The 50804-nt window shown below is 57.1% G+C and carries 42 protein-coding genes, 1 rRNA gene and 1 riboswitch (1 of these 44 cut by a window edge); of the genes, 21 read left to right on the top strand and 22 right to left on the bottom strand.

Annotated features, from left to right (window positions below):
- From L6R44_RS14590 to btuB, 3 genes are all read right to left on the bottom strand, one after another.
- Nucleotides 1–1134, bottom strand: a 16S ribosomal RNA gene (locus tag L6R44_RS14590); the annotation flags it as partial.
- Between the two features lie 382 nt (nucleotides 1135–1516).
- Complete coding sequence (murI, locus tag L6R44_RS14585) at nucleotides 1517–2368, bottom strand: glutamate racemase (protein ID WP_032644179.1); 852 nt, start codon at nucleotides 2366–2368, stop codon at nucleotides 1517–1519.
- A complete protein-coding gene (btuB, locus tag L6R44_RS14580; protein ID WP_237424598.1) occupies nucleotides 2313–4166 on the bottom strand; it encodes a TonB-dependent vitamin B12 receptor BtuB in 1854 nt (617 codons plus the stop codon). Before btuB ends, murI begins: the two co-directional genes overlap by 56 nt.
- A 66-nt stretch (nucleotides 4167–4232) precedes the next feature.
- Nucleotides 4233–4408, bottom strand: a riboswitch (cobalamin riboswitch).
- Nucleotides 4409–4512: 104 nt separating this feature from the next.
- Here btuB and trmA point away from each other — a divergent pair.
- A complete protein-coding gene (trmA, locus tag L6R44_RS14575; RefSeq protein WP_237424597.1) occupies nucleotides 4513–5613 on the top strand; it encodes a tRNA (uridine(54)-C5)-methyltransferase TrmA in 1101 nt (366 codons plus the stop codon).
- Nucleotides 5614–5703: 90 nt separating this feature from the next.
- On the opposite strand, the gene L6R44_RS14570 is transcribed toward trmA, so the two are convergent.
- Entirely contained in the window at nucleotides 5704–6063 is a 360-nt protein-coding gene (locus tag L6R44_RS14570) for a YijD family membrane protein (RefSeq protein WP_008501783.1), read from the bottom strand.
- Nucleotides 6064–6072: 9 nt separating this feature from the next.
- Nucleotides 6073–6711: an HTH-type transcriptional repressor FabR gene (gene fabR / locus L6R44_RS14565; protein ID WP_008501784.1), complete on the bottom strand. Its 639-nt coding sequence runs from the start codon at nucleotides 6709–6711 to the stop codon at nucleotides 6073–6075.
- A 196-nt stretch (nucleotides 6712–6907) separates the two neighbouring features.
- On the opposite strand from fabR, the gene sthA reads away from it, so the two are divergent.
- A complete protein-coding gene (gene sthA / locus L6R44_RS14560) occupies nucleotides 6908–8308 on the top strand; it encodes a Si-specific NAD(P)(+) transhydrogenase (protein WP_008501785.1) in 1401 nt (466 codons plus the stop codon).
- Here sthA and oxyR read toward each other — a convergent pair.
- From oxyR to argC, 4 genes are all read right to left on the bottom strand, one after another.
- Entirely contained in the window at nucleotides 8291–9208 is a 918-nt protein-coding gene (oxyR, locus tag L6R44_RS14555; RefSeq protein WP_014885686.1) for a DNA-binding transcriptional regulator OxyR, read from the bottom strand. The two genes, sthA and oxyR, sit on opposite strands and share 18 nt — an antisense overlap.
- A 330-nt stretch (nucleotides 9209–9538) precedes the next feature.
- A complete protein-coding gene (gene argH, locus L6R44_RS14550) occupies nucleotides 9539–10912 on the bottom strand; it encodes an argininosuccinate lyase (RefSeq protein ID WP_237424596.1) in 1374 nt (457 codons plus the stop codon).
- A 101-nt stretch (nucleotides 10913–11013) separates the two neighbouring features.
- The gene (gene argB, locus L6R44_RS14545; RefSeq protein ID WP_086379950.1) at nucleotides 11014–11790 is read right to left on the bottom strand and encodes an acetylglutamate kinase; all 777 of its coding nucleotides are present in this window, start codon (nucleotides 11788–11790) and stop codon (nucleotides 11014–11016) included.
- A gap of 6 nt (nucleotides 11791–11796) precedes the next feature.
- Nucleotides 11797–12801 (bottom strand): N-acetyl-gamma-glutamyl-phosphate reductase, encoded by a 1005-nt coding sequence (gene argC / locus L6R44_RS14540; RefSeq protein ID WP_237424595.1) that lies wholly within the window; start codon nucleotides 12799–12801, stop codon nucleotides 11797–11799.
- 88 nt (nucleotides 12802–12889) lie between these two features.
- Here argC and argE point away from each other — a divergent pair, with 88 nt between their 5' ends.
- The 3 genes from argE (at nucleotide 12890) to L6R44_RS14525 (ending at nucleotide 17942) form a co-directional block, all read left to right on the top strand.
- Nucleotides 12890–14041, top strand: a complete 1152-nt coding sequence (argE, locus tag L6R44_RS14535) for an acetylornithine deacetylase (RefSeq protein ID WP_014885690.1) — start codon at nucleotides 12890–12892, stop codon at nucleotides 14039–14041.
- 307 nt (nucleotides 14042–14348) lie between these two features.
- Nucleotides 14349–17000, top strand: coding sequence for a phosphoenolpyruvate carboxylase (gene ppc, locus L6R44_RS14530; RefSeq protein ID WP_237424594.1), 2652 nt, complete (start codon nucleotides 14349–14351; stop codon nucleotides 16998–17000).
- A 93-nt stretch (nucleotides 17001–17093) separates the two neighbouring features.
- Nucleotides 17094–17942: a helix-turn-helix transcriptional regulator gene (locus tag L6R44_RS14525; RefSeq protein WP_237424593.1), complete on the top strand. Its 849-nt coding sequence runs from the start codon at nucleotides 17094–17096 to the stop codon at nucleotides 17940–17942.
- Here the strand turns inward: L6R44_RS14525 and L6R44_RS14520 are convergent.
- Genes L6R44_RS14520 through L6R44_RS14500 form a run of 5 tightly spaced genes read right to left on the bottom strand, consistent with a single transcriptional unit; the run spans nucleotide 17929 to nucleotide 22892 of the window.
- Nucleotides 17929–18285, bottom strand: coding sequence for a PTS fructose-like transporter subunit IIB (locus L6R44_RS14520; protein WP_237424592.1), 357 nt, complete (start codon nucleotides 18283–18285; stop codon nucleotides 17929–17931). The two genes, L6R44_RS14525 and L6R44_RS14520, sit on opposite strands and share 14 nt — an antisense overlap.
- A gap of 2 nt (nucleotides 18286–18287) precedes the next feature.
- A complete protein-coding gene (locus L6R44_RS14515; RefSeq protein ID WP_237424591.1) occupies nucleotides 18288–19163 on the bottom strand; it encodes a [formate-C-acetyltransferase]-activating enzyme in 876 nt (291 codons plus the stop codon).
- Nucleotides 19129–21426, bottom strand: coding sequence for a formate C-acetyltransferase (locus L6R44_RS14510; protein WP_237424590.1), 2298 nt, complete (start codon nucleotides 21424–21426; stop codon nucleotides 19129–19131). Before L6R44_RS14510 ends, L6R44_RS14515 begins: the two co-directional genes overlap by 35 nt.
- 51 nt (nucleotides 21427–21477) lie before the next feature.
- Nucleotides 21478–21798, bottom strand: coding sequence for a PTS fructose-like transporter subunit IIB (locus L6R44_RS14505; RefSeq protein ID WP_032644193.1), 321 nt, complete (start codon nucleotides 21796–21798; stop codon nucleotides 21478–21480).
- A 14-nt stretch (nucleotides 21799–21812) separates the two neighbouring features.
- Nucleotides 21813–22892, bottom strand: coding sequence for a PTS fructose transporter subunit EIIC (locus L6R44_RS14500; RefSeq protein ID WP_237424589.1), 1080 nt, complete (start codon nucleotides 22890–22892; stop codon nucleotides 21813–21815).
- 305 nt (nucleotides 22893–23197) lie between these two features.
- On the opposite strand from L6R44_RS14500, the gene ptsP reads away from it, so the two are divergent.
- From ptsP to gldA, 3 genes are read left to right on the top strand one after another with little or no spacing between them, the layout of a single operon-like run.
- Complete coding sequence (ptsP, locus tag L6R44_RS14495) at nucleotides 23198–25699, top strand: phosphoenolpyruvate--protein phosphotransferase (protein WP_237424588.1); 2502 nt, start codon at nucleotides 23198–23200, stop codon at nucleotides 25697–25699.
- Between the two features lie 14 nt (nucleotides 25700–25713).
- Nucleotides 25714–26376, top strand: coding sequence for a fructose-6-phosphate aldolase (gene fsa / locus L6R44_RS14490; protein ID WP_237424587.1), 663 nt, complete (start codon nucleotides 25714–25716; stop codon nucleotides 26374–26376).
- A 12-nt stretch (nucleotides 26377–26388) separates the two neighbouring features.
- Nucleotides 26389–27492, top strand: a complete 1104-nt coding sequence (gene gldA, locus L6R44_RS14485) for a bifunctional L-1,2-propanediol dehydrogenase/glycerol dehydrogenase (protein WP_237424586.1) — start codon at nucleotides 26389–26391, stop codon at nucleotides 27490–27492.
- An 80-nt stretch (nucleotides 27493–27572) separates the two neighbouring features.
- Here the strand turns inward: gldA and katG are convergent, their stop codons facing one another.
- The 4 genes from katG to metB all read right to left on the bottom strand — a co-directional run bounded on the left by katG (nucleotide 27573) and on the right by metB (nucleotide 34653).
- Nucleotides 27573–29753: a catalase/peroxidase HPI gene (katG, locus tag L6R44_RS14480; RefSeq protein WP_237424585.1), complete on the bottom strand. Its 2181-nt coding sequence runs from the start codon at nucleotides 29751–29753 to the stop codon at nucleotides 27573–27575.
- 148 nt (nucleotides 29754–29901) lie between these two features.
- Complete coding sequence (metF, locus tag L6R44_RS14475; RefSeq protein WP_032644199.1) at nucleotides 29902–30789, bottom strand: methylenetetrahydrofolate reductase; 888 nt, start codon at nucleotides 30787–30789, stop codon at nucleotides 29902–29904.
- A 268-nt stretch (nucleotides 30790–31057) separates the two neighbouring features.
- A complete protein-coding gene (locus L6R44_RS14470) occupies nucleotides 31058–33490 on the bottom strand; it encodes a bifunctional aspartate kinase/homoserine dehydrogenase II (protein WP_237424584.1) in 2433 nt (810 codons plus the stop codon).
- A gap of 2 nt (nucleotides 33491–33492) precedes the next feature.
- Entirely contained in the window at nucleotides 33493–34653 is a 1161-nt protein-coding gene (metB, locus tag L6R44_RS14465) for a cystathionine gamma-synthase (protein WP_032644202.1), read from the bottom strand.
- Between the two features lie 276 nt (nucleotides 34654–34929).
- On the opposite strand from metB, the gene metJ reads away from it, so the two are divergent.
- A complete protein-coding gene (gene metJ / locus L6R44_RS14460) occupies nucleotides 34930–35247 on the top strand; it encodes a met regulon transcriptional regulator MetJ (protein WP_006179183.1) in 318 nt (105 codons plus the stop codon).
- 41 nt (nucleotides 35248–35288) lie between these two features.
- Here the strand turns inward: metJ and L6R44_RS14455 are convergent, their stop codons facing one another.
- Nucleotides 35289–35969 (bottom strand): oligogalacturonate-specific porin KdgM family protein, encoded by a 681-nt coding sequence (locus L6R44_RS14455; protein WP_237424583.1) that lies wholly within the window; start codon nucleotides 35967–35969, stop codon nucleotides 35289–35291.
- Between the two features lie 313 nt (nucleotides 35970–36282).
- A complete protein-coding gene (rpmE, locus tag L6R44_RS14450) occupies nucleotides 36283–36495 on the bottom strand; it encodes a 50S ribosomal protein L31 (protein ID WP_003862040.1) in 213 nt (70 codons plus the stop codon).
- Nucleotides 36496–36695: 200 nt separating this feature from the next.
- On the opposite strand from rpmE, the gene priA reads away from it, so the two are divergent.
- The 7 genes from priA (at nucleotide 36696) to rraA (ending at nucleotide 44663) form a co-directional block, all read left to right on the top strand.
- Nucleotides 36696–38891: a primosomal protein N' gene (gene priA, locus L6R44_RS14445; protein WP_032644206.1), complete on the top strand. Its 2196-nt coding sequence runs from the start codon at nucleotides 36696–36698 to the stop codon at nucleotides 38889–38891.
- A gap of 119 nt (nucleotides 38892–39010) precedes the next feature.
- Nucleotides 39011–40036: a DNA-binding transcriptional regulator CytR gene (gene cytR, locus L6R44_RS14440; RefSeq protein ID WP_032644207.1), complete on the top strand. Its 1026-nt coding sequence runs from the start codon at nucleotides 39011–39013 to the stop codon at nucleotides 40034–40036.
- Nucleotides 40037–40128: 92 nt separating this feature from the next.
- Nucleotides 40129–41127, top strand: coding sequence for a cell division protein FtsN (ftsN, locus tag L6R44_RS14435; RefSeq protein ID WP_237424582.1), 999 nt, complete (start codon nucleotides 40129–40131; stop codon nucleotides 41125–41127).
- A gap of 94 nt (nucleotides 41128–41221) precedes the next feature.
- Nucleotides 41222–41752 (top strand): ATP-dependent protease subunit HslV, encoded by a 531-nt coding sequence (hslV, locus tag L6R44_RS14430; RefSeq protein WP_045329529.1) that lies wholly within the window; start codon nucleotides 41222–41224, stop codon nucleotides 41750–41752.
- Between the two features lie 9 nt (nucleotides 41753–41761).
- Nucleotides 41762–43096 (top strand): HslU--HslV peptidase ATPase subunit, encoded by a 1335-nt coding sequence (hslU, locus tag L6R44_RS14425; RefSeq protein ID WP_023309685.1) that lies wholly within the window; start codon nucleotides 41762–41764, stop codon nucleotides 43094–43096.
- Nucleotides 43097–43164: 68 nt separating this feature from the next.
- Complete coding sequence (menA, locus tag L6R44_RS14420) at nucleotides 43165–44085, top strand: 1,4-dihydroxy-2-naphthoate polyprenyltransferase (RefSeq protein WP_237424581.1); 921 nt, start codon at nucleotides 43165–43167, stop codon at nucleotides 44083–44085.
- Between the two features lie 92 nt (nucleotides 44086–44177).
- On the top strand, nucleotides 44178–44663 hold the full coding sequence (gene rraA, locus L6R44_RS14415; protein WP_023309687.1) for a ribonuclease E activity regulator RraA: 486 nt from the start codon (nucleotides 44178–44180) through the stop codon (nucleotides 44661–44663).
- 246 nt (nucleotides 44664–44909) lie between these two features.
- Here rraA and zapB read toward each other — a convergent pair whose 3' ends face one another.
- Nucleotides 44910–45149, bottom strand: coding sequence for a septal ring assembly protein ZapB (gene zapB, locus L6R44_RS14410; RefSeq protein WP_010436935.1), 240 nt, complete (start codon nucleotides 45147–45149; stop codon nucleotides 44910–44912).
- 399 nt (nucleotides 45150–45548) lie between these two features.
- Here zapB and L6R44_RS14405 point away from each other — a divergent pair, with 399 nt between their 5' ends.
- The 4 genes from L6R44_RS14405 to fpr all read left to right on the top strand — a co-directional run bounded on the left by L6R44_RS14405 (nucleotide 45549) and on the right by fpr (nucleotide 49916).
- Nucleotides 45549–46394, top strand: coding sequence for an MIP/aquaporin family protein (locus L6R44_RS14405; RefSeq protein WP_014885705.1), 846 nt, complete (start codon nucleotides 45549–45551; stop codon nucleotides 46392–46394).
- 21 nt (nucleotides 46395–46415) lie between these two features.
- A complete protein-coding gene (gene glpK, locus L6R44_RS14400; protein WP_023309688.1) occupies nucleotides 46416–47924 on the top strand; it encodes a glycerol kinase GlpK in 1509 nt (502 codons plus the stop codon).
- A gap of 138 nt (nucleotides 47925–48062) precedes the next feature.
- Nucleotides 48063–49073, top strand: coding sequence for a class II fructose-bisphosphatase (gene glpX / locus L6R44_RS14395; RefSeq protein WP_045329523.1), 1011 nt, complete (start codon nucleotides 48063–48065; stop codon nucleotides 49071–49073).
- A 96-nt stretch (nucleotides 49074–49169) separates the two neighbouring features.
- Nucleotides 49170–49916 (top strand): ferredoxin--NADP(+) reductase, encoded by a 747-nt coding sequence (gene fpr / locus L6R44_RS14390; RefSeq protein WP_237424580.1) that lies wholly within the window; start codon nucleotides 49170–49172, stop codon nucleotides 49914–49916.
- Here the strand turns inward: fpr and L6R44_RS14385 are convergent, their stop codons facing one another.
- Nucleotides 49917–50336 carry a DUF805 domain-containing protein gene (locus L6R44_RS14385; RefSeq protein WP_237424579.1) on the bottom strand — a complete coding sequence of 140 codons (420 nt, stop codon included), beginning with the start codon at nucleotides 50334–50336 and terminating at the stop codon, nucleotides 49917–49919. It abuts the gene before it with no gap.
- Nucleotides 50337–50448: 112 nt separating this feature from the next.
- Between L6R44_RS14385 and L6R44_RS14380 the strand changes: the two genes are divergently transcribed.
- Nucleotides 50449–50804: the 5' portion of a DUF1454 family protein gene (locus L6R44_RS14380; protein ID WP_237424578.1), read on the top strand. Its footprint extends 241 nt past the window's final position; the window shows 356 of its 597 coding nt (coding positions 1–356); its start codon is at nucleotides 50449–50451; its stop codon lies beyond the right edge, outside the window.

Below are 50804 nucleotides of genomic sequence, written 5' to 3'. Positions count from 1 at the left end.
TCGCTGGCAACAAAGGATAAGGGTTGCGCTCGTTGCGGGACTTAACCCAACATTTCACAACACGAGCTGACGACAGCCATGCAGCACCTGTCTCAGAGTTCCCGAAGGCACCAATCCATCTCTGGAAAGTTCTCTGGATGTCAAGAGTAGGTAAGGTTCTTCGCGTTGCATCGAATTAAACCACATGCTCCACCGCTTGTGCGGGCCCCCGTCAATTCATTTGAGTTTTAACCTTGCGGCCGTACTCCCCAGGCGGTCGACTTAACGCGTTAGCTCCGGAAGCCACGCCTCAAGGGCACAACCTCCAAGTCGACATCGTTTACGGCGTGGACTACCAGGGTATCTAATCCTGTTTGCTCCCCACGCTTTCGCACCTGAGCGTCAGTCTTTGTCCAGGGGGCCGCCTTCGCCACCGGTATTCCTCCAGATCTCTACGCATTTCACCGCTACACCTGGAATTCTACCCCCCTCTACAAGACTCTAGCCTGCCAGTTTCGAATGCAGTTCCCAGGTTGAGCCCGGGGATTTCACATCCGACTTGACAGACCGCCTGCGTGCGCTTTACGCCCAGTAATTCCGATTAACGCTTGCACCCTCCGTATTACCGCGGCTGCTGGCACGGAGTTAGCCGGTGCTTCTTCTGCGGGTAACGTCAATTGCTGAGGTTATTAACCTCAACACCTTCCTCCCCGCTGAAAGTACTTTACAACCCGAAGGCCTTCTTCATACACGCGGCATGGCTGCATCAGGCTTGCGCCCATTGTGCAATATTCCCCACTGCTGCCTCCCGTAGGAGTCTGGACCGTGTCTCAGTTCCAGTGTGGCTGGTCATCCTCTCAGACCAGCTAGGGATCGTCGCCTAGGTGAGCCGTTACCCCACCTACTAGCTAATCCCATCTGGGCACATCTGATGGCAAGAGGCCCGAAGGTCCCCCTCTTTGGTCTTGCGACGTTATGCGGTATTAGCTACCGTTTCCAGTAGTTATCCCCCTCCATCAGGCAGTTTCCCAGACATTACTCACCCGTCCGCCGCTCGTCACCCGAGGAGCAAGCTCCTCTGTGCTACCGCTCGACTTGCATGTGTTAGGCCTGCCGCCAGCGTTCAATCTGAGCCATGATCAAACTCTTCAATTTAAGTTTGATGCTCGTGAATTAAACTTCGTAATGAATTACGTATGTTCACTCAGAGACTTGGTATTCATTTATTGTCCGAAGACATTAAGAATCCATGTCACTTTGAGTGCCCACACAGATTGTCTGATAAATTGTTAAAGAGCAGTGCAACGCGGCTTTCAGCTCACCGTTGCGAGGTCCCGTATATTACGTTTTCCTCATTCAGAGTCAAGCGATTATTTTTGCTTTTCTCTGCTGGCGTTCATCTCTGAACCCCGCTAACCCGGCGGCCTGTAAGCCGTTGTTCCGTGTCAGTGGAGGCGCATTATAGGGAGTTCTCAGACGTTGACAACCCCTCTTTTAAAAAAAACTTTCAACCGTCTCTTTTTTGCTCAAAACCGTGCTACAGCGCCAGTTTTTCGAGCGTTTCAAAGCCATAACGGCGTAAAACGGGTAAAAGTTGCTCAGTCTCTTTCGTGATGGCCATACAAAACGCGATATTCGCATCGGCAGATTTCGCATCCGGCGCTTCATGTTCCAGCAGCCAGGCCGTCCGACGTGCGATAGCCGCGCCGGAATCCACCAGCCGTGTTCCCTCCGGCAGTACCTCTAATAGCTCTTCCTGCAATAGCGGGAAGTGGGTACAGCCCAGCACAACGGTATCCGGCGGTTCGGGCATCCGCAGCCACGGACGAAGAATACGGCGCAGCTCGTCGAGTGATACCGCCTTTCCGTGCAGCTTCGCTTCTGCCATCTCCACCAGCTCAGCCGAGCCGAGCATCGCAATCTGGCATTCGTTAGCAAAACGGTCGATCAGCTCGCGGGTATAAGGACGCTTTACCGTGCCACGCGTGGCCAGCAACCCTACAATGCCGTTCGCCGTCAGACGCGCGGCAGGCTTTATCGCAGGAACAACGCCCACTACCGGGAATGGGAATTTTTCACGCAGAGCGGGAAGGGAAACGGTGCTCGCCGTATTACAGGCGATGACGGCCAGCGCAAGGGGATAGCGCTTTTGTACCGCAGTGACGATTTCAACCACGCGCGCCACAATAAAATCTTCGCTCTTTTCCCCATATGGGAAAGCGACGTTATCGAAGGCGTAGATGTAATGGAGATCCGGCAGGAGATGCCGAATCTCATCATAGACCGAAAGCCCACCGACGCCGGAATCAAACACCAGCACGGTGGGACGCGGATTAGAAGGTGTAGCTGCCAGACAAGGTGTATTCCCGTCCTGCAGTTTGGTAGCCATAAACTGTCTCGTAATCTTTATCGAACAGGTTGGCTATTTTACCACGAACTGTGAGGTGTGAGGTGACAGGATATGAAACGGCGACATCCCACAGGCTGACACCGCCCATTTTCACGCGCTCTGACGAATAGGTGTCTGGATCAATCGCGACATCATAGCGGGTGCCAAGGTAACGGTAGGCAAGATTCCAGTCGAGATCCCATACCTGCCAGTCAAGCTGATACTTAACCTGCTGCTTAGAACGGCGGGCCAGCACTTCGTTAGTTTTGGCATTACGCGGGTCAACGTAATCATAGGAAATCTGATGCCCAACCGGACCAGTATCGAACTGTGCCGTGGCTTCCACCCCTTTGATACGCGCTTCATCAACGTTGCAATAACGATACGTATGCGGATCGCTGCTAATAAGATTATCGATGTCATTGCGATAACCGGTGATACGCCAGTTAACCGGTCCCGTCAGGCCTTCAAAGCCCCCTTCCCACTGCTTGCTCTCCTCCGGTTTAAGATCCGGATTACCGTAAGAGGCGCTGTGGATCTGGCTCATGGTCGGCGCTTTAAATGCCGTACCGTAGGAGGCAATCACGCGATAGCCATCCACAAACTCCCACGCTGCGCTGGTTTGCCAGGTTCCATGGTTACCAAAGTTGGAGTTATCGTCATTACGCGCCGCCGCTTCCAGCGTCACGCTGCTGAACTGCTGCATCGCCGAAACAAACACGCCGGTATTGCGTTGTTCGTAACCTTTATCCAGGTAGCCCGTTCCGGCCTGCGTCTTCTGCTTCTGCCAGTCCAGGCCTGCGCCGATGTTGCCGTGACCGACTTCCACGGTATTGAGCCATTGGGTCGTATACTGCTTCACGTCATCCATAGTGGCGGAATCGGCATAACGTCCTTTTTTCGGATCATAGTTCTGATCTTTACTGCGACCGTAACCCGCCACCAGCTGCGACTGGAAAATCCCCTGGTTGTAACGCAGACCGGTATCCCAGTTCTGGCTGTAGAGCTGACGCGTATCAGGGCGGCCATCCACCATAAAGTTAGCGTCGTAGTGATCGTAACCGTCATACGCGGTGCGGTTGTCATAACCAAAGCCACGGAAGAAGCCGCTCACGCTGTCGGTAATCTGCTGTTCCACGGAGCCGTACAGCGATTTACTCATAAAGCCATCGCGGTCAGGCTGGCGCGGCGCATCTTTTGCGGCGATGTCAAAACCCCGGGTATAGGTGTAGTTACCCGCCATGGTGATTTTGGTTTTATCCAGCACCTGCTGGAAAGCGCCATCATAGGTCTGATATCCCTTAGAGCCAACGCCCGCTGAGATTTCTGCACCCGGCTTATCACGTCCGGTAATGATGTTAATCACGCCACCAATCGCGTCGGAGCCATACAGGGCTGAACGCGGACCACGGATGTACTCAATACGCTGAATCAGCGAGGTCGGGATTTGGCTCAGATCGGGAACGTTGCTGATCCCAGCGTTATTCAAAGGAATACCGTCAACCAGCACCAGCACATGGCGAGATTCCGTTCCGCGAATAAAAGTCGAAGAGTTCGAGCCCATTCCACCGCTTTGCGCGATATCCACGCCAGGCAGACGTGACATGATTTCCACCACGCTCTTAGCCTGCCAGCGCTCAATATCTTCACGCGTCACGACGGACGTCGGTGCCAGAACGGTTTTTGCCGGTTGTTCAAAACGATTTGCCGTCACCACCAACGAGTCTGCGCTATCCTGCGCCCAGCCCGAAAATGCCGTGACGGACAACGCCGTCAACAGCGATACTTTTTTAATCATTGTTAAAGCATCCACAATATAAGAAGGATGCCGCAGGCCTCATCGATAGCACGCGATGATGAAACCAAATGCGACGTGATCCCGGCAGGTCTTCGGGCTAGGTGGCTATATAAGGATGAAGACTTCCCATTTTCACAGTGTCTACTACGCTCATCCCGCCAGTCATTACCGCTGCGCGTCAGCTCCAGATTTACACTGGATTCCCTTTTCACTCTCAGGAGACCGGAAACAGAATGCTACAATTAGACACGTATGGATGTCCAGACAGCTATTGGGCATTAAATCTGGACATCCCCTGAACAATGCCTACAATCCCCGCGTAATTCATTATCACTCAGGACGCATCATGACCCCAGAACACCTCCCAACAGAACAGTACGACGCGCAGCTGGCCGAAAAAGTTGTCCGTCTGCAAAGTATGATGACGCCGTTCAACGCGCCCGTACCCGAGGTGTTCCGCTCCCCCGTCAGCCACTACCGCATGCGCGCCGAGTTCCGCATCTGGCACGACGGTGACGACCTGTACCACATCATTTTCGATCAGCAGACGAAGTCCCGCATTCGCGTGGACAGCTTTCCGGCGGCGAGCGAGCTCATTAACCAATTGATGACGCTGATAATGGACGGCGTGCGCAACAATCCGGTACTGCGTAACAAGCTGTTCCAGATTGATTACCTGACCACGCAAAGCAATCAGGCGATTGTCTCTCTGCTGTATCACAAAGCGCTTAACGACGAATGGCGCGAGCAGGCAGAAGCCCTGCGCGATGCGCTTCGCGCGCAGAACATCAACGTTCACCTGATTGGCCGGGCGACCAAAACCAAAATCATGCTGGATCAGGACTACATTGACGAGCGCCTGCCGGTGGCGGGTAAAGAGATGGTGTATCGTCAGGTCGAGAACAGCTTCACCCAGCCGAACGCCGCCATGAACGTGCAGATGCTGGAATGGGCGCTGAAGGCGACGGAAGGCTCAAAAGGCGACCTGCTTGAGCTGTACTGCGGTAACGGCAACTTCTCGCTGGCGCTGGCGCGTAACTTCGATCGCGTGCTGGCAACGGAAATCGCCAAGCCGTCGGTGGCCGCCGCGCAGTACAACATTGCCGCCAACCATATCGACAACGTGCAGATCGTTCGTATGGCCGCAGAAGAGTTCACGCAGGCCATGAACGGCGTTCGCCAGTTTAACCGCCTGGAAGGGATCGATCTCAAGAGCTACCGGTGTGAGACGATTTTTGTCGACCCGCCGCGCAGTGGCCTGGACAGCGAAACCGAGAAGATGGTGCAGGCGTACCCGCGTATTTTGTACATCTCCTGTAACCCGGAGACGCTGTGCAAGAACCTTGAAACATTAGGCCAGACGCACAAGGTTGAACGGCTGGCGCTGTTCGATCAGTTCCCGTATACGCACCATATGGAGTGCGGCGTACTGCTCACGGCGAAATAATGTGGACCCTGTAGGGCAGGTAAGCGCAGCGCCACCTGCCAAAAAAGCCGGATGGCGCTTCGCTTATCCGGCCTACAACGACAAAACCCTTTACTCTGGTAACTGGCTCTTACGGCTTCGCATGCGCGAGCCAATCCAGAACACCAGCGCAACAGACAGCACCGCAGGGAAGAAGTTAGAGCCGATATCCGGATACTCCGCGCGCACCACCGTGCTGTACAGCAATACGCCCAGAATAAAGCAGGCGGCGGCCAGCCCCGGTAACCCCACCGGCATGGTGCGGTTCAGGTAACGTTGATGCAGGCAGTACACCGTCAGCACCAGCGCAATAAGCGGGAAAATCGAAAATGGAACAATTGAGCTAAAAATAGCGGCAAACGTTCCATTAATGGATAAGCCAGCGATCAATGCCAGCAACAGCGTCCCTTTATCCTGACCTGACTGTTTCATTACTCACCTTCACTCTTCGGTTTGATGTGCCAGTTTCTCTTGTTCACGGCGATACCAGTAGTACGCGCCTTTGGATATCATCCTGAGCTGCAATACCAGTCGCTCTTCAAGCTGCTTGCGTTGTTCAATGCTGACGTCCAGCGCTTCGGCACCCGCGCTGAAAACAATCGTCACCATCGCCTCGGCCTGTGCTTCAGTAAACGCACGCGGCATATGGTTTTCGAGTTCAAGATAGTCGGCAAGTTCCGCGATAAAGTGCTGAATTTCACGCGCGACGGCGGCACGAAACGCCGCCGATGTGCCCGAACGCTCGCGCAGAAGCAGACGAAACGCGTTGGGGTTATTGCCGATAAATTCCATGAAGGTCGACACGGAAGTGCGGATCACGCTGCCGCCTTTCGCGATACGCTGACGCGCCTGGCGCATCAGCTGGCGCAGCATCAGCCCGCTTTCGTCGACCATGGTCAGGCCCAGCTCATCCACGTCACGGAAGTGACGATAGAAGGACGTTGGCGCAATCCCGGCCTCGCGTGCGACTTCGCGCAGGCTCAAACTGGCAAAACTCCGCTCAGCACTCAGTTGACTGAATGCGGCTTCCACCAGCGAACGCCGGGTTTTCTCTTTTTGTTGTGCTCTTACGCCCATCACGATAGTTGAATCCTTCCAAAGGCCTGCCGGCACTATACCAGAGAATAAAATTAATCTGTTTGCCTGGCTTTGTGAATGATTGTTTACGTGCGGTTTGTGCTCCACTGCCGGAAAAAAGCACAACGATAATTGGGTTACCCTGGCAATGATGTTATGATTCTGTTGCTTTTATGTATAAGAACAGGTAAGCCTTGCCATGCCACATTCCTACGATTACGACGCAATAGTTATTGGTTCCGGCCCCGGCGGCGAAGGTGCTGCTATGGGTCTGGTGAAACAGGGAGCCAGAGTAGCGGTCATTGAGCGCTACCATAATGTCGGCGGCGGTTGCACCCACTGGGGCACCATCCCTTCGAAAGCCCTCCGCCACGCCGTTAGCCGCATTATCGAATTTAACCAGAACCCTCTTTACAGCGACCACTCCCGACTTCTTCGTTCCTCCTTTGCCGACATCCTGAACCACGCGGATACCGTCATTAACCAGCAGACGCGCATGCGTCAGGGGTTTTATGAGCGTAACCACTGTGAGATTTTGCAGGGCAACGCGCATTTTGTGGATGAACATACCCTGGCACTCGAATGCCACGATGGGTCGGTTGAGACCATCACCGCAGAGAAATTTGTGATTGCCTGCGGCTCGCGTCCGTACCATCCGGCCGACGTGGACTTCTCGCACCCGCGCGTCTACGACAGCGACTCGATTCTGAGCCTGCACCATGAACCCCGCCACGTTATTATCTACGGCGCAGGGGTCATTGGCTGCGAATATGCGTCGATCTTCCGCGGAATGGACGTCAAAGTTGACCTGATCAACACCCGCGACCGCCTGCTGGCATTCCTCGATCAGGAGATGTCAGACTCCCTCTCCTACCACTTCTGGAACAGCGGCGTGGTGATTCGCCACAACGAAGAGTACGAGAAGATTGAAGGCTGTGACGACGGGGTGATTATGCACCTGAAGTCCGGAAAGAAGCTGAAAGCAGACTGCCTGCTGTACGCCAACGGTCGCACCGGCAACACCGATTCCCTGCAGCTGGAAAATATCGGTCTTGAGACCGACAGCCGCGGTCAGCTCAAGGTCAACAGCATGTACCAGACCGCCCTGCCGCACGTTTACGCGGTCGGCGACGTGATTGGCTATCCAAGCCTGGCATCAGCCGCTTATGACCAGGGCCGCATTGCCGCTCAGGCGCTGGTAAAAGGCGAAGCAACGGCACACCTGATCGAAGATATTCCAACGGGTATCTACACCATCCCGGAAATCAGTTCTGTCGGGAAAACCGAGCAGCAGCTGACGTCAATGAAGGTGCCTTACGAGGTGGGTCGCGCGCAGTTTAAACATCTGGCGCGGGCGCAAATCGTGGGGATGAGCGTGGGGACGCTGAAGATCCTGTTCCACCGCGAAACGAAGGAGATCCTCGGCATTCACTGCTTTGGCGAACGCGCGGCGGAAATCATTCATATCGGCCAGGCGATAATGGAGCAGAAAGGCGGCGGTAACACCATTGAGTACTTCGTTAACACCACCTTTAACTACCCGACCATGGCGGAAGCCTATCGGGTCGCCGCGCTGAACGGCTTAAACCGCCTGTTTTAACGCGTTATCGAAATGGCCATCCATCGCACCGCGGATGGCCTCTGCCAGCTGCTCATAGCGGCTGCGCAGCGGTGACCCCGGACGATAGACCAGTCCGATGGTACGACGCGGCTCCGGCTTAATGCACGGCAGATAGACCACGCCATCACGTTTACGCTCGCGCGGCACGGCCAGCGCAGGCAGCAGCGTAATACCGCTTCCCGCCGCAACCATATTACGCAGCGTTTCCAGGCTGGTTGCGCGGAAGTGGGTATCCTCATCCGCACCCGCTTCAAAGCAGAAGCCCATCGCCTGATCGCGCAGGCAGTGGCCGTCTTCCAGCATCAGCAGCTTTTCGCCGGCCAGATCGGCCATCGGCACGCGATCGCGGTTCGCCCACGGGTGATCTTCATAGATCGCCAGCATCATCGGCTCATCGAACAGCGGCACTTCAATAAACGCTTCGCTCTCTTTCACCAGCGCCAGAATGGCGCAGTCGAGCTTGCCGCTGTCCAGCTGCGCCAGCAGCTGATGGGTTTGCGCTTCGTGCAGGTACATTTCGAGTTTCGGGAACGTCTGGTGCAGCATCGGAATGATGTGCGGCAGCAGGTACGGGCCAACGGTTGGGATCAGGCCAATATGCAGCGGGCCGGACATCGCCTCCCCCTGCTGGCTTGCCATTTCCTTGAGCACTTTGACCTCGCGCAGCACGGTACGCGCCTGATCCACCAGCAGCAGACCTGCCTGTGTGAACAGAACCTTACGACTGGTGCGCTCCAGCAGCATCACGCCCAGCTCGTCTTCCAGCTTGCGGATCTGGCCGCTCAGCGTGGGCTGGCTAACGTGGCAGGAATCTGCCGCGCGGCGAAAGTGACGATGCTCGGCTAACGCTACCAGGTATTCAAGATCGCGAATATTCATTATTCATCCTCCGTCGCCACGATAGTTCATGGCGATAGATAGCATAGCAACGAACGATTATCCCTATCAAGCATTCTGTTGAATAATACGCCACATAGACGAGGCGGCACGTGTTTGACCCAAAACGACCCCGCACCGTCAGCGAGTTTCTCTCAAAACTCGAACAACTAAAGCCAACGTGAACTTTTGCGGACCCCGTGGTCCGCTTTTTTTTTTGCGTAAAAAAGCCTGGGGGATAAAAGCAAAATGGCAACCGAAGTTGCCATTTTTAGTGTTGCTCCCTCTCCCCGTGGGAGAGGGTTGGGGTGAGGGCACCCACCCGCACTGTCCTCAAACCAACCGGTTTTTCGCATCCGCAATCGCCTGCGCCACCTGCTTCGGCGACACGCCGCCCTTCGCGGCACGCTTATCCAGGCAGGACTGCAGCGCCAGAATCGGATACACATCATCCCCAATCACCGCGCTGAACTTCTGCAGGTCGGCCAGCGCCAGATCTTCCAGCGGTTTGCCCTGACGAATGGCTTCTACTACCGCTTCACCCACAATATGGTGCGCCTCGCGGAACGGTACGCCTTTCGCCACCAGATAATCCGCCAGCTCGGTAGAGTTCGCATAGCCCTGCTGCGCCGCTTCCTGGCAGCGCGGACGTTTCACCTGAATGCCGTCCAGCACCAGCGCGCCCATGTGCAGACAGTCCAGCCAGGTGTCGAGCGCGTCGAACAGCCCTTCTTTGTCTTCCTGCATGTCTTTATTGTACGCCAGCGGCAGCCCTTTCAGGGTCATCATCATGCCGGTCAGCGCGCCCTGCACGCGGCCACACTTCCCGCGGATCAGCTCCAGCGCGTCCGGGTTTTTCTTCTGCGGCATCAGGGACGAGCCTGAGGTAACGCGGTCGGACAGCTCGACGAAGCCCGCTTCACCGGAGTTAAAGAAGATCAGGTCTTCGGCAAAGCGCGACAGGTGCACCATCCCGATAGACGCATTGGAGAGCAGCTCCAGCACGTGGTCGCGGTCAGAAACGCTGTCCAGGCTGTTGCGGGTGGCGGACGCAAAGCCCAGCCAGCCTGCGAGCTGTTCACGGTCGATTTCATACGCCGTACCGGCCAGCGCGCCGCTGCCCAGCGGGCTGACGTCCAGACGCTTCAGGGTATCCTGCAGACGGCTTTCGTCACGCGCCAGCATCTCAACGTAGGCCAGACACCAGTGGGCAAAGGTCACCGGCTGCGCGCGCTGCAGGTGGGTATAGCCCGGCATCACGGCGTCCTGATTGTTCTGCGCGGTCTCCACCAGCGCGGTCTGCAGCTGACGGTTAGCTGCCAGCAGCTCGCCAACGGTCTCTTTACACCACAGCTTCAGGTCGGTAGCGACCTGGTCGTTACGGCTACGGCCGGTGTGCAGCTTTTTACCCAGCTGACCGACTTTGTCGATAAGTTTGCCTTCCACCCAGCTGTGAATATCTTCGGCGTCGCTCTGCAGGATTTGCTGCGGATCCAGACGCACCTCTTCCAGCAGGTTATTCAGCGCCTCTTCCAGCTGGAGCTGTTCCTCAGCGCTCAGCACGCCAACGGTCACCAGCGCTTTGGACCAGGCCACAGAGCCGACGATATCCTGTTCGGCCAGGCGGTAGTCGAAGCGCAAAGAGTCATTGAACTGTTTGAACCGCTGATCCGCTGCCTGTGTAAAACGCCCACCCCAAAGTGCCATAACATGCTTCCTTTATTCGTTAGTTCCGCCGGGTGGCGCTTCGCTTACCCGGCCTACGGTCTTGTAGGCCCGGCAAGCAGAGCGCCGCCGGGCAGTAAATCTTAAGCCAGAATACGCGTGCCAATCGGCGTGCCGTTAAACAGCGCCGGGAGCTGCTCGGCGTGACGCCAGGAGGCGATATCCACCGGGCGGCCCAGCGTGCGCGCCGCATCCAGCGCGGCGTTCACTTTGACGATCATGCCGTCGGTAATAATGCCCTGCGCGATCAGCTGTTCGGCTTTGGCTGCGGTCATTTCCGCGATGCGCTGGCCTTTACCGTCCAGAATGCCGCTCACGTCGGAGAGCAGGATCAGATCCGCACCCAGCGTAGCCGCCAGCGCCGTTGCCGCCTGATCCGCGTTAACGTTCATCAGCTCACCCGCGTCGGTCACGCCGATAGAGCTCACCACCGGCAGGAAACCGCCTTCCAGCAGCGTGTTAATCAGCTTAGGCGAACCCGGCTGCGCCAGTCCAACGTGGCCGAGCGCTTCATCGAGCTGGGTCACTTTTACGCTGTCGCCATCGCCCAGATAGAGGCCAACGGAGGCAATGTGGTGCTTCTTCGCCCACGCCAGCAGCGTTTTGTTCGCCGTGCCCGCCAGCGCGCCGGTAATGATGTCGATCTGGTCAGCGGGCGTGACGCGCAGGCCGTTTTTCTTGATCACCGGCAGGTTGAGCCCTTTCATCAGCTCATCCACCACGCAGCCGCCGCCGTGCACAATCACCAGCGGACGCTGGTGTGATTCGCGATAGTTCACCAGCGCGGTAAACAGACGCTCCAGCGCTTCTTCGCTGTCCAGCAGTACACCACCGAGTTTGATAATTAATGGGTTCATCATCACACCTTAAATAAGAGCCTGCGTTTCCGGGAAACCGAAACGAATATTTGCACACTGCATTGCCTGTGCGGCAGCGCCTTTCAGTAAGTTATCTTCTGCAGCCACCACGATGAGATGCTCGCCCTGCACGGCAAAGCCGATGTCGCAGAACGGCAGGCCAACCACGTTTTTCAGCGCCGGCACGCCTTTGTCGTACAGGCGCACCAGCGGTTTATCCGCATACGCCTGCGTTAAGGCCTCGCTGACCTGCTCTTTGCTCACGCCCGGCTTCAGGCGGCAGGTGATGGTTTCGAGGATCCCCCGCGGAAAGCTGCCCAGATGCGGCGTGAAAATGACGTCCGCGCCCAGGTGCGTCGTGATTTCAGGGTGATGACGGTGATTAAACACGCCGTACGGCTGAAGGCTCACTTCACAGAAGCTATTAGCGATCGCCGCCTTACGCCCTGCGCCGCTCACGCCGCTGGTGGCGTTGATCACTGGCCACTGGTTGAGATCCAGCAGACCTGCGTCGATCAGCGGCTTCAGGGAAAGCTGCGCCGCCGTCGGGTAGCAGCCCGGCACGGCAATCAGATCCGCCTCTTTCAGTTTGTCTGCGCTCCACTCCGCCAGGCCGTAAACCGCTTTTTCCAGCAGATCCGGGTGCTGATGGGTGAAACCATAATATTTTTGGTAGAACGCGCCGTCGTTAACGCGGAACGCGCCGGAGAGGTCGAACACCACGCAGCCGGCCGCCAGGAACTGCGGCGCCAGGTCGTGGCTGACCTCGTGCGCGGTGGCTAAAAACACCACGTCGACGCCGTCGGTAAACTCGCTGATGTCAGACATCGGCTGCAGCGGCAGGTCAACAATGCCCCTAAGCTGCGGATGCAAATCGGAAATTAACTTTCCTGCATCATTGCTTTGCGCTGACACGGTCAAAGCGGTTATGGTCATATGAGGGTGGCGATTTACGTAGCTTACAAGCTCTGCGCCCGCATAACCGCTAGCGCCTACAATCAGCGTATTCAACATCGGGTTCCTTTATGCTCAACGTTAATGTATTTTTATTCACATTTATTGCATGAATATTGATACTATCACGACCTAAGGTGTGTCAACAATGAAAATGAACTTACCGCCATTTATCGAGATCTACCGCGCCCTGATTGCCACACCGTCCATCAGCGCAACGGAAGAAGCGCTGGATCAGAGCAATGAGTCTTTAATCAATCTGCTGGCGGGTTGGTTTAGCGATCTTGGGTTTAACGTTGAGGTTCAGCCCGTCCCCGGCACTCGCCACAAATTTAACCTGCTGGCCAGCACCGGAACCGGTGCGGGCGGCCTGCTGCTGGCCGGTCATACCGATACCGTGCCGTTTGACGATGGCCGCTGGACGCGCGATCCCTTCACCCTGACCGAGCACGACAACAAGCTCTACGGTCTGGGCACCGCCGACATGAAAGGCTTCTTCGCCTTTATCCTCGACGCGCTGCGTGACGTGGACGTGACGAAGCTGAAAAAACCGCTCTACATTCTGGCGACCGCCGATGAAGAGACCAGCATGGCGGGCGCGCGCTACTTCTCTGAAAACACGTCAATTCGTCCGGATTGCGCCATCATCGGCGAGCCGACGTCTCTGCAGCCTATTCGCGCGCACAAAGGCCATATCTCTACCGCCGTGCGCGTGCTGGGCCAGTCCGGCCACTCCAGCGATCCGGCTCGCGGCGTCAATGCGATTGAGCTGATGCATGACGCCATTGGCCGCATCATGACCCTGCGCGACTCGCTGAAAGAGCGTTATCACTACGACGCGTTCACCGTGCCGTATCCGACGCTAAACCTCGGCAGCCTGCACGGCGGCGATGCCTCTAACCGTATCTGCGCCTGCTGCGAACTGCATATGGACATCCGCCCGCTGCCGGGCATGACCCTGAGCGATCTCGACGGCCTGCTGAATGAGGCCCTGGCTCCGGTAAGCGAGCGCTGGCCGGGCCGCCTGACGGTTTCCGAACTGCATCCGCCGATCCCGGGTTACGAATGCCCGCCGGATCACCAGCTGGTTGAAGTGGTGGAAAAACTGCTTGGCGAAAAAACCGACGTGGTGAACTACTGTACCGAAGCGCCGTTCATTCAGACGCTGTGCCCGACGCTGGTCCTTGGCCCGGGCTCCATCAACCAGGCGCACCAGCCGGATGAGTATCTGGAGACGCGCTTCATCAAGCCCACCCGCGAGTTGATTACCCAGGTTGTGCACCACTTCTGCTGGCATTAAAAACTACCCCTCACCCTACCCCTCTCCCCTAAGGGGAGAGGGAATTTGAACACCCTCTCCCCTTAGGGGAGAGGGCAGGGTGAGGGGAGTAAATCCCGCGATCTCCGTCACATTCCCATAAGCATCTCTTATCTGACGCAATGCGAATTAAATTTCGTAAATTGCCCACATTTATTCGTTTGCTGAACCGTTTTCGCAGCAATTGACGACGGGGGTTTTACGTGGCTTTATAAAGGGAGATGACAAAATAATGGCCAGAAGATTTTCGCCTGGGCATAAACAAAAATGATGGGGTGACTGGGTTTTTATGAACGAACAATATTCCGCGTTGCGTAGTAATGTCAGTATGCTCGGCAAAGTGCTTGGAGATACCATCAAAGATGCGTTGGGGGAGAATATCCTTGACCGCGTTGAAACCATCCGCAAGCTCTCTAAATCTTCCCGTGCCGGTAACGAGGCCAGTCGTCAGGAGCTGCTTACCACGTTGCAGAACCTCTCTAACGACGAGCTGCTGCCCGTTGCACGCGCGTTCAGCCAGTTCCTGAACCTGGCCAACACCGCTGAGCAGTACCACAGCATTTCGCCAAACGGCGAAGCGGCCAGCAACCCGGAAGTCATTGCCCGCACCCTTCGTAAACTGAAAGACCAGCCGGATCTCAACGAAGCCACCATCAAAAAAGCGGTGGAGTCTCTTTCGCTGGAGCTGGTACTCACCGCTCACCCAACGGAAATCACCCGTCGCACCCTGATCCACAAAATGGTGGAAGTGAACAACTGCCTGAAGCAGCTGGATAACAAAGACATTGCCGACTACGAACGCAACCAGCTGATGCGCCGTCTGCGCCAGCTGATTGCCCAGTCCTGGCACACCGATGAGATTCGTAAGCACCGCCCAAGCCCGGTCGACGAAGCCAAATGGGGCTTTGCGGTGGTGGAAAACAGCCTGTGGGAAGGGGTGCCGAACTACCTGCGCGAGCTGAACGAACAGCTGGAAGAGAACCTCGGCTACCGCCTGCCGGTCGACTTTGTGCCGGTACGCTTCACCTCATGGATGGGCGGCGACCGCGACGGCAACCCGAACGTCACTGCGGAAATCACGCGTCACGTCCTGCTGCTGAGCCGCTGGAAAGCGACCGACCTGTTCCTGAAAGACATCCAGGTGCTGATCTCCGAGCTGTCGATGGTTGAAGCAACGCCGGAACTGCGCGCGCTGGCCGGCGAAGAAGGCGCCAGCGAGCCGTACCGTTTCCTGATGAAAAAACTGCGCGGTCAGCTGATGGCCACTCAGGCCTGGCTGGAAGCGCGCCTGAAAGGCCAGCGCCTGCCAAAACCAGAAGGCCTGCTCAGTCAGAACGAACAGCTCTGGGAGCCGCTGTACGCCTGCTATAAATCGCTGCAGGCCTGCGGGATGGGCATCATCGCCAACGGCGAACTGCTCGACACCCTGCGTCGCGTGAAGTGTTTCGGCGTGCCGCTGGTGCGTATCGACGTGCGTCAGGAAAGTACCCGCCATACCGAAGCGCTGGGCGAACTGACCCGCTATCTCGGCATCGGCGATTATGAGAGCTGGTCCGAAGCCGACAAACAGGCCTTCCTGATCCGCGAGCTGAACTCGAAGCGCCCTCTGCTGCCGCGCAACTGGGAGCCAAGCAACGACACCCGCGAAGTGCTCAATACCTGTAAAGCGATCGTGGACGCACCGAAAGGATCGGTGGCCGCCTATGTGATCTCCATGGCGAAGACCCCGTCCGACGTGCTGGGCGTTCACCTTCTGCTGAAAGAAGCGGGAATCGACTACGCTCTGCCTGTCGCCCCGCTGTTTGAGACCCTCGACGACCTGAACAATGCCAACGACGTCATGAGCCAGCTGTTGAATATCGACTGGTACCGCGGCTTTATTCAGGGCAAACAGATGGTAATGATTGGCTATTCCGACTCCGCGAAAGATGCGGGCGTGATGGCGGCATCCTGGGCGCAGTATCAGTCGCAGGACGCACTGATCAAAACCTGCGAGAAAGCCGGTATTGAACTGACCCTGTTCCACGGACGCGGTGGCTCAATTGGCCGCGGCGGCGCGCCTGCGCACGCAGCGCTGCTGTCGCAGCCGCCGGGAAGCCTGAAAGGGGGCCTGCGCGTCACCGAGCAGGGCGAGATGATCCGCTTCAAGTACGGCCTGCCGGAAGTGACCATCAGCAGTCTGTCGCTTTATACCAGCGCCATTCTGGAAGCCAACCTGCTGCCACCGCCGGAGCCGAAAGCCTCCTGGTGCCATATCATGGACGAACTGTCGGCTATCTCCTGCGATCTGTACCGCGGCTACGTGCGTGAAAATAAAGATTTCGTGCCTTACTTCCGTTCGGCCACCCCTGAGCAGGAGCTGGGTAAACTGCCGCTAGGCTCGCGCCCTGCGAAGCGTCGCCCAACCGGTGGCGTAGAGTCTCTGCGCGCAATCCCGTGGATCTTCGCCTGGACACAGAACCGTTTGATGCTGCCCGCCTGGCTGGGTGCCGGTGCCGCGCTGCAAAAAGTGGTGGAAGACGGCAAACAGAACGAACTGGAAACCATGTGCCGCGACTGGCCATTCTTCTCTACCCGCCTGGGTATGCTGGAGATGGTCTTCTCGAAAGCGGACCTGTGGCTGGCGGAATACTACGACCAGCGCCTGGTGAAGCCTGAGCTGTGGGCGCTGGGTAAAGAGCTGCGCGAACTGCTGGAAGGCGACATCAAAGTGGTGCTGGACATCGCCAACGACTCGCACCTGATGGCGGACCTGCCGTGGATCGCCGAGTCTATCCAGCTGCGTAACATCTACACCGACCCGCTGAACGTCCTGCAGGCAGAGCTGCTGCACCGTTCTCGCCAGGCGGAAGAAGAAGGCAAAGAGCCGGATCCGCGCGTTGAACAGGCGCTGATGGTGACGATTGCGGGCGTTGCGGCGGGTATGCGCAACACCGGCTAATGCTTTACGCCCGGCGGCGCTGCGCTTGCACGGGCCTACGTTAAGTAGGCCGGGTAAGCGTTAGCGCCACCCGGCAATACCCTGGTATCCACCATGCACCACGACATTACCCGCATCCTGACTGACCTGATCACCAGCACAACGCCGCTGCGTCAGGTGCATTTTGCAAACTCCGCGACCTCCGCCCCCGAACTTGCCTTGCAGGTTGATTTTCCACGTCTTGAGATCGTGATCGAAGGGTCGATGAAGGACCAGGCGGCCTCCGTTTTACAGCAGGGTGATGTTTTATACGTCCCGGCTGGCGGCTGGAATAATCCACAATGGCAAGCATCGGCAACAACGCTGAGCATCCTGTTTGGCAAACAGCAGCTCGGGTTTAGCCTTTTGCACTGGGACGGTGTAGACGTGCGAAACCTGGCGAAGCAGCACGTTGCCCGCCGCGGCCCCCGTATTGGATCGCTACTCTTACAGACGCTCCACGAAATGCAGATGCAGCCACACGAGCAGCAAACCGCGCGGTTGATTATCGCCAGCCTGCTTAGCCACTGCGTCGACCTGCTGGGCAGTCAAATCCAAACCGCCTCCCGCAGTCAGGCTCTGTTTGAAGCCATTCGGATTTATATTGACGAACACTACGCCACTCCGCTTACCCGGGAATCCGTCGCGCAGGCGTTTTACATCTCCCCAAACTACCTGTCGCATCTGTTCCAGAAAACGGGCGCAGTGGGTTTCAATGAATACCTGACGCATACCCGGCTGGAACACGCGCGCCAGCTGCTGAAAGGGTATGATTTAAAAGTGAAAGAGGTGGCGCACGCCTGCGGATTTGTCGACAGCAACTATTTCTGTCGGTTATTCCGTAAAAACACGGAGCGTTCGCCGTCTGAATACCGTCGCCAGTATCACAGCCAGCTCACCGGCAAGGCCGCTAGTCCAGAATGACCTGAGTATGCTGCGGCGCGGATAGCATTCTACGCACCGCCCCCATCACCTTTTGTGGATCACGTAAAAAGGCGTTAATACCGCACTTCACGTAGCGCGTATGCTCGAAACGTTCACTGCCCGCCAGGTCGATATCGGTAATCAGCAATACGACATCGGCGCGCCGGATGTCCTCTTCATTAAGCTCGTTCTCAACGCCCAGCGCTCCCTGAGTCTCGATGTTAACGCTCCACTTCTCCTGCTGGCAGAGCTTTTCGAGCCGTTCGGCAGCCATATAGGTATGTGCGACGCCGCTGACGCACGCGGTCACCGCTACCAGATGTCGTCCAGCGATCGCTGTCATGTTCAGCCTCCCAGGGTAACCTTGAAACCTTCGCGCTCTGCCAGTTGCCGCATCGCTGACACCTCTTCTTCCGTCGGAGGGACCGTTTGCCGCATTCCCCACTCTTGTCCCAGCAGACGGTATTTTGGCTCCCCATACTGGTGGAAGGGCAATAAATGCAGCTGCCGTATTCCTGAAGGTAGCAGAAAAGCCAGCACGCGCGCCATGTTCGTTTCGTTGAGCGTATAGCCAGGAATCAGCGGGACGCGAGGAATGACGTTTATCCCATCAGCCACCAGCTGGCGGAAATTATCCAGCACTCTCGGAAGATTCATTCCCACCATTGCCAGGGCCTGCTCCGCATCCATGATTTTCAAATCAAACAGCACTTCATCACACTGGCGGGCCAGCGGCATTAGCCGGGACAAAGGCGCATCGCCTGCCGTTTCGATGGCCGTATGCACCCCGAAACGACGCAGCCTCTTTAGAAACCGTGTCGCGAAAGGGGCCTGCATTAACACTTCCCCACCCGAAAGCGTCACCCCGCCTCCCGACGAGCGAAAGAAGACATCGTCTTTTATCACCTCGTTTTCCAGCTCATCAAGGGTCACATCCCTTCCGATATGCCTGAAGGCGCCTGACGGGCATTCATCGGCGTCCCGCAGACAGGGGGCGCAGTGAAGACATTGACTCTCTCTTCGCACCGTCTCGATTTTCGGTGAGATCGACTCCGGATTAGCACACCACGGGCAGCGGTGAGGGCAGCCTTTAAAAAAAACCACCGTACGGATGCCGCGCCCGTCATTCAACGAGTAGCGCTGGATATTGAAAATACGCGCCACCTCGGCGCGTGTTTCAACCTCGTCACAGCTGATGCGCTGTACGGCGGATAATGTCATCCTGGATCTCCTTCGATAACTCAACAAAGAAGGCGCTGTACCCGGCAACGCGCACCACCAGACCGGCAAAATCCTGCGGACGCTGTTGCGCTTCACGCAGTGTTTCCGCGTTCACCACGTTGAACTGGATGTGCTGCAATTTAAGCTGGGTGAAAGCGCGCAGGAAATCCGCCAGCTTTTGCAGCCCGGCATCGCCTTCCAGCGTTGCGGGGGTGAACTTAACGTTTAGCAGCGTACCGTTAGATAACAGGTAGTTATCCAGCTTACTTACCGATTTCAGTACCGCCGTTGGGCCCTGCATATCTTGCCCAAGCATCGGCGAGAGCCCACCGTCGGCCAGCTGTTCGCCGGCAAAGCGGCCATCGGGCGTTGCTCCCACCACGGCCCCCAGCGGCACATGTGCCGATACGGTGTAAGAACCCGGCGTGAACTGCCCACCCCGCGGGTTCCGGTATTTTTCAACCTCTTTGCAGTAGTGGCGCAGCAGTTCAGCGCTGATGTTGTCGACATCATCAATATCATTGCCGTATTTTTCGAAGCGATTGATCAACCGGGCGCGGATTTTCTTGCCCTCAGGCGTGGCAAAGTTAGCGTTTAACACGGCTAGCAATTCATCAAAACTTAAGCGCTGCTGTTCAAAAACCAGCCCTTTCAGGGCATGCAGCGAGTCGCTCAAATTCGCTATCCCGATCCCCTGCACGCCAGAAAAGTTATAGCGCGCGCCACCGTCGGTGATGTCTTTTCCCGCATCCAGACAATCGCTGATAAAAGAAGAGAGCAACGGCACCGGTGCCCAGTCGCGATGGCCGATATCGCAGATATTGCTCCCCTCGACCATCAGCGCAATGTAGTGATTAATTTTGACGCGAATATGCTCAAGCAAGCCTTCATAAGTCAGCGCCGCGTTACCTTCGTTCTCCTGCATCGCGATTTCCATCACCTTCAGCAGGTTAAACATCGCGATATCGTGCAGACCGTAGGTTTTACCCGGAATCGACAGTTCTACACAGCCAACCACCGCGTAGTCGCGCGCATCTTCCAGCGACACCCCCCGATTGAGGAAGGCAGGCACCACCACTTCATCGTTAAAGATCTGCGGGATGCCGGTGCCCAGGCGGATCGTCTCCGCCGTTTTAAACAGGAAAGGCCGGTCGATAAGCTCGTTAACCCGCACGCCGAGGTTCGGTTGAGGAAGCTGAACGCTTTGGTAGGCATCCAGACACAAGAAGGAAAGCACATTCACCGCGCTACGCCCGTTCTCCGTCAGGCCACCCAACAGCGCGGTATATCCGGTCGGGAACCCGGCAAAATAGCGGGCGCTGCTGGTTGAGCGTAAAAGCACCACGTCATTGCACTTCACCCACAGCGATTCCAGAATCTCTTTCAGGAACGCGGGCTCTTCGCCCCGTGATAGCGAAGCCTGATAAAAGGGCAGCATGTACTGGTCGAAGCGGCCAATGGAGAGCGAGCTGGCGTTAGATTCGTATTGCAAAATGACGTTCATATACCAGAACAGCTGGCACGCCTGCCAGAACGTCTGTGGCTTATGCTGCGCGTTATGGCGCGAGATTTCGGCAATCTTGCGTAATTCTTCACGTCGTGAAGCCTCATCGCAGACGGTGGCAAGCGTTTCAGCCAGCGCGGCGTAGCGCAGAATATGACGCTGGGACGCTTCAAGCAGAATCAGCGCGGAGGCATAGAACGTGTTATGCGCATCGCGGGCGCAGCGTTCACGCATTTCCTCCACCAGCGCACTCAGGCCGTTATTGAGCAGGCGCGGGTAATCAATAATGATGTGCCCCTGCCCTTTGTCCGTCTGGTTGATGCTGAAAATTTGCGTTCCTACAGCGGCTTTCACCTCATCCGTCATCTGGCTGTTGATGAAATCCTTCATCGACCGCTTTTCCCAGTAGGGATAGAGCACGTCACGGTAGATCTGCTTATCCTCTTCGGTGATTTCGAAACGGTCCTGGGGACGTGTAGAAAACTGGTCCAGCTCCTTAAGCAGCCAGTACGGATCCATCTCAGGAGACATAATGCCCGCACGCGGTTTAACGGTCCGGTTTCCGGCAATCAGTTCCTCATCACGAATCGCGATGTTCACATGGTCAAGAATGTACGCCGTGGCTTTTGCACGCCTGAGGATAACCGGCTCACCTTCCGTCTGCTGATGGCTGGCGGTATAGAGCAACGCACGCTCAAGCGAGATTTCACGAGGGCTGGCAAAAAGTGCGTCTTTCAAACGCTGGGTACGATTCGTCATGAGGGAACTCCTGTAACGGAAAACGAGCCCGCCCCGAAGGGCGGGAGAGCGTCAGGCGGTTTGCGCCAGGTGGGCTTCAATTTTGTTCATGATGGCGTCGGCGCGTTTTACCGCGTCGCTGATGTTGACGCGCACGATAGTTTTCCCGGCAAAACGTTCTTCACACTTAATGCCAATATCTTTGGTCAGGATCACCACATCCGCTGCGGCGATATCCTCAGCGTTCAGCTCGTTCTCCAGACCAATTGACCCCTGAGTTTCAACCTTCACTTCCCAGCCTTTGGCTTTAGCAGCGCTTTCCAGCGCTTCGGCTGCCATGTAGGTATGGGCAACGCCTGACGGGCATGCTGTTACTGCAATAATTCGGGCCATGTTCGCTTCCTCACTCAGTTAATTTCGAAATCCAGATCCAGGTCGTCTTCTTTTTCCTCGACCTGTTTTGCACTCTTCCGGGCAATACTCTTCAGCACGTTGACGCTAATGGCCGTCACCACAGCCCCTACCGCGCCCGCCGCGATGTAGCCCAGTTTGCCTTCCACCACAGGCAGAACGATGAGACCGCCCCATCCGGCATAGCATTGCGCGCCCATCACGGCAGCCGTCACTGCGCCACATGCGGAACCCAGCATGATGGAAGGAATAACACGCAGAGGATCGGCCGCCGCAAACGGAATGGCCCCTTCGGTGACGCCAACACAGCCCATCACTAATGCAGCCTTGCCCGCTTCACGCTCTTCACCGGTAAAATTCTTGCGGTTAATCAGCGTCGCCAGGCCCAACCCCAGCGGTGGCACGCAGATGCCGACTGCCGCAATCGCCACCACGGTGTAGACGCCCTGAGCAACGCAGATCAGCATGAAGGCATAGGCGACTTTGTTAATCGGGCCGCCCATGTCGAAGGCCAGCATCAACCCCATGATAATGGCCAGCACGACGATGCTGCCCTGCTGCATCCCTTGCAGCCACTGGGTTAAGCCGGTTGTCAGCGCGCCAACAGGTTCACCCAGCCCCCACATCATGATGCCTGCGGTAATAAAGGTGCCGATGATAGGGATGATGAAGATAGGCATGACGGAGCGCAGCACTTTCGGGACCGGCAGTTTTTTTAGATACCAGACCACAATCCCACCGAGGATCCCGGCAATAATGGCGCCGAAGAACCCCGCCCCGAAGCTGTTGCCGACCCACGCGGCAATAGCGCAGGGAGCAAGTGCGGCGCGCTCTGCGATGGAATAGCCAATATAGGCGGCGAGGAAAGGCACCATCAGCGTTAATCCCGCCACACCGATATCGAATAATTTTTTGAGGTTGGGATCCGTTGCTGCATCCGGTACCGCACCCTTGCCGTACAGCATGACCGAAACCGCCAGCAAAATACCGCCCGCCACCACGAACGGGATCATGTGCGACACCCCGGTCATCAGATGCTGCCGCGTGTTCTTGAGAATATGCACCAACTCTTTCATATGTCGCTCCTGGCCTAAAACCATAAAGATGTTGTGGCAAACAATAGGCAATCAGGAAGACGGCGGACAGGAGACAAAAAGGCCAATTACTGGATTTTTGTAATATGGAAATAAAAATGCGATCCGCCTCGACATTTCGAGCATGGGGTACGTATAAGACAAACCGCCACAACCTGTGAGGCAAATCTCACTTTTGACGTGATATTACATTTGTCCAGCTTTTGGCAGATTTGTCACGTGGCGCGCGTCATCAACACGCTCGTATGCTGTTCCCCAATGAATGATGACTGGTTTCAGGAGTGTGTATGGCTCTGGTAGTGGAATTTACCTGTGAATTGCCCAACGGTGTTCACGCGCGTCCGGCGAGTCACGTGGAGACGCTGTGCAACACGTTTATCTCGCACATCGAGTGGCACAATCTGCGCACCGATCGCAAAGGGAACGCCAAGAGCGCACTGTCACTTATTGGCACCGACACGCTGGCAGGCGACGCCTGCCGTCTGGTGATCCACGGTGAAGATGAGCAAAGCGCCCATCAACAGCTGGAACAATGGCTTCGGGAAGTGTTTCCACACTGTGATGCGCCGCTCGCAGAAGCCATCAATATTGAGCGCGATCCGCTGCCAGAATCTCTCGCGCGCCTTAATCCAACGCTTTTTCGTGCCCTGTCCGTTTGCAGCGGGAGTGCCCAGGGTGTGTTGACCGTGCTGACCTCGCTGGATCTCAATGCACTGACGGATTTACCCGACGCGAAAAACGTTGAAGAAGAGCAGCTAGCGCTGGATAACGGCCTCACCCTGCTGGTAAAAAATATTGAGCTGCGTGCGCTGGACAGCGACAGCACCGCCGGCGCCATACTCGACGCACACCGATCGCTGGCGACGGATGCCTCACTGCGCCAGCATCTGCTTGCGGGCGTGAGCCAGGGGCTAAGCTGCGCGCAGGCGACAGTCGCTACAGCCAACCATTTCTGCGACGTGTTCTCGCGTTCCAGCAGCAGCTACTTGCGGGAACGCGTGCTGGATGTGCGCGATGTCTGCTATCAACTTTTACAACAGATTTATGGCGAACACCGTTTCCCGGCACCGGGACAGCTCACCCAGCAGAGCGTCTGTCTGGCTGACGATCTTACGCCCGGCCAGTTTCTGGAACTCGATAAAACCTTGCTTAAGGGGCTGCTGTTAAAAAGCGGCGGAACAACCTCGCACACCGTTATTCTTGCACGTTCCTTTAATATTCCGACCCTGGTGGGTGTCGACAGTGAACGCCTGCTGCAGTGGCGCAACAGGCCAGTATTTATCGACGGCAATGCCGGTGCGGTAGTGGTCAATGCCAGCGATGCGGTGGCGCGCTACTACCGACAGGAAGCACGGGTACAACAGGCACTACGCGAGCAGCAGCGCATCTGGCTTGACCGGGAAGCCAGAACCGCCGATGGCCTGCGCGTTGAGGTTGCCGCAAACATCGCCCACGCGGTTGAAGCGCAGGCAGCGTTTGGAAACGGCGCCGAGGGTGTTGGCCTGTTTCGCACCGAAATGCTGTATATGGACCGCACCAGCGCGCCCGGTGAAAACGAGCTGTACAACATTTTCTGTCAGGCGCTGGAAAGTGCAAACGGGCGCAGCATTATCGTGCGCACCATGGATATCGGTGGCGATAAACCGGTGGAGTACCTGAACATCCCGGCCGAAAATAACCCGTTTCTCGGCTACCGCGCGGTGCGTATTTATGAAGAATATGCGGCGCTTTTCACCACCCAGCTTCGGGCGATCCTGCGCGCCTCTGCTCACGGCAAACTGAAGATCATGATCCCGATGATCTCCTCCATGGAAGAGATCCTGTGGGTCAAAGAGAAGCTCGCCGAAGCGAAGCAGCAGCTCCGGGCTGAACATATCCCGTTTGATGAAAAAATTCCGCTCGGCATCATGCTGGAGGTGCCTTCGGTGATGTTTATCGTCGATCAGTGCTGTGAAGAGATTGATTTCTTTAGCATCGGCAGCAATGACCTGACGCAGTATCTGCTGGCCGTCGACCGCGACAACGCCAAGGTCACACGCCACTACAACAGCCTGAACCCGGCCTTCCTGCGGGCGCTGGACTACGCGGTACAGGCCGTCCATCGCCAGGGGAAATGGATTGGCCTGTGCGGCGAGCTGGGTGCAAAAGGTTCGGTGCTGCCATTGCTGGTGGGTCTGGGCCTGGACGAACTGAGCATGGGGTCGCCTGCCATTCCGGCAACCAAAGCGCGGCTGGCACAGCTTGATAGCCGCGCCTGCCGCCAGCTGCTGAACCAGGCCATGGCGTGTCGCACTTCGCTTGAAGTGGAACACCTGCTGGCGCAGTTCCGCATGAACCAGCAGGACACACCGCTGGTCACACCTCGCTGCATTTCACTGGACAACGACTGGAACAGCAAAGAAGAGGTCATGAAAGGGATGACCGATAACCTGCTGCTTGCAGGACGTTGCCGCTACCCCCGCAAGCTGGAGGCCGATCTGTGGGCGCGCGAAGCCGTGTTCTCCACCGGGCTTGGCTTTAGCTTTGCCATCCCGCACAGCAAATCGGAACACATTGAACAATCCACCATTAGCGTGGCGCGCCTGAAAGCCCCCGTCATGTGGGGAGAGGAAGAAGCACAATTCATCATTATGCTGACGCTGAACAAACACGCTGCGGGCGATCAGCATATGCGTATTTTCTCCCGCCTTGCCCGCCGCATCATGCATGAAGATTTTCGCAACGCGCTGGTTAACGCCAGTTCCGGGGAGGCGATAGCTTCCCTGCTACAACACGAATTAGAACTGTGAAACGAGGAAGAGTAATGGAACTGTACCTGGATACCGCCAACGTAGCGGAAGTAGAACGTCTGGCGCACATTTTTCCCATTGCGGGCGTCACCACCAACCCGAGCATCATTGCCGCCAGCCGTGAATCCATCTGGGACGTGCTGCCGCGTCTGCAAAAAGCCATTGGACCGGACGGCACGCTGTTTGCTCAAACCATGAGCCGCGATGCCGAAGGCATGGTGGCCGAGGCCAAACGTCTGAGTAACGCCATCCCGGGCATCGTGGTAAAAATCCCGGTTACCGCTCAGGGGCTTATCGCGATTAAGGCGTTAAAAAAAGAGGGGATAACCACGCTGGGAACCGCCGTTTACAGCGCGGCACAGGGCTTGCTTGCCGCACTCGCCGGGACGAAATATGTCGCGCCGTACGTCAACCGCGTTGACGCTCAGGGCGGCGACGGCATTCGCATGGTCCAGGAGCTGCAATCCCTGCTGGAACTGCACGCGCCGGAAAGCAAGGTACTGGCCGCCAGCTTCAAAACGCCGCGTCAGGCGCTGGACTGCCTGCTGGCGGGATGCGAGGCAATCACGCTTCCTTTAGACGTAGCGCAACAAATGCTCGGCACGCCAGCGGTAGAGTCAGCAATAGAGAAGTTCGAACAGGACTGGAAAAACGCGTTTGGTAACCTCAACCTCTAAGGGAGAACTGTTATGGACCGTATCATTCAATCGCCGGGAAAATACATCCAGGGCGCTGATGTACTTACCCGTCTCGGCGACTATCTGAAACCCCTGGCCACTCGCTGGCTGGTTGTCGGCGATAAATTTGTGCTGGGCTTTGCCGAAGAGACCCTGCGTCAGAGTTTTAACGATGCCGAACTGCATGCCGAAATCGCGCCGTTTGGTGGCGAATGTTCACAAAATGAAATCGATCGACTGAAAAAACTGGCCGACAGCGCCGACTGCCTGGCGGTGCTGGGCATTGGCGGCGGTAAAACGCTGGACACCGCAAAAGCGCTGGCCCACTTTATGGACGTGCCCGTCGCCATTGCGCCGACTATCGCTTCCACCGATGCGCCGTGCAGCGCCCTATCCGTTATTTACACCGACAGCGGTGAGTTCGATCGCTACCTGATGCTGCCGCACAACCCGAACATGGTCATTGTGGATACGAAAGTGGTTGCGGGCGCGCCAGCACGCCTGCTTGCCGCCGGGATTGGCGATGCGCTAGCGACGTGGTTTGAAGCGCGCGCCTGCTCGCGCAGCGGCGCGACCACCATGGCCGGAGGTAAATGCACCCAGGCGGCGTTAGCCCTGGCCGAGCTGTGCTACAACACGCTGGTTGAAGAGGGTGAAAAAGCGATGCTGGCGGCGGAACAGCATGTGGTAACGCCTGCGCTGGAACGCATCATCGAAGCCAACACCTATCTCAGCGGCGTCGGTTTTGAAAGCGGTGGTCTGGCCGCGGCACACGCTATTCATAACGGCATGACGGCGGTGCCGGATGCGCATCACTTCTATCATGGCGAGAAAGTGGCGTTTGGTACGCTGACGCAGCTGGTGCTGGAAAACGCGCCGGTAGAAGAAATAGAGACCGTCGCGGCGCTTTGCCACAGCGTCGGGCTGCCTATTACGCTGGCACAGCTGAACATCAAAGACGATATCCCGGCCAAAATGCGTTTGATCGCCGAAGCGTCCTGCGCGGAAGGAGAAACCATCCACAACATGCCGGGCGGCGTCACGCCGGATCAGGTGTATGCGGCGCTGCTGGTGGCCGACCAGTATGGGCAGCGGTTCCTGCAAGAGTGGGAGTAAACAGGAATGAAAATCCCCGCATCAGCGGGGATTTTTTTGCCCGTAGGCCGGGTAAGCGTTAGCGCCACCCGGCAAAAGGGTTACTGCAGGTCAAACCGGTCCAGATCCATCACCTTCGCCCATGCGGCAACAAAGTCACGGACGAACTTCTCATGCGCATCATCGCTGGCGTAAACCTCTGCCAGCGCACGCAGGACGGCGTTAGAACCGAAGACCAGATCGGCGCGGGTAGCGGTATATTTCACTTCACCGCTGGCGCGATCGCTTCCGGTAAACAGCTCGTTGGATTCATCGGTCGCCTTCCACTGGGTATTCATCTCCAGCAGGTTCACGAAGAAATCATTGCTCAGCACGCCCTCGCGATCGGTGAACACGCCATTCTTGCTGCCATCAAAGTTGGCACCCAGAACGCGCAGACCACCGATCAGCACCGTGAGTTCCGGTGCGGTCAGCGTCAGCTGCTGCGCCTTGTCGATGAGCAGTGATTCGGTGGTAGACGCATCCACCTGCGCACGGTAGTTACGGAAGCCATCGGCAATCGGTTCGAGCAGGTTAAACATCTCGATATCCGTCTGGTCCTGACGCGCATCCACGCGGCCCGGCGTGAACGGTACGGTAACGTAAACGCCTGCCGCTTTCGCCGCCTGCTCAACGCCAACCACGCCCGCCAGCACGATGATATCGGCCAGGGAGGCTTTGTTGGTGGTGCGCTGGATGGCTTCCAGAGCCGGTAATGCACGTACGGCTGCGGCGTTCACGTCCCAGTCACGCTGAGGCGCCAGCGCCAGACGCGCGCCGTTGGCACCGCCACGCTTGTCGCCACCGCGGAAGGTCGACGCAGACGCCCAGGCAACGGAAACCAGTTCGCTCACGGAGAGACCCGAGGCCACAATTTCCGCCTTCAGGCTTTCAATGTCTTCTTTCGACGGATTAGACACCGCCTGCGGCAGCGGATCCTGCCAGATCAGATCTTCTTTCGGCACTTCCGGACCAATGTACCGCGCTTTTGGCCCCATATCGCGGTGGGTCAGCTTGAACCACGCGCGCGCGAAGGCTTCGTTGAAGGCCTGCGGATCGTTCAGGAAGCGGCGGGAAATTTTCTCGAATTCCGGGTCAAAACGCAGCGTCAGGTCGGTGACCAGCATCGTTGGCTTGCGCTTTTTCGACGGGTCGAACGGATCGGGCATAATTTCCGGCGCATCCACGGCTTCGAACTGAATCGCACCCGCCGGGCTGCGGGTCTGCACCCATTCGTATTTAAACAGGTTCTCGAAGAAGTAGTTGCTCCACTGGGTTGGGGTTTGTGACCAGATGACTTCCAGACCGGAGGTAATGGCATCTGCGCCAACGCCCGTGCCGTGCGTGCTCGCCCAGCCAAGGCCCTGCGCTTCAATCGGCGAAGCTTCCGGGTCGGTGCCGACGTGCGTGGCTTCACCCGCACCGTGGGTTTTACCGAGTGTGTGGCCGCCCGCGATCAGCGCCACGGTCTCTTCGTCGTTCATGCCCATGTTGCCAAAGGTCGCGCGGATGGCTGCAGCCGCGGACAGGGGTTCACCGCTGGCGTTTGGCCCTTCCGGGTTCACGTAAATCAGGCCCATTTCGGTGGCCGCCAGAGGGCGCTTCGCCAGCGCTTCCGGGTCACGGTGGGTCAGCCAGGCTTTTTCATCACCCCAGTTCACGTCCAGATCCGGTTCCCAGACGTCTTCACGCCCGGCGCCAAAACCAAAGGTGCGGAAGCCGGAGTTCTCCAGGGCGACGTTACCCGCGAGGATAAACAGGTCAGCCCAGGAAATTTTTTGTCCGTATTTTTTCTTGATGGGCCACAGCAGGCGGCGCGCCTTGTCCAGGCTCACGTTATCCGGCCAGGAGTTCAGCGGCGCAAAGCGCTGTTGACCGCGTCCTGCCCCGCCGCGTCCGTCAACGGAGCGATAGGTGCCCGCGCCGTGCCACGCCATGCGGATAAACAGGCCCGCATAGCTGCCCCAGTCGGCAGGCCACCACGGTTGGGAGTCGGTTAAAAGTGCTTTGAGATCGCCTTTGAGGGCGGAGTAATCAAGCTTGCTGAATTCTTTGCGGTAGTCGAAGTCTTCACCCAGCGGGTTCGAACGATTGGAATGTTGGTTAAGAAGATCGATGCGGAGTTGTTTTGGCCACCAGTCGCGGCTGCCTGTACCTGCGCCCGCGCTGTGATCGACGCCGCCCTGATGGAACGGGCATTTGCCGACTGATGCCGCTTTATTGGTCTCGTCTGACGTGCTCATCGCTATGCTCCCTTTTACAGTGTTACCGTTACGATATACACCACTAGCAATAAGATATAGTTGAAATAATCCACAGATTCGATAGTTAATACCTTTTAACTATCTGTTTGATTAAAAAGCCCTCTAATTTACAAGGGCTTTATGTTTTTTACGCCGGACGAACGCCCAGGGTATGACAAATGGCATAGCTCATTTCCGCGCGGTTCAGCGTGTAGAAGTGGAAATCCTTCACCCCTTCACGGCTTAAGATCTTCACCATGTCCATCGCGATATTGGCGCCCACCAGCTTGCGCGTTTCCGGGTCATCGTCCAGCCCTTCGTACATTTTAGACATCCACAGCGGAATGCGGACATTGGTCATATCAGCAAATTTTTTCGCCTGTTTGAAGTTAGAAACCGGCAGAATCCCCGGGATAATTTCAACGTCGATGCCCGCGGAGACGCAGCGGTCGCGGAAGCGCAGGTAGCTTTCTACATCGAAGAAAAACTGGGTGATGGCGCGGTTTGCGCCCGCGTCCACTTTGCGCTTGAGGTTAAGCAGATCGGCCTGGGCGCTTTTCGCTTCCGGATGCACTTCAGGATAGGCGGCAACGGAGATATCAAAGTCCGCCACGTCTTTCAGTAGACCAACCAGATCGGCGGCATACATGTCCGGCTTACCGCTACCCGGCGGCAGGTCGCCGCGCAGTGCAACGATATGACGGATACCGTTATTCCAGTAATCCTGAGCGATGGCACGCAGCTCGTCGCGGGTGGCGTCGATACAGGTCAGGTGCGGCGCGGCTTCCAGACCGGTACGGTCTTTAATGCCCTTAATGATGCTGTGCGTACGGTCGCGCTCGCCGGAATTCGCACCGTAGGTCACGGAGACAAACTTCGGCTTCAGGCTGCTGAGACGATCGATAGAGCTCCACAGGGTTTGCTCCATTTCACTGGTGCGCGGCGGAAAAAATTCAAAAGAGACGTTAATCTGGCCGTTTACTTCGGCCAGGCTCTGATTCAGTGCTTCCCGCTGGTTGGCGTGAAAAAAGCTCATACCTTACCTCTATCAATCGCTGTCGTTGTCTGTTGTGTTGTGAACTTCTATACGTTTAGACGTCCAGATGTAAAAATGACGGAAAAGCGGAGGGACGTCAACATAAATAATCAACAATAACGGTGAGGTTTGCTCAGGAAAGATGAGGGAAATTCATGATGAGAATGAGAAGGCCCCTCACCCCGGCCCTCTCCCCAAAGGGGCGAGGGGGAAAAGACCGCACCGAGCAGTCCCCTCTCCCCTTTGGGGAGAGGGTTAGGGTGAGGGGTTACAGCAGCTTAGCCAGGCGGTTGATGTCGGACTGGATTGCTCCGGCGGTGACGTCGCGCCCCGCGCCAGGACCGCGGATCACCAGCGGATTATCGCGATACCAGCGGCTTTCGATGGCGAAAACGTTGTCACACGGCAGCAGCGCCGCCAGCGGATGTTCAGGGCGCACCGCCTCGACGCCGACGCGCGCTTTTCCGTTGGCCTCGAAGCGCGCCACGTAGCGCAGCACCAGCCCCATCTCGTTCGCCGCTTCCAGACGCTGCACCATCTGTTCGTTAAGCTCGTCACCATTTTCAAAGAAATGGTCCACAGAACCTTCTTCGCAGCCTGCAGGCACCAGCGATTCGACGCGGACGGAATCCGGTTCGATGTCATAACCGGCTTCACGCGCCAGGATCACCAGCTTACGCATCACGTCTTTACCGGAGAGGTCAACGCGCGGGTCAGGCTCGGTTAAGCCCTGCTGCCACGCCTGATCCACCAGGTCGGTAAACGGTACGGTGCCGTCAAACTGCAGGAACAGCCAGGAGAGCGTGCCGGAGAAGATACCGCTCAGCGCCAGAATGCTGTCGCCGCTTTCAATGAGATCGCGCACGGTGTGGTTGACCGGCAGGCCCGCGCCAACGGTCGCGTTATAGAGCCAGTGACGACCGGTTTTTTCGAACGCGTCGTGGATCTGGCGGTATTTATCGGTGCTGCTTGCCCCCGCCAGCTTGTTGGCGCTGATGACGTGGAAACCGTGGCTGGCGAAATCCAGATACTGATCGGCAAGCTGTTCGCTGGCGGTGACGTCCAGCACCACCAGATCGTCATAAGGGTGCGCGCGCATCCACAGGAACAGCGACTCTTCATCCTGCTCGACGGCCTCATCGTTAAAGAAGGCCAGCGCCCGGCTGGCGTCCAGCCCTTCGTAATTCAGCAGGCTGCGGCGGCTGTCCACCACGCCTGCGAGAATGAATTCAAACCCGGTACGCGCCGAAAGCGTGACCTGTTCGCGGGCAAACAGCTCCAGCCAGCGGGAACCGATGTTGCCTTTACCAAACAGCACCAGGCCGATGCGTTTTTCCGCGCGGAACAGGGAGGTGTGCAGACCCTGAATCAGGCTTTCGGTCGGCCCTTTACGCAGCACGGCGACCAGGCTGATGCCCTCTTCCGACTGCCAGGTGAACTCCACCGGCTGGCCTTTCAGCTGCTGCCAGAAGCGGTGGCAGTGCAGCGGGTTACGGGTGACGCCCGCGCCCACCATCGCCACCAGCGCCAGCCCCTGACGCAGGCGAAGCTCGCCCGGCAGGCCCGCTTCATCCAGAATCTTCAGGGCGCTGTCCGCCACTTCCGCGGTATAGCAGAACTGCAGCAGCTGGCGATCGTTGTGAACGCCAACGGCCAGCGGACGCACCTGCGCACGCTTTAATACCAGGTCAATCTCTTTATGCGCCAGCTTGAAGTCCTGGCCCGCGGGCACCTGGAACTCAATCAGGCAGATGTCGTCGTGGCTGGTGACGATACGCGCCCCGGTACCGGACGCCAGCACGCGCTCAATGCGCGTGGAGCCCTGATCCGGGGTGTAGCTGCAGCGCAGCTGCAGGTCGATATCGCTGCCCGACACCGGCTGCAGGGTACGCGCGTGCAGTACCGGTGCGGCCAGACGCGCCAGCTCGCTGGCTTCGTCGAGACGCAGCAGCGGCAGCAGGCAGGCATCTTTCACCTTACGCGGGTCCGCGCTGTACACGCCAGCCACGTCGCTCCAGATGGTGACGCGGGACACGCCCGCCAGCGCGCCGATTTGCGTTGCCGAGTAGTCCGAGCCGTTTCGCCCCAGCAGCACGGTTTCGCCCGCATTGCTGCGGCTGATAAAGCCGGTGACGACAATACGTTTGCCCGGGTGCTGCACCAGCAGCTGTTGCAGCAGCGGGTAGGACAAGCCTTCATCCACCTGCGGCTGCGCGGCGCGTTCGGCGCGCAGGAAATCACGGGCGTCGAGCCAGGCGGCGTCCACGCCCAGGTGTTGCAGCACGGCCGCCATCAGGCGTGCGGACCACACTTCACCGTGACCTACCACTTCGGCATACACCGCGTCGGTAATGCCGCTGTCCAGCAGGGCCGCCAGACGTTCAAGATCGTGCGTGAAGGCGCCGATCAGCCCGTCCGCCACGTCGGCAGGCAGCAGGCCGGCAATCAGTTCGCTTTGGTAACGACGTAAGGACTGTTGCACCTGATGCGCAGAGAGGCGATCGGTCTGGCTCAGCTTCAGCCAGCTAATCAACTGGTTGGTGGTGCTGCCCGCCGCGGAGACAACCATCATGTCACCCGGCTGTGAATACTCCGTCATGATCCCTGCGACACGCAGGTAACATTTCACATCAGCAAGACTACTACCACCAAACTTGTGCAGCTGACGACCCTTCGCCCCTGCCTGCGCTATCACACTCATGATTACCCCTTGGCTGCGACCCGGAAGCCATTTTCCAGATCGGCAATTAAATCTTCAGAATCTTCAATACCGGTTGAGATCCGCAGCAGCGTCTCAGAAATCCCGGCGGCGGCACGTGCTTCGGGTGCCATTCCTGCGTGCGTCATGGTCGCGGCGTGGGAGATCAAGCTTTCAACCCCACCTAAGGATTCCGCCAGCGTAAACAATGACAGCCCGCTCAGGAAGCGACGCAGCGTTTGCTCGTCACCGTCCAGTTCAAAACTTAACATCGCGCCAAACCCTTTCTGCTGGCGCGCGGCGATCTCGTGCCCCTGGTTTTCCGGCAGCGACGGGTGATACAGCTTTTTCACCAGCGGCTGGGTTTGCAGGAAGTCGACAATCGCCTGGGCATTACGCTGCGCCACGTCCATGCGCGGCGACAGCGTGCGGATGCCGCGCAACAGCAGGTAGCTGTCGAAGGCTCCGGCGGTGACGCCAATGTTATTGGCCCACCATGCCAATTCCGTGACAACCTCAGGATCTTTGGCAATCACCACGCCCGCCACCACGTCAGAATGGCCGTTCAGATATTTAGTGCATGAATGCAATACCAGATCGGCTCCCAGTGCGAGTGGGTTCTGAAGGGCCGGACTGAGGAACGTATTATCCACTACACTTATCGCTCCCGCATCCCTTGCGAGCTGACAAATTTTCGCAATATCGACAACGCGCAACAATGGATTGCTTGGACTTTCCACCAGAACCAGCTTCGGCTTCTCTGCGAGCGCCTGTTTCAGCGCCTGTTCGTCGTTTTGATCGACAAACAGCACGCGATAGCAGCCGCGTTTCGCCAGGCTATCAAACAGACGATAGCTGCCTCCGTAGCAGTCGTGCGGCGCGACCAGCAGATCGCCCGGCTTCAGGAACACGGTGGTCACCAGGTGAATGGCGGACATGCCGGTATTGGTTAATACGGCGCCTGCACCCCCTTCCAGCTCGGCCAGCGCCCGCTGGGTTACGTCACGCGTAGGGTTGCCACGACGCGAGTAGTCGTGCGCGCGGGGTTCATTAAATCCGGTGAAATTGTAGGTACTGGAAAGATGAATCGGCGGGACAACGCAGCCGTACTGCTCGTCATCATTTAATCCGCTACGCACTGCAATAGTGGCCTGTTTACGCGTCATGGTGAGGGCTTCCTGGCGAATGAGGTGAAAAGTCAGGCACCAGAGTAAACACTGAAAGTATGGACGTCAATACATCTGGACATCTAAACTTCTTTGCGTATAGATTGAGCAATGCGCAAATAGCCGTTAAAATTATATGCTTTAGTGCACGCTGCAGCGGCAATATCCGTGCCACGGTATCGTCTCTACGGTAAACTAGACAAGATTACGGTTCAAAACGGGTGGTTACAGGTTTTGCACCTTTAGATAAATGACTGAGAGGATTAAAGGTATCTCATGGCTGAATGGAGCGGCGAATATATCAGCCCATACGCTGAGCACGGTAAGAAGAGTGAGCAAGTAAAGAAAATTACGGTTTCCATTCCTCTGAAGGTGTTGAAGATCCTCACCGATGAACGTACGCGTCGTCAGGTGAACAACCTGCGCCACGCAACCAACAGCGAACTGCTGTGCGAAGCGTTTCTGCATGCGTTTACCGGTCAACCGTTGCCAAACGATGACGATCTGCGCAAAGAGCGTAGTGACGAAATCCCGGAAGAGGCGAAGGTGATCATGCGTGAGCTGGGTATTGACCCGGACACGTGGGAATACTGATTGCGGTGCGATCCCGCTGAGTAAACTCAGCGGGATGGTTTTTAGAAGTTGTAGCCTAAACCTACGCGCAGGCGCGTCTGACGATCGTCACTGGTGGCAGTGTTATAGCCGGAAGAAACGTTGCCTACTTCCACAAACGGGATCCACGAGTCGATGTTATACGCCACGCGGAAGTTATATTCGTAATCTTCTTTTTTATTGTTATACAGATCTTCGTTATCGGCGAATTTATAAATGCCGTTTAACTCGAACATCCAGTTGTCAATATTATAACCCAACCACGCTTCCGGACGATAAACCATACGATCATCTTTACCGTCCGCATTACGGCGGGTGTATTCCGTACGATAACGAAACGCCGTCCACCAGCTGTCATTAATATTATACTGCACGCGCAGATAAGGCTTATAGATAGCCATGTCATCACCCATTTCAACGGCGACGCCCGGCTGCCAGATAAAGCCCTGCCAGGTAAATTGATAGCTGGCGGTATATTCATTGCTGTTACTTTCCATATTATTAAGCGCGTCGTTAGACTGCTTGTTATCGGATCGCGATACCGCCTCAACCGCTACGCCAAAGCCTGTGCCAAAGCGGTGGGACATGTAGACACGGTCATAGTTACGCCCATCGTCGTAATACTCGTGTCGGTAATCCACGTATCCCGCCTGCGCCGCGCACGATATTAGCGGAAGCACAAAAAAGAGTTGCTTCAATTTCATAATAGTTCCCTCGAAGTAAACGCACCCTGAAAGCCACTGTGTCATCATGGCAAATAAAAATGTAGGACGGGCGCAGTGTAAGTTTACGAAACGAGAGAAACCTTTTATTTTTTGACATCCCTGTTAAAAGGTGGCAAAGATATAAAGAAGTGAGAGATACAGTTCACTATCCGTTAAAGAATACACCAGACAAATATACTTAATACAATGATGCGTAATTAATTATTTTAGATATAAATATTACGATGTGATTTATTCAGAAGGGATATAACAGACATAAAAAAACCGCCCGAAGGCGGTTCTTCCTGGATGCTTATTTCGCGCCCGGGATGCTGAAACGCTTGTTGAAGCGGTCAACACGGCCACCGGTTGCAACGTCACGCTGCTTACCAGTGTAGAACGGGTGGCATTTGCCGCACACGTCCAGGTTCAGATCGTGGCCCACGGTGGAGCGGATCTGGATAGAGTTACCGCAAGAACAGTTTGCAGTAATCATTTCGTATTTCGGGTGAATATCTTTTTTCATGGGAGAACCTCAGTTAAGGCCGCGTCGCTCTTCCAGCCCTAACGCCAGACACCACGCGATGTTGAATGTAATTTCTCTGGCGTAATATACACCAAAGGCGGCGAATCATACAGAATTTAACCAGTGTATGCAAACTGATCCGCACGCCGCTTTCACTAATGTGTATACTAACGCGCCACTTTTCAAGTCAGGAAGATTCGATGCCCGTCGCTCACGTTGCCCTGCCCGTTCCGCTTCCCCGCACCTTTGACTATCTGCTGCCCGACAGCATGAGCGCCAAAGCGGGCTGTCGCGTGACCGTGCCGTTTGGCAAACAGCAGCGCGTGGGGATCGTGGTGTCCGTGAGTGATAAAAGCGAGCTGCCCCTCAATGAACTGAAATCGGTTGTTGAGGTGCTGGACAGCGAGCCGGTCTACTCCACCAGCACCTGGCGACTGCTGCTGTGGGCGGCGGATTATTATCATCACCCCATTGGCGACGTCCTGTTCCACGCGCTGCCGATTATGCTGCGTCAGGGCAAGAGCGCCAGCCACGCGCCGATGTGGTACTGGTTTGCGACCGAGCAGGGTCAGGCGGTCGATATTAACAGCCTCAAGCGCTCGCAAAAGCAGCAGCAGGCGCTGGCGGCGCTGCGTCAGGGGAAAATCTGGCGGCATCAGGTCGACGAGCTTGAGGTCAGCGAGACGGCGCTACAGGCCTTAAGAAAGAAAGGGCTGAGCGAGCTGGCCAGCGAAGCGCCTGCCCTTTACGACTGGCGGGAGAGCTTCTCCGTTTCAGGAGATCGCCTGCGTCTGAACACCGAGCAGGCCACCGCCGTGGGTGCGATTCATAGCGCTTCCGACCATTTCTCTGCCTGGCTGCTGGCCGGGGTCACCGGCTCCGGCAAGACGGAAGTTTACCTGAGCGTGCTGGAAAACGTGCTCGCGCAGGGTAAACAGGCGCTGGTGATGGTGCCCGAAATTGGCCTGACGCCGCAAACCATCGCCCGATTCCGCGAACGCTTTAACGCGCCGGTTGAGGTGCTGCACTCCGGCCTGAACGACAGCGAGCGCCTCAGCGCCTGGCTGAAAGCGAAAAATGGCGAAGCGGCGATTGTGATCGGCACCCGCTCGTCGCTGTTTACGCCGTTTAAAAATCTTGGCGTGATCGTGATCGACGAAGAGCACGACAGCTCCTACAAGCAGCAGGAAGGCTGGCGCTACCATGCCCGCGATCTGGCAGTTTATCGCGCCCACAGCGAGCAGATTCCGATCATTCTCGGCTCCGCCACCCCTGCGCTCGAAACGCTGCACAACGTGCGCCAGCGTAAATACCACATGCTGCGCCTGACGCGCCGCGCGGGGAATGCTCGCCCGGCCATTCAGCACGTGCTGGATCTGAAAGGTCAGCAGGTGCAGGCGGGGCTGGCACCCGCGCTTATCACCCGCATGCGCCAGCATTTGCAGGCGGGGAACCAGGTGATTCTGTTCCTCAACCGGCGCGGATTTGCCCCCGCCCTGCTGTGCCACGACTGCGGCTGGATTGCCGAATGCCCGCGCTGCGACCACTACTACACCTTCCACCAGGCCCAGCGTCATCTGCGCTGCCACCACTGCGACAGCCAGCGGCCGGTGCCGCGCCAGTGCCCGTCATGTGGCTCCACGCATATCGTGCCGGTGGGGCTGGGAACGGAACAGCTTGAACAGGCGCTGGGTCCCTTCTTCCCGGACGTGCCGATTTCGCGTATCGATCGAGACACCACCAGCCGCAAAGGCGCGCTGGAACAGCAGCTGGCGGAAGTGCATCGCGGCGGCGCGCGCATCCTAATTGGCACCCAGATGCTGGCCAAAGGCCACCACTTTCCGGACGTGACGCTGGTTGCCCTGCTGGACGTGGACGGCGCGCTGTTCTCGGCAGATTTCCGCTCGGCCGAGCGCTTCGCCCAGCTCTATACCCAGGTGGCAGGGCGTGCCGGTCGCGCAGGCAAACAGGGCGAAGTGGTGTTGCAAACGCACCACCCCGAGCACCCGCTGCTGCAAACCCTGCTGCATAAAGGCTATGATGCCTTTGCCGAGCAGGCGCTGGCCGAACGCCAGACCCTGCAGCTGCCGCCGTGGACCAGCCACGTCATCATCCGCGCCGAAGACCACAACAACCAGCAGGCACCGCTTTTCCTGCAGCAGCTGAGAAACCTCCTGCAGGCCAGCCCGCTGGTGGACAATCAGCTGTGGATCCTGGGGCCGGTTCCCGCCCTTGCGCCGAAGCGCGGCGGACGTTTCCGCTGGCAAATCTTACTTCAGCACCCGTCACGCGTTCGCCTGCAGCACATCGTCAGCGGCACGCTGGCGCTCATCAACACCCTGCCCGAAGCGCGAAAAGTGAAGTGGGTACTGGACGTCGATCCCATCGAAGGCTGAAGCTGGATCGAAAAATCTAACGCTCCTCACACTTTTTATGAAAATTCTGTAACCGATTCCATTCACTATCTGTAAAAATGGTGACGTCAGAAGTTCGGTGTTCAGGCGAGGAGAAGACGTTGAAGTCCAGGAAAGAGGTTGCGACTGCGACCATGAAAGACGTTGCCCAGAAAGCACAGGTCTCTACGGCAACCGTATCCCGCGCATTGATGAACCCGGATAAAGTCTCCCAGGCGACCCGTAACCGGGTAGAGCAGGCGGCGCTTGAAGTGGGCTATTTCCCGCAGGCGATGGGGCGTAACGTCAAACGCAACGAGTCGCGCACCATCCTGGTGATAGTGCCAGACATCTGCGACCCCTTCTTTAGCGAGATCATCCGCGGTATCGAAGTCACCGCGGCGGAACAGGGTTACCTGGTACTGATTGGCGACTGCGCCCACCAGAACCAGCAGGAAAAAACCTTCATTGACCTCATTATCACCAAGCAGATCGACGGCATGCTGCTGCTTGGCTCTCGCCTGCCGTTTGATGCCAGCATTGAAGAGCAGCGCAATTTACCGCCGATGGTCATGGCCAACGAGTTTGCGCCAGAGCTGGAGCTGCCGACGGTCCACATCGACAACCTCACCGCCGCATTCAATGCGGTGAACTATCTTCAGGAACTGGGGCATAAGCGTATTGGCTGCATTGCCGGGCCGGAAGAGATGCCGCTGTGCCACTACCGCCTGCAGGGCTACGTTCAGGCGCTGCGCCGTACCGGCGTCACCGTCGATCCACACTACATTGCGCGCGGTGACTTCACCTTCGCCGCGGGCGGGCAAGCGCTGGAGAAACTTCTGGACCTGCCTGAACCGCCAACCGCCGTATTTTGTCACAGCGACGTGATGGCGCTGGGCGCATTATCCTACGCCAAACGCCGCGGCCTGCGGGTACCGAAAGATCTGTCGATCGTCGGATTCGACAATATTTCGCTTTCAGAATTTTGCGATCCGCCGCTCTCTACGGTCGCTCAGCCGCGCTATCAAATCGGCCGCGAAGCGATGCTGCTTCTGCTGGATCAGCTTCATGGTCAAACAGTTAGCAGCGGCTCACGGTTGCTGGACTGCGAGCTGATTGTCCGCGGCACGACTCAGGCATTGACTTAAAGTAAACGTCTTTCGGAACCCTTATCTGGTCAAAGCCCCGCCGCTTAAGTAACATGGCGGACTGACGAACGAATAAATACAGCGAAACGATAGTGGCACAACGAGATTATGTACGTCGCGGCCAGCCGGCACCTTCGCGACGCAAAAAGAGTAGCTCAAGGAAAAAGCAACGTAACCTGCCTGCTGTCTCGCCAGCAATGGTCGCCATTGCTGCGGCTGTAGTCGTCGCCTTTATTGGTGGCCTGTACTTTATCACGCACCATAAAAAAGAAGAGTCCGAGGCGCTTCAGGCCAGTAAAGTTGCTGGTAATGGCCTTCCTCCGAAGCCTGAAGAACGCTGGCGCTATATCAAAGAGCTGGAAAGCCGCCAGCCTGGGGTGCGTGCGCCAACCGAACCTTCTGCGGGTGGTGAAGTGCAGAATGCGAATCAGCTGACGGATGAACAGCGTCAGCTGCTGGCACAAATGCAGGCCGATATGCGCCAGCAGCCAACGCAGCTGAACGAAGTGCCGTGGAATGAGCAGACGCCAGCACAGCGCCAGCAAACGCTGCAGCGACGTCAGGCGCAACAGCAGATTCAGCAGCAACAGCAACAGCAGCAGTGGGCACAAACCCAGCCGGTGCAGCAGCCGAAAGCACAGCCGCGGGTAACGGAACAGCCATACCAGCAGCCGACGCGTACGGTGCAGTCTCAGCCTGTCCAACAGCAGCCGAAAGCGCAGCCGCAGAAACAGGCGGCTCAGCCGTATCAGGATCTGCTCCAGACGCCAGCGCATACCACCGCGCAGCAGCCGAAAACGCAGCAGGCCGCGCCGGTCACCAAAGAGACCGAAGCGCCGAAGCAGACGGCGGAGAAAAAAGACGAACGCCGCTGGATGGTGCAGTGCGGTTCGTTCAAAGGTGCCGAGCAGGCGGAAACGGTACGCGCACAGCTGGCCTTTGAAGGGTTTGATTCGCGTATTACCACCAATAACGGCTGGAATCGCGTGGTGATTGGCCCGGTTAAAGGCAAAGAAAATGCCGATGGCACCCTTTCACGTCTGAAAGTCGCCGGCCACACAAACTGCATTCGACTCGCCTCCGGGGGTTGAAACCCCCAAAATCTCCCCCATCTATCATTTAATTCAGCCCTGAGCACAGGCTCAGGGCTTCTGTTTCCCGATTCTGTAACCAGGGGGTCTGCTCGTGACAACAATAGTAAGTGTACGCCGTAACGGCCAAGTGGTAATCGCCGGTGATGGCCAGGCCACGCTGGGTAATACCGTCATGAAAGGCAACGTGAAGAAAGTGCGCCGTCTCTACAACGACAAAGTGATCGCCGGTTTTGCAGGCGGCACGGCGGACGCCTTCACGCTGTTTGAACTGTTTGAACGCAAACTGGAAATGCACCAGGGTCATCTGGTGAAAGCAGCCGTGGAGCTGGCAAAAGACTGGCGTACCGACCGCATGCTGCGCAAGCTCGAAGCGCTGCTGGCCGTGGCCGATGAAACCGCTTCGCTTATCATCACCGGTAACGGTGACGTGATCCAGCCGGAAAATGACCTGATTGCCATCGGCTCTGGCGGCCCTTATGCCCAGGCTGCAGCCCGCGCGCTGTTGGAAAATACCGACATGAACGCGCGCGATATCGCGGTGAAGGCGTTGGATATTGCAGGTGATATCTGCATCTATACCAACCACAACCACACCATCGAAGAATTGAATTCCAAAGCGTAAGGATCTCCCATGTCTGAAATGACCCCACGCGAAATTGTCAGCGAACTGAACAAACACATTATCGGCCAGGATAACGCCAAGCGTTCCGTGGCTATCGCGCTGCGTAACCGCTGGCGCCGTATGCAGCTCGACGAAGAGCTGCGCCACGAAGTGACGCCGAAAAACATTCTGATGATTGGCCCGACCGGCGTCGGTAAAACCGAAATCGCCCGTCGTCTGGCGAAGCTGGCTAACGCGCCGTTCATCAAAGTTGAAGCCACCAAGTTCACCGAAGTGGGCTATGTGGGTAAAGAAGTGGACTCCATCATCCGCGATCTGACCGACTCGGCGATCAAGATGGTGCGCGTCCAGGCAATCGAGAAAAACCGCTATCGCGCGGAAGAGATGGCCGAAGAGCGCATTCTCGACGTGCTGATCCCACCGGCAAAAAACAACTGGGGTCAGGCAGAGCAGCAGGCGGAACCGTCCGCCGCGCGTCAGGCGTTCCGCAAAAAGCTGCGTGAAGGCCAGCTGGACGACAAAGAGATTGAGATCGATCTCGCTGCCGCGCCAATGGGCGTGGAAATCATGGCGCCTCCTGGCATGGAAGAGATGACCAGCCAGCTGCAGTCCATGTTCCAGAACCTGGGCGGCCAGAAGCAAAAAGCGCGTAAGCTGAAAATCAAAGACGCGATGAAGCTGCTGATTGAAGAAGAAGCGGCGAAGCTGGTGAACCCGGAAGAGCTGAAGCAGGACGCTATCGACGCGGTTGAACAGCACGGCATCGTGTTTATCGACGAAATCGACAAAATCTGTAAGCGCGGCGGCAACAGCTCCGGCCCGGATGTGTCCCGCGAAGGCGTACAGCGCGACCTGCTGCCGCTGGTTGAAGGCTGCACCGTCTCCACCAAGCACGGCATGGTGAAAACGGACCACATCCTGTTTATCGCTTCAGGTGCGTTCCAGGTTGCCAGCCCGTCGGATCTGATCCCGGAACTGCAGGGCCGTCTGCCGATCCGCGTTGAGCTGCAGGCGCTGACCACCGAAGATTTCGAACGCATCCTGACCGAGCCAAACGCCTCTGCGACCGTACAGTACAAAGCGCTGATGGCAACAGAAGGCGTGAACCTCGAGTTCACCGAAGACGGCATCAAACGCATTGCTCAGGCCGCATGGCAGGTGAACGAAACCACCGAGAACATCGGTGCGCGTCGTCTGCATACCGTGCTGGAACGTCTGGTAGAAGATATCTCTTACGACGCGAGCGACCTGAACGGTCAAACCGTTACCATTGACGCAGAATATGTGAGTAAACATCTGGATGCGTTAGTGGCAGATGAAGATCTGAGCCGTTTTATCCTATAATCGCGGTTACTGGATTCTCATCACGTTTAATGGGGGCTAATGCCCCCATTTTTATTGGCTAACTACTTATGACTGACATCAGCCGTACGCAGGCGTGGCTCGAAAGTCTGCGCCCTAAAACTCTCCCTCTGGCCTTTGCCGCGATTATCGTCGGCACGGCGCTTGCCTGGTGGCAGGGGTATTTTGATCCGCTGGTCGCCGCGCTGGCATTGATTACCGCTGGCCTGCTGCAAATTCTCTCCAACCTCGCCAACGACTACGGCGATGCGGTAAAGGGCAGCGACAAGCCGGACCGCATTGGGCCCCTGCGCGGAATGCAAAAAGGGGTGATAACGCAGGCGCAGATGAAACGCGCGCTGATTATCACCGTGGTGCTGATCTGCGTATCCGGCCTGGCGCTGGTGACGGTGGCGTCTAAGACCCCGAGCGATTTTATTGGCTTCCTGGTGCTGGGCTTATTGGCCATTATCGCGGCCATTACCTACACCGTCGGCACGCGTCCCTACGGGTATATTGGGCTCGGGGATATCTCCGTGCTGGTGTTCTTCGGCTGGCTGAGCGTGATGGGGAGCTGGTACCTGCAGGCGCATACGGTGATCCCTGCCCTGTTCCTGCCCGCGACCGCCTGCGGTCTGCTGGCGACGGCCGTGCTTAACATCAACAACCTGCGCGACATCGACAGCGATCGCGAGAACGGTAAAAACACCCTGGCGGTGCGTCTGGGGCCGGTGAATGCGCGCCGCTACCATGCCTGCCTGCTCATGGGTGCCCTGGTTTGCCTGGCGCTGTTTAACCTGATTTCCCTGCACAGCCCGTGGGGCTGGCTATTCGTTCTTGCCGCGCCGCTGCTGATCAAGCAGGCCCGCTTTGTGATGCGTGAACGTAGCCCGGCCGCCATGCCGCCGATGCTGGAGCGCACGGTAAAAGGCGCGCTGTTGACTAACCTGTTGTTCGTCATCGGGATTGTCTTAAGCCAGACGCTTCATTAGCTGACAAATATCAATTAACAATTGATGATTTTGCCAACAACGCATTTCGCACGATATACTGAACACATTCGCAGCAACTGAGCGTTAAACCTATGAAATACGATACCTCCGAGCTTTGTGACATCTACCAGGAAGATGTCAACGTCGTTGAACCGCTGTTTTCCAACTTTGGTGGGCGGTCGTCGTTTGGCGGTCAAATCGTCACGGTGAAATGTTTCGAGGACAACGGGTTGCTGTACGATCTGCTCGAACAGAATGGCCGAGGCCGCGTTCTGGTCGTCGACGGCGGCGGCTCCGTGCGCCGTGCATTAATTGATGCAGAGCTGGCCGGTATTGCCGTGCAGAACGAGTGGGAAGGCCTTGTGGTGTACGGTTCCGTGCGCCAGGTGGACGATCTGGAAGACCTTGATATCGGGATTCAGGCCATCGCGGCCATACCGGTAGGGGCGGCGGGTGACGGCATCGGCGAAAGCGACGTGCGCGTCAATTTCGGCGGCGTGACCTTCTTCTCCGGCGACCACCTCTACGCCGATAATACCGGCATTATCCTTTCGGAAGATCCGCTGGATATCGAGTAATTAAACCGTCAGCGTGGACCATAAAAAAACCGCTAACAGCAATGTGGCGGTTTTTTTGTCCCTCGGGATTCGCGGTCCGTTGGGGAGTCTTACAGACTAACACCAAGGAACTTCATCATACTCTCGTCTAAACCTTGGGCAACCCCTTCGAACCTCTATAAAATCCTAATTGTGTTAGCGATAAATATAAAAAAAGCCGGGTGGCGGCATCGCCTTACCCGGCCTGTTCAGTAATCCCTAAGGGAATCAGACTTCTTCCATACGGCCCAGCAGCGCCTGCAGGCGATCCTGCCAGCCGTTCTGCTGTTCGCGCAGCTGATTGTTTTCGCGCTCCAGTTCTTCGCGGCCGTGCTGAGCGTTCTGAACTTCCTGCGCCAGGCTGTTGTTCTTCTCTTTCAGCTCTTCGATTTCCATCTGCAGCAGGGTGATGGTGTCAATCGCCTGCTGTACTTTCGATTCCAGTTTCTCAAACACTTCTAAAGACATGATGCTACCTCTCCTGAATTGCAAGGCGACGCTTTAACATAAACGCGCACGACATATACCGTCGATTGTATGGAGCGCGGCGCTCTGTGTCCAGCGACACGCCGCGCAGATCGCGGTTTGCAACACTTTTAGGTCTGGTCCTGGTGTGTTCGCGTCATATACCCCTAAATTGTTAACTGATTCGTTAATGAAATGATTCAGCTCACATTCTTGTGCTGATGCAAAAATGTGCTTTATGGCGCGAAAACGCTCATTTTATTGACGCAGACCACACATTTTGATTTCGATATTTCTCGTTTTTGCTCGTTAACGATAAATTAACACTATGTCTACAGGGCATCGTGGCTGTCACGGGCGGCCATGCTAACAATAAACATCAATTTCTTCAGGATTCCGATTATGAGTCAGACATCAACCTTAAAAGGCCAGTGCATTGCCGAGTTCCTTGGTACCGGGTTGTTGATATTCTTCGGAGTGGGCTGTGTTGCTGCACTGAAAGTGGCGGGTGCCAGTTTTGGTCAGTGGGAAATCAGTATCATCTGGGGTCTGGGCGTGGCGATGGCCATCTACCTGACTGCAGGGGTATCTGGCGCACATCTTAACCCGGCGGTGACTATCGCACTGTGGCTGTTCGCGTGCTTCGACGGACGCAAAGTTGTACCTTTCATTCTTTCTCAGTTTGCCGGCGCGTTTTGCGCAGCGGCGTTAGTTTACGGGCTTTATTACAATCTTTTCATCGACTTCGAACAGACGCATCATATGGTACGCGGCAGCGTCGAAAGTCTGGATCTGGCAGGCATCTTCTCAACCTACCCTAACCCGCATATCAATTTTGTGCAGGCGTTCGCAGTTGAAATGGTGATTACCGCTATTCTGATGGGCGTTATCCTGGCGCTGACCGACGACGGAAACGGCATTCCGCGCGGCCCGCTGGCCCCCCTGCTGATTGGTTTGCTGATTGCGGTAATAGGCGCCTCCATGGGCCCGCTGACCGGATTCGCGATGAACCCGGCGCGTGATATTGGACCAAAAGCCTTCGCGTTTATCGCAGGCTGGGGCGACGTTGCCTTCACCGGCGGGAAAGACATCCCTTACTTCCTGGTACCGTTGTTTGCGCCGGTTGTCGGGGCTGCGCTGGGCGCGTTTAGCTACCGCAAATTAATTGGTCGCCACTTACCGTGCGACACCTGTGTGGAAGAGGAGAAGGAAACGACTTCTACCGCACAACAAAAAGCTTCGCTGTAATCTGACTACGGGACACATACCATGACCGAAAAAAAATATATCGTTGCGCTCGACCAGGGCACTACCAGCTCCCGCGCTGTCGTAATGGATCATGACGCGAACATCGTCAGCGTGTCACAGCGCGAATTTGAGCAAATTTATCCCCGTCCAGGCTGGGTAGAACACGACCCGATGGAAATTTGGGCATCACAAAGCTCCACGCTGGTGGAAGTGCTGGCGAAAGCCGATATCAGTTCCGACGAGATTGCCGCGATTGGTATTACCAACCAGCGTGAAACGACGATTGTCTGGGAACGCGAAACCGGCAAGCCTATTTACAACGCTATCGTCTGGCAGTGCCGCCGTACCTCTGAGATCTGCGAGCAGCTGAAGCGCGACGGTATGGAAGAGTACGTGCGCAGCGCCACCGGTCTGGTGGTTGACCCCTACTTCTCCGGCACCAAAGTGAAGTGGATCCTCGACCACGTGGAAGGTTCACGCGAGCGCGCTAAACGCGGCGAGCTGCTGTTCGGTACCGTCGACACCTGGCTTATCTGGAAGATGACCCAGGGACGCGTTCACGTCACCGACTACACCAACGCCTCGCGTACCATGCTGTTCAACATCAACACCCTGGAGTGGGATGACAAGATGCTGGACGCGCTGGACATTCCGCGCGCGATGCTGCCTGAAGTGCGTAAGTCTTCAGAAGTCTACGGCCAGACCAACATCGGCGGTAAAGGCGGCACCCGTATTCCTATCGCCGGTATCGCCGGTGACCAGCAGGCGGCGCTGTTCGGCCAGCTGTGCGTCAAGGAAGGGATGGCGAAAAACACCTACGGCACCGGCTGCTTCATGCTGATGAACACCGGTGAGAAAGCGGTGAAATCAGAAAACGGCCTGCTGACCACCATCGCCTGCGGTCCGCGCGGTGAAGTGAACTACGCCCTTGAAGGTGCGGTGTTCATGGCCGGCGCGTCCATCCAGTGGCTGCGCGACGAGATGAAGCTGATCAGCGATGCGTTCGACTCCGAGTACTTCGCCACCAAAGTGAAGGACACCAACGGCGTGTACGTGGTGCCGGCGTTCACCGGCCTGGGCGCACCGTACTGGGATCCGTATGCACGCGGCGCGATTTTCGGCCTGACGCGCGGCGTGAACTCGAACCACATTATTCGCGCCACCCTGGAATCCATCGCCTACCAGACGCGCGACGTGCTGGAAGCGATGCAGGCGGACTCCGGCATTCGTCTGCACGCCCTGCGCGTGGACGGCGGCGCGGTGGCGAATAACTTCCTGATGCAGTTCCAGTCCGACATTCTGGGTACCCGCGTTGAGCGCCCTGAAGTGCGTGAAGTGACGGCGCTGGGCGCGGCGTACCTTGCCGGTCTGGCGGTAGGCTTCTGGCAGAACCTGGACGAGCTGCAGGAAAAAGCGGTTATCGAACGTGAATTCCGCCCGGGCATCGAAACCACCGAACGTAACTTCCGCTACAGCGGCTGGAAGAAAGCGGTGAAACGCGCCCTGGCGTGGGAAGAGCACGAAGAGTAAGACAGACTCCCCCCTCACCCTAACCCTCTCCCCTTTGGGGAGAGGGCCGGGGTGAGGGCTCCAACCGCACCGGTCCCCTCCCCCCTACCCACTCTGTGATAAACTTCGTGCAATTCCTTTTGATTGTACGAGTACCTCATGAAACGTGAACTTGCTATCGAGTTTTCCCGCGTCACCGAAGCGGCCGCCCTCGCAGGCTATAAATGGCTGGGTCGTGGCGACAAAAATACCGCAGACGGCGCGGCCGTCCATGCCATGCGCATTGTGCTTAACCAGGTCAACATCGACGGCACCATCGTGATCGGCGAAGGCGAGATCGACGAAGCGCCGATGCTCTATATCGGTGAAAAAGTCGGTACCGGCAAAGGCGATGCGGTGGATATCGCCGTGGACCCGATTGAAGGCACGCGCATGACGGCGATGGGTCAGGCCAACGCCCTGGCGGTGCTGGCCGTCGGCGACAAAGGCTGCTTCCTTAACGCGCCGGATATGTACATGGAAAAACTGATTGTCGGTCCCGGCGCGAAGGGCGCAATCGACCTCAGCCTGCCGCTGGAAGAGAACCTGCACAACGTCGCCAAAGCTCTGGGCAAACCCCTTAGCGAACTCACCGTAACCATTCTGGCAAAACCGCGCCACGACGCCACCATCGCGCAGATGCAAAAGCTCGGCGTGCGGGTGTTTGCTATTCCGGATGGCGACGTTGCCGCCTCGATCCTGACCTGCATGCCGGACAGCGAAGTGGACGTGCTTTACGGCATCGGCGGCGCGCCGGAAGGTGTGGTCTCCGCGGCGGTGATCCGCGCGCTGGACGGCGACATGCAGGCGCGCCTGCTGCCCCGCCATGAGGTAAAAGGCGACAGCGAAGAGAACCGCCGTATCGGGGAAAACGAGCTGGCGCGCTGCGAAGCGATGGGCATCGAGGCCAATAAGGTTCTCGCGCTGAACGAAATGGCCCGCAGCGACAACGTGGTCTTCTCGGCGACCGGCATCACCAAAGGCGACCTGCTGGACGGCATCACCCGCAAGGGCAATATGGCGACTACCGAAACGCTGCTGATCCGCGGCAAGTCGCGCACCATTCGCCGCATTCAGTCCATCCACTATCTCGACCGCAAAGATCCGGACGTACAGGCGCACATTCTGTAAAACCGTTTGATCGATAGAGCTTTCCGGCCCTGACGGGCTGGAAATTGTCACCACAAGTACGGAAGATAGAACAGAGAAACAGCACAGGAGAAGATCATGGCGGACTGGGTAACAGGTAAAGTCACAAAGATAGAGTTCTGGACCGATGCGCTATTTAGTCTCACCCTGCATGCTCCCGTCCACCCGTTTAAGGCCGGGCAATTTGCGAAGCTGGGGCTGGATGTCGACGGCGAACGCGTGCAGCGCGCCTACTCTTACGTTAACGCGCCGGATAACCCGGATCTCGAGTTCTATCTGGTTACCGTCCCGGACGGTAAGCTCAGCCCGCGCCTCGCCGCCCTTAAGCCCGGCGACGATGTGCAGATTGTCAGTGAAGCGGCGGGTTTCTTCGTGCTCGAAGAGATCCCAGACTGCGACACGCTCTGGATGCTGGCGACCGGCACGGCTATCGGTCCGTACCTCTCCATTCTGCAATATGGCAAAGATCTTGAGCGCTTTAAAAACATCGTGCTGGTTCACGCCGCGCGCTACGCCGCAGACCTCAGCTACCTGCCGCAGATGCAGGCGCTGGAACAGCGTTATGGCGGAAAGTTAAAGATTCAGACGGTGGTGAGCCGCGAAACCGTAGCAGGTACGCTGACCGGTCGGGTGCCGGCGTTGATTGAGAACGGCGCGCTGGAAGAGGCGGTAGGCTTGCCGATGACGGCTGAAACCAGCCACGTCATGCTGTGCGGTAACCCGCAGATGGTTCGGGACACGCAGCAGCTTCTGAAGGATACCCGGCAGATGACGAAGCACCTTCGTCGCCGACCGGGCCATATGACCGCCGAACACTACTGGTGATCAGCGGTATTTCACCTCAAGGGTGTCTTTACCGTATTTATTTTCGCTCTGGGTGCCGATAAACGCGCCCAGATCGACAATCATCATCACGAAGATGACCGACGGCAGCAGCCTGCCCACGACCCACGGCAGGATGGACGGCAGCACCGCCCAGTTTCCCGCCACCAGCATCCACGCCAGAATAATCAGAAATGCCCACGCGCCGGAACGGCCGCGATCGTGCAGCCGTTTCACGACGACAGCCGCCGTTGGCCACAGCAAACAGACCAGCGCAAACGCCGCCGTTTGCGTGCTCAGCCAGGCATTGTAGGCCACAAAAAACAGAAGCAGCATGGCGACAACCCACGTCACCATCCAGATCCAGAAATCACGGCGTCCAATACGCCCTTTGAACGAAAACAGCCACTGCTGTATGGTCATGTAAGGTTCCTTATTATCGTATAGCGCGCATTTTACCCTGGAGTCGTGACCTTTTGACAAGCCGACCAGATATCGTTTTAATCATGAGCACTTACGGCCAGGGGCAATGTTGATGAAAAGTTCGGCACGTTCTCTCTTCCTGTGTTTAGCGCTGCTCGGCGTGGGTTATCCCCTGCACGCCGCCGAAACCACGGCCCCGACCACCGCACCGTATCTGCTGGCGGGCGCGCCGTCGTTCGACCAGTCCATCAGCCAGTTTCGTGAAGCCTTTAATCAGGCTAACCCCACCCTGCAGCTGGATGAATTTCGCGCCATCGACGGCTCCCGTGACACGCCGACGCTGACCCGCGCGGCAAGCAAGATTAACGAGAATTTGTACGCCTCCACGGCGCTGGAGCGCGGAACGTTAAAAATCAAGAGTATGCAAATCACCTGGCTGCCGATTCAGGGGCCAGAGCAGAAAGCCGC

It is taken from the genome of Enterobacter cloacae complex sp. ECC445, assembly GCF_021892025.1.
Lineage (GTDB): Bacteria > Pseudomonadota > Gammaproteobacteria > Enterobacterales > Enterobacteriaceae > Enterobacter > Enterobacter chengduensis.
This window is presented reverse-complemented; position numbering and strand designations above follow the sequence as displayed.

Coding starts and splice junctions, on each gene's coding strand:
- murI (WP_032644179.1), bottom strand. CDS start 2,368: ATGGCTACCAAACTGCAGGACGGGAATACACCTTGTCTGGCAGCTACA.
- btuB (WP_237424598.1), bottom strand. CDS start 4,166: ATGATTAAAAAAGTATCGCTGTTGACGGCGTTGTCCGTCACGGCATTT.
- trmA (WP_237424597.1), top strand. CDS start 4,513: ATGACCCCAGAACACCTCCCAACAGAACAGTACGACGCGCAGCTGGCC.
- L6R44_RS14570 (WP_008501783.1), bottom strand. CDS start 6,063: ATGAAACAGTCAGGTCAGGATAAAGGGACGCTGTTGCTGGCATTGATC.
- sthA (WP_008501785.1), top strand. CDS start 6,908: ATGCCACATTCCTACGATTACGACGCAATAGTTATTGGTTCCGGCCCC.
- oxyR (WP_014885686.1), bottom strand. CDS start 9,208: ATGAATATTCGCGATCTTGAATACCTGGTAGCGTTAGCCGAGCATCGT.
- argH (WP_237424596.1), bottom strand. CDS start 10,912: ATGGCACTTTGGGGTGGGCGTTTTACACAGGCAGCGGATCAGCGGTTC.
- argB (WP_086379950.1), bottom strand. CDS start 11,790: ATGATGAACCCATTAATTATCAAACTCGGTGGTGTACTGCTGGACAGC.
- argC (WP_237424595.1), bottom strand. CDS start 12,801: ATGTTGAATACGCTGATTGTAGGCGCTAGCGGTTATGCGGGCGCAGAG.
- argE (WP_014885690.1), top strand. CDS start 12,890: ATGAAAATGAACTTACCGCCATTTATCGAGATCTACCGCGCCCTGATT.
- ppc (WP_237424594.1), top strand. CDS start 14,349: ATGAACGAACAATATTCCGCGTTGCGTAGTAATGTCAGTATGCTCGGC.
- L6R44_RS14525 (WP_237424593.1), top strand. CDS start 17,094: ATGCACCACGACATTACCCGCATCCTGACTGACCTGATCACCAGCACA.
- L6R44_RS14520 (WP_237424592.1), bottom strand. CDS start 18,285: ATGACAGCGATCGCTGGACGACATCTGGTAGCGGTGACCGCGTGCGTC.
- L6R44_RS14515 (WP_237424591.1), bottom strand. CDS start 19,163: ATGACATTATCCGCCGTACAGCGCATCAGCTGTGACGAGGTTGAAACA.
- L6R44_RS14510 (WP_237424590.1), bottom strand. CDS start 21,426: ATGACGAATCGTACCCAGCGTTTGAAAGACGCACTTTTTGCCAGCCCT.
- L6R44_RS14505 (WP_032644193.1), bottom strand. CDS start 21,798: ATGGCCCGAATTATTGCAGTAACAGCATGCCCGTCAGGCGTTGCCCAT.
- L6R44_RS14500 (WP_237424589.1), bottom strand. CDS start 22,892: ATGAAAGAGTTGGTGCATATTCTCAAGAACACGCGGCAGCATCTGATG.
- ptsP (WP_237424588.1), top strand. CDS start 23,198: ATGGCTCTGGTAGTGGAATTTACCTGTGAATTGCCCAACGGTGTTCAC.
- fsa (WP_237424587.1), top strand. CDS start 25,714: ATGGAACTGTACCTGGATACCGCCAACGTAGCGGAAGTAGAACGTCTG.
- gldA (WP_237424586.1), top strand. CDS start 26,389: ATGGACCGTATCATTCAATCGCCGGGAAAATACATCCAGGGCGCTGAT.
- katG (WP_237424585.1), bottom strand. CDS start 29,753: ATGAGCACGTCAGACGAGACCAATAAAGCGGCATCAGTCGGCAAATGC.
- metF (WP_032644199.1), bottom strand. CDS start 30,789: ATGAGCTTTTTTCACGCCAACCAGCGGGAAGCACTGAATCAGAGCCTG.
- L6R44_RS14470 (WP_237424584.1), bottom strand. CDS start 33,490: ATGAGTGTGATAGCGCAGGCAGGGGCGAAGGGTCGTCAGCTGCACAAG.
- metB (WP_032644202.1), bottom strand. CDS start 34,653: ATGACGCGTAAACAGGCCACTATTGCAGTGCGTAGCGGATTAAATGAT.
- metJ (WP_006179183.1), top strand. CDS start 34,930: ATGGCTGAATGGAGCGGCGAATATATCAGCCCATACGCTGAGCACGGT.
- L6R44_RS14455 (WP_237424583.1), bottom strand. CDS start 35,969: ATGAAATTGAAGCAACTCTTTTTTGTGCTTCCGCTAATATCGTGCGCG.
- rpmE (WP_003862040.1), bottom strand. CDS start 36,495: ATGAAAAAAGATATTCACCCGAAATACGAAATGATTACTGCAAACTGT.
- priA (WP_032644206.1), top strand. CDS start 36,696: ATGCCCGTCGCTCACGTTGCCCTGCCCGTTCCGCTTCCCCGCACCTTT.
- hslU (WP_023309685.1), top strand. CDS start 41,762: ATGTCTGAAATGACCCCACGCGAAATTGTCAGCGAACTGAACAAACAC.
- menA (WP_237424581.1), top strand. CDS start 43,165: ATGACTGACATCAGCCGTACGCAGGCGTGGCTCGAAAGTCTGCGCCCT.
- rraA (WP_023309687.1), top strand. CDS start 44,178: ATGAAATACGATACCTCCGAGCTTTGTGACATCTACCAGGAAGATGTC.
- zapB (WP_010436935.1), bottom strand. CDS start 45,149: ATGTCTTTAGAAGTGTTTGAGAAACTGGAATCGAAAGTACAGCAGGCG.
- L6R44_RS14405 (WP_014885705.1), top strand. CDS start 45,549: ATGAGTCAGACATCAACCTTAAAAGGCCAGTGCATTGCCGAGTTCCTT.
- glpK (WP_023309688.1), top strand. CDS start 46,416: ATGACCGAAAAAAAATATATCGTTGCGCTCGACCAGGGCACTACCAGC.
- glpX (WP_045329523.1), top strand. CDS start 48,063: ATGAAACGTGAACTTGCTATCGAGTTTTCCCGCGTCACCGAAGCGGCC.
- fpr (WP_237424580.1), top strand. CDS start 49,170: ATGGCGGACTGGGTAACAGGTAAAGTCACAAAGATAGAGTTCTGGACC.
- L6R44_RS14385 (WP_237424579.1), bottom strand. CDS start 50,336: ATGACCATACAGCAGTGGCTGTTTTCGTTCAAAGGGCGTATTGGACGC.